Annotated in this window: 52 protein-coding genes, 1 pseudogene and 1 riboswitch; of the genes and pseudogenes, 29 read left to right on the forward strand and 24 right to left on the reverse strand. The window is 73.6% G+C overall.

The genetic code is table 11. From position 1 onward, the window contains the following. The 5 genes and pseudogenes from C5507_RS14430 to C5507_RS14450 all read left to right on the forward strand — a co-directional run. A pseudogene (locus C5507_RS14430) lies at positions 1-601 on the forward strand (hypothetical protein); the annotation flags it as partial. A 103-nt stretch (positions 602-704) separates the two neighbouring features. Then, entirely contained in the window at positions 705-1,211 is a 507-nt protein-coding gene (dut, locus tag C5507_RS14435) for a dUTP diphosphatase (RefSeq protein ID WP_104529218.1), read from the forward strand. Between the two features lies 1 nt (position 1,212). Beyond that, positions 1,213-1,974, forward strand: coding sequence for a DUF3710 domain-containing protein (locus C5507_RS14440; RefSeq protein ID WP_104529219.1), 762 nt, complete (start codon positions 1,213-1,215; stop codon positions 1,972-1,974). A 64-nt stretch (positions 1,975-2,038) separates the two neighbouring features. Beyond that, entirely contained in the window at positions 2,039-2,416 is a 378-nt protein-coding gene (locus tag C5507_RS14445) for an OB-fold nucleic acid binding domain-containing protein (RefSeq protein ID WP_104529220.1), read from the forward strand. 58 nt (positions 2,417-2,474) lie between these two features. Continuing rightward, a complete protein-coding gene (locus C5507_RS14450; RefSeq protein WP_242611072.1) occupies positions 2,475-3,287 on the forward strand; it encodes a DUF3159 domain-containing protein in 813 nt (270 codons plus the stop codon). Between the two features lie 15 nt (positions 3,288-3,302). Here C5507_RS14450 and C5507_RS14455 read toward each other — a convergent pair whose 3' ends face one another. Together C5507_RS14455 and C5507_RS14460 are read right to left on the reverse strand one after the other, a co-directional pair. Beyond that, positions 3,303-3,983: a potassium channel family protein gene (locus C5507_RS14455; protein ID WP_104529221.1), complete on the reverse strand. Its 681-nt coding sequence runs from the start codon at positions 3,981-3,983 to the stop codon at positions 3,303-3,305. Next, entirely contained in the window at positions 3,983-4,651 is a 669-nt protein-coding gene (locus C5507_RS14460) for a potassium channel family protein (RefSeq protein WP_104529222.1), read from the reverse strand. The genes C5507_RS14455 and C5507_RS14460 overlap by 1 nt, the downstream gene beginning before the upstream one ends. A gap of 173 nt (positions 4,652-4,824) precedes the next feature. On the opposite strand from C5507_RS14460, the gene C5507_RS14465 reads away from it, so the two are divergent. Both C5507_RS14465 and C5507_RS14470 read left to right on the forward strand, forming a co-directional pair. Next, the gene (locus C5507_RS14465) at positions 4,825-6,870 is read left to right on the forward strand and encodes an APC family permease (RefSeq protein ID WP_207225743.1); all 2,046 of its coding nucleotides are present in this window, start codon (positions 4,825-4,827) and stop codon (positions 6,868-6,870) included. Then, positions 6,863-8,173, forward strand: a complete 1,311-nt coding sequence (locus C5507_RS14470) for a class I SAM-dependent RNA methyltransferase (RefSeq protein WP_104529223.1) — start codon at positions 6,863-6,865, stop codon at positions 8,171-8,173. Before C5507_RS14465 ends, C5507_RS14470 begins: the two co-directional genes overlap by 8 nt. Before the next feature lie 24 nt (positions 8,174-8,197). Here C5507_RS14470 and C5507_RS14475 read toward each other — a convergent pair whose 3' ends face one another. Continuing rightward, positions 8,198-8,542: a DUF6968 family protein gene (locus tag C5507_RS14475; RefSeq protein ID WP_423191805.1), complete on the reverse strand. Its 345-nt coding sequence runs from the start codon at positions 8,540-8,542 to the stop codon at positions 8,198-8,200. Positions 8,543-8,606: 64 nt separating this feature from the next. On the opposite strand from C5507_RS14475, the gene C5507_RS14480 reads away from it, so the two are divergent. Next, positions 8,607-8,834 (forward strand): DUF4177 domain-containing protein, encoded by a 228-nt coding sequence (locus tag C5507_RS14480; protein ID WP_104529225.1) that lies wholly within the window; start codon positions 8,607-8,609, stop codon positions 8,832-8,834. A gap of 49 nt (positions 8,835-8,883) precedes the next feature. Here C5507_RS14480 and C5507_RS14485 read toward each other — a convergent pair whose 3' ends face one another. The 4 genes from C5507_RS14485 to C5507_RS14500 are packed head-to-tail and all read right to left on the reverse strand — an operon-like array spanning position 8,884 to position 13,770. Beyond that, on the reverse strand, positions 8,884-9,657 hold the full coding sequence (locus tag C5507_RS14485; RefSeq protein WP_104529226.1) for an SDR family oxidoreductase: 774 nt from the start codon (positions 9,655-9,657) through the stop codon (positions 8,884-8,886). Then, complete coding sequence (locus tag C5507_RS14490) at positions 9,657-10,559, reverse strand: dihydrodipicolinate synthase family protein (RefSeq protein ID WP_207225742.1); 903 nt, start codon at positions 10,557-10,559, stop codon at positions 9,657-9,659. Before C5507_RS14490 ends, C5507_RS14485 begins: the two co-directional genes overlap by 1 nt. Positions 10,560-10,564: 5 nt before the next feature. Then, a complete protein-coding gene (locus C5507_RS14495) occupies positions 10,565-11,584 on the reverse strand; it encodes a TAXI family TRAP transporter solute-binding subunit (RefSeq protein WP_104529227.1) in 1,020 nt (339 codons plus the stop codon). Next, a complete protein-coding gene (locus tag C5507_RS14500) occupies positions 11,581-13,770 on the reverse strand; it encodes a TRAP transporter permease (protein ID WP_207225741.1) in 2,190 nt (729 codons plus the stop codon). Before C5507_RS14500 ends, C5507_RS14495 begins: the two co-directional genes overlap by 4 nt. Before the next feature lie 127 nt (positions 13,771-13,897). Between C5507_RS14500 and C5507_RS14505 the strand changes: the two genes are divergently transcribed. Both C5507_RS14505 and C5507_RS14510 read left to right on the forward strand, forming a co-directional pair. Next, on the forward strand, positions 13,898-14,608 hold the full coding sequence (locus tag C5507_RS14505) for a response regulator transcription factor (RefSeq protein WP_104529228.1): 711 nt from the start codon (positions 13,898-13,900) through the stop codon (positions 14,606-14,608). 19 nt (positions 14,609-14,627) lie between these two features. Beyond that, positions 14,628-16,040 (forward strand): sensor histidine kinase, encoded by a 1,413-nt coding sequence (locus C5507_RS14510; protein ID WP_104529229.1) that lies wholly within the window; start codon positions 14,628-14,630, stop codon positions 16,038-16,040. Here the strand turns inward: C5507_RS14510 and C5507_RS14515 are convergent. Then, a complete protein-coding gene (locus tag C5507_RS14515; protein ID WP_158657613.1) occupies positions 16,004-16,987 on the reverse strand; it encodes a TAXI family TRAP transporter solute-binding subunit in 984 nt (327 codons plus the stop codon). The genes C5507_RS14510 and C5507_RS14515 overlap by 37 nt on opposite strands. Positions 16,988-17,118: 131 nt before the next feature. Here C5507_RS14515 and C5507_RS14520 point away from each other — a divergent pair, with 131 nt between their 5' ends. The 3 genes from C5507_RS14520 (at position 17,119) to C5507_RS14530 (ending at position 19,790) form a co-directional block, all read left to right on the forward strand. Next, a complete protein-coding gene (locus tag C5507_RS14520; RefSeq protein ID WP_104529231.1) occupies positions 17,119-17,487 on the forward strand; it encodes a hypothetical protein in 369 nt (122 codons plus the stop codon). A 105-nt stretch (positions 17,488-17,592) separates the two neighbouring features. Then, positions 17,593-19,509 carry a 1-deoxy-D-xylulose-5-phosphate synthase gene (dxs, locus tag C5507_RS14525; protein WP_104529232.1) on the forward strand — a complete coding sequence of 639 codons (1,917 nt, stop codon included), beginning with the start codon at positions 17,593-17,595 and terminating at the stop codon, positions 19,507-19,509. A gap of 2 nt (positions 19,510-19,511) precedes the next feature. Further along, on the forward strand, positions 19,512-19,790 hold the full coding sequence (locus C5507_RS14530; RefSeq protein WP_242611070.1) for a thiamine-binding protein: 279 nt from the start codon (positions 19,512-19,514) through the stop codon (positions 19,788-19,790). Between the two features lie 132 nt (positions 19,791-19,922). Here C5507_RS14530 and C5507_RS14535 read toward each other — a convergent pair whose 3' ends face one another. Beyond that, a complete protein-coding gene (locus C5507_RS14535) occupies positions 19,923-22,007 on the reverse strand; it encodes a 3-hydroxyacyl-CoA dehydrogenase NAD-binding domain-containing protein (protein WP_104529234.1) in 2,085 nt (694 codons plus the stop codon). 73 nt (positions 22,008-22,080) lie between these two features. Continuing rightward, positions 22,081-23,283, reverse strand: a complete 1,203-nt coding sequence (locus C5507_RS14540; protein WP_104529235.1) for a thiolase family protein — start codon at positions 23,281-23,283, stop codon at positions 22,081-22,083. A 238-nt stretch (positions 23,284-23,521) separates the two neighbouring features. Here C5507_RS14540 and C5507_RS14545 point away from each other — a divergent pair, with 238 nt between their 5' ends. Continuing rightward, the gene (locus C5507_RS14545; protein WP_242611069.1) at positions 23,522-24,583 is read left to right on the forward strand and encodes a sugar ABC transporter substrate-binding protein; all 1,062 of its coding nucleotides are present in this window, start codon (positions 23,522-23,524) and stop codon (positions 24,581-24,583) included. Positions 24,584-24,714: 131 nt separating this feature from the next. Here the strand turns inward: C5507_RS14545 and C5507_RS14550 are convergent, their stop codons facing one another. After that, complete coding sequence (locus C5507_RS14550; protein ID WP_104529237.1) at positions 24,715-25,212, reverse strand: cupin domain-containing protein; 498 nt, start codon at positions 25,210-25,212, stop codon at positions 24,715-24,717. Positions 25,213-25,269: 57 nt separating this feature from the next. On the opposite strand from C5507_RS14550, the gene C5507_RS14555 reads away from it, so the two are divergent. Beyond that, the gene (locus C5507_RS14555) at positions 25,270-25,938 is read left to right on the forward strand and encodes a TetR/AcrR family transcriptional regulator (protein ID WP_104529238.1); all 669 of its coding nucleotides are present in this window, start codon (positions 25,270-25,272) and stop codon (positions 25,936-25,938) included. A gap of 45 nt (positions 25,939-25,983) precedes the next feature. On the opposite strand, the gene C5507_RS14560 is transcribed toward C5507_RS14555, so the two are convergent. After that, positions 25,984-27,174, reverse strand: a complete 1,191-nt coding sequence (locus C5507_RS14560; protein ID WP_242611068.1) for a ribonuclease D — start codon at positions 27,172-27,174, stop codon at positions 25,984-25,986. A gap of 183 nt (positions 27,175-27,357) precedes the next feature. After that, a complete protein-coding gene (locus C5507_RS14565; protein WP_104529240.1) occupies positions 27,358-27,990 on the reverse strand; it encodes a DUF3000 domain-containing protein in 633 nt (210 codons plus the stop codon). A 104-nt stretch (positions 27,991-28,094) separates the two neighbouring features. Here C5507_RS14565 and hemE point away from each other — a divergent pair, with 104 nt between their 5' ends. From hemE to hemQ, 3 genes are all read left to right on the forward strand, one after another. Continuing rightward, positions 28,095-29,198: a uroporphyrinogen decarboxylase gene (gene hemE / locus C5507_RS14570; RefSeq protein ID WP_104529241.1), complete on the forward strand. Its 1,104-nt coding sequence runs from the start codon at positions 28,095-28,097 to the stop codon at positions 29,196-29,198. Beyond that, complete coding sequence (gene hemG, locus C5507_RS14575; protein ID WP_104529242.1) at positions 29,195-30,565, forward strand: protoporphyrinogen oxidase; 1,371 nt, start codon at positions 29,195-29,197, stop codon at positions 30,563-30,565. Before hemE ends, hemG begins: the two co-directional genes overlap by 4 nt. A gap of 325 nt (positions 30,566-30,890) precedes the next feature. Next, on the forward strand, positions 30,891-31,601 hold the full coding sequence (gene hemQ / locus C5507_RS14580) for a hydrogen peroxide-dependent heme synthase (RefSeq protein ID WP_104529243.1): 711 nt from the start codon (positions 30,891-30,893) through the stop codon (positions 31,599-31,601). Positions 31,602-31,694: 93 nt separating this feature from the next. Here hemQ and msrB read toward each other — a convergent pair whose 3' ends face one another. Then, the gene (gene msrB, locus C5507_RS14585; RefSeq protein ID WP_104529244.1) at positions 31,695-32,114 is read right to left on the reverse strand and encodes a peptide-methionine (R)-S-oxide reductase MsrB; all 420 of its coding nucleotides are present in this window, start codon (positions 32,112-32,114) and stop codon (positions 31,695-31,697) included. A gap of 143 nt (positions 32,115-32,257) precedes the next feature. Between msrB and C5507_RS14590 the strand changes: the two genes are divergently transcribed. Continuing rightward, positions 32,258-32,734 carry a hypothetical protein gene (locus C5507_RS14590; protein WP_104529245.1) on the forward strand — a complete coding sequence of 159 codons (477 nt, stop codon included), beginning with the start codon at positions 32,258-32,260 and terminating at the stop codon, positions 32,732-32,734. Between the two features lie 64 nt (positions 32,735-32,798). Here C5507_RS14590 and C5507_RS14595 read toward each other — a convergent pair whose 3' ends face one another. Together C5507_RS14595 and C5507_RS14600 are read right to left on the reverse strand one after the other, a co-directional pair. Continuing rightward, positions 32,799-33,002, reverse strand: coding sequence for a cold-shock protein (locus C5507_RS14595; RefSeq protein WP_040339721.1), 204 nt, complete (start codon positions 33,000-33,002; stop codon positions 32,799-32,801). 147 nt (positions 33,003-33,149) lie between these two features. After that, entirely contained in the window at positions 33,150-33,578 is a 429-nt protein-coding gene (locus tag C5507_RS14600; protein WP_104529246.1) for a hypothetical protein, read from the reverse strand. 233 nt (positions 33,579-33,811) lie between these two features. Between C5507_RS14600 and C5507_RS14605 the strand changes: the two genes are divergently transcribed. Further along, positions 33,812-34,060, forward strand: a complete 249-nt coding sequence (locus tag C5507_RS14605; protein ID WP_104529247.1) for a hypothetical protein — start codon at positions 33,812-33,814, stop codon at positions 34,058-34,060. 175 nt (positions 34,061-34,235) lie between these two features. Then, positions 34,236-34,874, forward strand: a complete 639-nt coding sequence (locus C5507_RS14610) for a PilZ domain-containing protein (RefSeq protein WP_158657614.1) — start codon at positions 34,236-34,238, stop codon at positions 34,872-34,874. Positions 34,875-34,884: 10 nt separating this feature from the next. On the opposite strand, the gene C5507_RS14615 is transcribed toward C5507_RS14610, so the two are convergent. From C5507_RS14615 to C5507_RS14625, 3 genes are all read right to left on the reverse strand, one after another. Beyond that, positions 34,885-35,952: a DNA polymerase domain-containing protein gene (locus C5507_RS14615; RefSeq protein ID WP_104529249.1), complete on the reverse strand. Its 1,068-nt coding sequence runs from the start codon at positions 35,950-35,952 to the stop codon at positions 34,885-34,887. A 41-nt stretch (positions 35,953-35,993) separates the two neighbouring features. Next, entirely contained in the window at positions 35,994-37,550 is a 1,557-nt protein-coding gene (locus C5507_RS14620; RefSeq protein ID WP_104529276.1) for an alpha/beta hydrolase, read from the reverse strand. 85 nt (positions 37,551-37,635) lie between these two features. Next, positions 37,636-38,709: an ATP-dependent DNA ligase gene (locus C5507_RS14625; RefSeq protein ID WP_104529250.1), complete on the reverse strand. Its 1,074-nt coding sequence runs from the start codon at positions 38,707-38,709 to the stop codon at positions 37,636-37,638. Between the two features lie 138 nt (positions 38,710-38,847). On the opposite strand from C5507_RS14625, the gene C5507_RS14630 reads away from it, so the two are divergent. Continuing rightward, a complete protein-coding gene (locus tag C5507_RS14630; RefSeq protein ID WP_104529251.1) occupies positions 38,848-39,411 on the forward strand; it encodes a maltokinase N-terminal cap-like domain-containing protein in 564 nt (187 codons plus the stop codon). Between the two features lie 77 nt (positions 39,412-39,488). Further along, positions 39,489-39,818 carry a GYD domain-containing protein gene (locus C5507_RS14635; RefSeq protein WP_104529252.1) on the forward strand — a complete coding sequence of 110 codons (330 nt, stop codon included), beginning with the start codon at positions 39,489-39,491 and terminating at the stop codon, positions 39,816-39,818. Here the strand turns inward: C5507_RS14635 and C5507_RS14640 are convergent. Both C5507_RS14640 and treZ read right to left on the reverse strand, forming a co-directional pair. Further along, entirely contained in the window at positions 39,791-40,528 is a 738-nt protein-coding gene (locus C5507_RS14640) for a dihydrofolate reductase family protein (protein WP_104529253.1), read from the reverse strand. The genes C5507_RS14635 and C5507_RS14640 overlap by 28 nt on opposite strands. 1 nt (position 40,529) lies before the next feature. After that, positions 40,530-42,284 carry a malto-oligosyltrehalose trehalohydrolase gene (gene treZ, locus C5507_RS14645; RefSeq protein ID WP_104529254.1) on the reverse strand — a complete coding sequence of 585 codons (1,755 nt, stop codon included), beginning with the start codon at positions 42,282-42,284 and terminating at the stop codon, positions 40,530-40,532. A gap of 191 nt (positions 42,285-42,475) precedes the next feature. Between treZ and C5507_RS14650 the strand changes: the two genes are divergently transcribed. The 3 genes from C5507_RS14650 to C5507_RS14660 are packed head-to-tail and all read left to right on the forward strand — an operon-like array spanning position 42,476 to position 45,437. Then, complete coding sequence (locus tag C5507_RS14650; RefSeq protein WP_104529255.1) at positions 42,476-43,495, forward strand: efflux RND transporter periplasmic adaptor subunit; 1,020 nt, start codon at positions 42,476-42,478, stop codon at positions 43,493-43,495. Continuing rightward, on the forward strand, positions 43,492-44,220 hold the full coding sequence (locus C5507_RS14655) for an ABC transporter ATP-binding protein (RefSeq protein WP_104529256.1): 729 nt from the start codon (positions 43,492-43,494) through the stop codon (positions 44,218-44,220). Before C5507_RS14650 ends, C5507_RS14655 begins: the two co-directional genes overlap by 4 nt. After that, positions 44,217-45,437 carry an ABC transporter permease gene (locus tag C5507_RS14660; RefSeq protein ID WP_104529257.1) on the forward strand — a complete coding sequence of 407 codons (1,221 nt, stop codon included), beginning with the start codon at positions 44,217-44,219 and terminating at the stop codon, positions 45,435-45,437. Before C5507_RS14655 ends, C5507_RS14660 begins: the two co-directional genes overlap by 4 nt. A 45-nt stretch (positions 45,438-45,482) precedes the next feature. Here C5507_RS14660 and C5507_RS23350 read toward each other — a convergent pair whose 3' ends face one another. From C5507_RS23350 to glgX, 3 genes are all read right to left on the reverse strand, one after another. Beyond that, on the reverse strand, positions 45,483-46,076 hold the full coding sequence (locus C5507_RS23350; protein ID WP_104529258.1) for a LysM peptidoglycan-binding domain-containing protein: 594 nt from the start codon (positions 46,074-46,076) through the stop codon (positions 45,483-45,485). 3 nt (positions 46,077-46,079) lie between these two features. Further along, positions 46,080-46,240, reverse strand: a riboswitch (cyclic di-AMP (ydaO/yuaA leader). 265 nt (positions 46,241-46,505) lie between these two features. Then, positions 46,506-48,869 carry a malto-oligosyltrehalose synthase gene (gene treY, locus C5507_RS14670; protein WP_104529259.1) on the reverse strand — a complete coding sequence of 788 codons (2,364 nt, stop codon included), beginning with the start codon at positions 48,867-48,869 and terminating at the stop codon, positions 46,506-46,508. Then, positions 48,866-50,977, reverse strand: a complete 2,112-nt coding sequence (gene glgX, locus C5507_RS14675) for a glycogen debranching protein GlgX (protein WP_104529260.1) — start codon at positions 50,975-50,977, stop codon at positions 48,866-48,868. Before glgX ends, treY begins: the two co-directional genes overlap by 4 nt. A gap of 482 nt (positions 50,978-51,459) precedes the next feature. Here glgX and uvrB point away from each other — a divergent pair, with 482 nt between their 5' ends. The 3 genes from uvrB to C5507_RS14690 all read left to right on the forward strand — a co-directional run bounded on the left by uvrB (position 51,460) and on the right by C5507_RS14690 (position 56,260). After that, positions 51,460-53,574, forward strand: a complete 2,115-nt coding sequence (uvrB, locus tag C5507_RS14680; RefSeq protein ID WP_104529261.1) for an excinuclease ABC subunit UvrB — start codon at positions 51,460-51,462, stop codon at positions 53,572-53,574. Positions 53,575-53,857: 283 nt separating this feature from the next. Continuing rightward, positions 53,858-54,979: a TerC family protein gene (locus C5507_RS14685; RefSeq protein WP_242611368.1), complete on the forward strand. Its 1,122-nt coding sequence runs from the start codon at positions 53,858-53,860 to the stop codon at positions 54,977-54,979. Between the two features lie 165 nt (positions 54,980-55,144). Continuing rightward, entirely contained in the window at positions 55,145-56,260 is a 1,116-nt protein-coding gene (locus C5507_RS14690) for a TerC family protein (protein WP_104529263.1), read from the forward strand. The last annotated feature ends 74 nt before the right edge of the window (positions 56,261-56,334 follow it).

Here is a 56,334-nt window from a genome sequence, read left to right on the forward strand (position 1 = left end):
CCAGGCCCGCAACCCCGGCGCGCTGCTGGGCGATCTGCTGGCCGTCACCGTGCCGCGCCTGCCGGTGCGCGACCGGGACCGGCTGCGGCGGGCCTACCCGGGGGCGTCGGACGCCGAGATCGCCGACGCGCTGGTCGCCCGCGCCGTCCGCGTGACCTCCGGCATCGGCGCGGCCGCCGGCGGCCTGTCCGCCGCGCACTGGCTCGCGCCGCCCTCGCTCCTCGCCGTGCCCCTCGAGCTGGGCGCCGAGACGGTGCTCGTCGCCGCCGTGGAGGTGGTGCTCATCGCCGAGCTCCACGAGCTCCACGGCCGTCGGCCACCCGGGGACGCCGGCGAACGCGCGCAGGCCTACCTGGGCAGCTGGTCGGAGCAGCGCGCCGTCCACGCCGCGGGCGCCGGAGGGCTGAGCTCCCTCCTGGGAGCGGCCGGCATGCGTGCGCTGCGCCGCCGGATGACCCGCCGGCTGGCCGGGGCCGTCCCCTCGGCGGCGCCGTTGCTGATCGGTGCCGCCCTCTCCGGGCGCTTGAACCGCCGCGCCACCGAGACGCTCGCCCGGCGGGTCCTGGACGACCTGCGCGGGCCCTCGAACCAGGCCTCGTGACGCCGGCCGCTGCAGTGTCCCGCCGTCGGCCCCGTCCAGAGGCTCGTCCAGAGCCAGCGAGGGATGAGGAGGACGGGGTCCTTCTCCTTATAGGGTCGCCGTCGTGCCCGAGCCTCTCACCGAGCTGGACGTGCCGGTCCTGCTCACCGCCTCCGGCGGTGCCGCGCCGAGCTATGCGTTGCCCGGTGACGCGGGCGCCGACCTCACCGCCGCGGAGGACGTCGAACTGGCTCCCTTCGAGCGCCGGCTCGTCGGCACCGGGGTGGCCGTGGCGATCCCCGAGGGGTACGCCGGCTTCGTGCATCCGCGCTCGGGCCTGGCGCACCGGCTGGGGCTGAGCGTGGTCAACGCACCCGGCACGATCGACGCCGGCTACCGCGGCGAGATCCAGGTCAACCTGATCAACCTGGACCCGATCACGACGCTGCGGCTGCGGAGGGGTGACCGCATCGCCCAGCTGGTCGTCCAGGCGGTGGCCCGGGTCCGCTTCGTGCCCGTCGCCGAGCTGCCGGCCAGCGAACGCGGTGCGGGCGGGCACGGCTCGACCGGCGGGCACGCGGGCCCGCTGTCCGGATCCATCGACACACCAGCACGTGAGGGGCGGAACTGACATGCCGTTCGGACGGCGCCGCAACCGCATCGACCGCAGCCTGCGCGAGCGCGGGGTCCCTCCCGAGCCGCAGCAGCGGGTCCGCGAGGTGGCGGCCACCTCGGGCCCCTGGGACGAGGCCGACGCCCCCGACGACGGCCTGCCGCGCATCGACCTCGGGGCCATCCGGCTGCCGGCGCTGCCCGGCATGGACCTGCGCGTGGAGCTCAACCAGCAGCAGAAGGTGATCGCCGCGACGCTCCGGCACGGCGAGTCCCTGCTGCAGGTGTCGGCCTTCGCCGCGCCCCGGGCCACAGACATCTGGGACGACGTCCGCGCCGAGCTGGCCCGGAGCGCGTCCGGGCAGGGCGCCTCGCTGCGCGAGGTCGAGGGCCCGTTCGGCATCGAGCTCGCCGGCACGATGATGGCGCCGGTGCCGGCGCAGCCCGGCCAGCCGGCACCGCAGCCGGTACGGCGGGCGGCCCGGTTCTTCGGCGTCGACGGCCCGCGCTGGTTCCTGCGCGGCCTGCTCACCGGCCCCGTCATCGACGACGCGCAGGCCGAGCAGGCGCCGCTCGAGACGGCCTTCCGCGGCATCGTCGTCGTCCGGGGCACCGAGCCGATGCCGGTGCGCGAGCCGCTGCCGCTGACGCTGCCGGCCCAGGCCGCGGCGCAGCTCGTGGCCCAGCAGCAGGCGGCGCAGCAGCAGGCCGCCCAGCAGCAGGCCGCCCAGCAGCAGGCCGCGCCGCAGCCGGTCGAGCGGCCCGGCGGCGACCAGGCCTGACCGGCGCACCGCCATGACCGCCATCCGCGGACCCGTCTGCTCGGCACCGCACTACGCTGGACCCGTGACGGAGACCCGACCGACCGGATGGTGGTCGCGCACCTTGCAGCGCCTCACCGCCGACGACCACAGCATCGACGCCGCCGAGCTGCGCGCCGACGCGGCCAGCGCCGGCTGCGAGCCGGTCAGCTCCTGCCGCAAGGGCGCCGTGGTGACGGTGACGGGGCGGCTGAAGTCGGTCGTCTACACGCCGCGGGAGACCGTCCCCACCCTCGAGGCCGAGCTGTTCGACGGCTCGGGCTCGGTGACGCTGGTCTGGCTGGGCCGGCGGCGGATCCCGGGCATCGAGCCCGGCCGGAGCCTGACCGCCCGGGGCCGGTTCGCCGCCTTCGACGGCCGCCAGGTCATCTACAACCCCCGGTACGAACTGATCTCCTGCTGAGGAACCCGCGGCGCAGGCCGCCGGGCGGGTGGAGGATGTCGGGACAGGGGAGAGCAGCGTGACCGCACCAGGCCCGGACGACGGGGTCGGCAGTCGGCCGGCCGGCGACGGCACCCCGCCGGAGCGGTCCACCGGGCTGTTCGACCGGGACGTGCTGCTCCAGCAGCTCGGGGGCTGGCGCGGCATGGTCGACGCGACCCTGCCCACGGTCGCGTTCGTGGTGGCCAACGGCATCGACGGGTTGCGGACCGGGATATGGGCCGCCGTGGTGGCCGCCGTCCTGGTCTTCGTGCTCCGGCTGGCGCGCAAGGAGAGCATCCAGCAGGCGGTGAGCGGGCTGTTCGCCGTCGGCGTCGCGGTGGCGATCGCCTCGGCGTCCGGTCAGGCCCGCGACTTCTTCGTGCTCGGCATCGTGCGCAGTCTCGTCATCGGCGTCGCGCTGCTGGCCTCGATCCCGTTCCGCTGGCCGCTCGTGGGGGTGGCCGCCGAATTCTTCGCACCCAGCCACGTCGGGTCCATGGCGGCGCACACCATGCCGTGGAACCGCGCCCGACGCGCCGGGACGTCCGCGGCCGCGGAAGCCCCCGAGCCGCCGGCGGCCGCCAGTGCCGCTCCGGAGCCGGAGCGGCACTGGCGGGAGGACCCGCGGCTGCTGCGCGCGTACTCCTGGTTGACCGTGCTCTGGGCGGCGACCTTCCTGCTGCGGGCCGGGGTCCAGTGGGTGCTCTACCGCGCCGACGAGGTGGAGCTGCTCGGCACCGCCTCGGTGGCCCTCGGGCTGCCGCTCACCGCCGTGGTGCTGGTCGCGACGTTCTGGGTCGTCGCCCGGCTGCACCGCCACCGCGCGGCGCCTCCCGGCCCCGCCGCCTGAGGGCGGGCCCCGGGTTCAGCCCGCGGTGCTCCCGGGCCCACCGGGGGCGAAGACGAACTGCAGCTGCTCCTCGGTGTCCCCGTGGGACACGAAGAGCAGCTCGTCGCCGGACTCCAGCGGCTCGTCGGGGGTCGGGGTGATGACGCGGTCGCCGCGCAGGATGGTGCAGAGCACCGTCTCGCGGGGGAGCGGCACCTCCCGCAGTGCGTGCCCGACCCAGGGGGTGTCGTCGCCGAGGGTGATCTCGACCAGGTTCGCCGCACCCTTGCGGAAGCTCATGAGCCGGACGACGTCGCCCACGCTCACCGCCTCCTCGACGAGCGCAGCGAGCACCCGGGGGGTGGAGACGGCGACGTCGACGCCCCAGGCCTCGGTGTAGAGCCACTCGTTGCGCGGGTCCTTCACGCGGGCGACGACGCGGTTCACCGCGAACTCGGTCTTGGCCAGCAGCGAGACGACCAGGTTGGCCTTGTCGTCACCGGTCGCGGCGACGACGACGTCACAGGTGGCCAGCTGCGCCTCCTCCAGGGAGGAGACCTCGCAGGCGTCGGCCTGGACCCACTCCGCCCCCGGCACCGAGCGGGTGCGGACCTTGCGGCCGTCCTTCTCGATCAGCATGACGGTGTGGCCGTTCTCCAGCAGCTCACCGGCGATCGAGCGGCCGACCGCGCCGGCCCCGACGATGGCGACGCGCATCAGCGCCCACCTCCCTGGGGGCCGTGCTCCACGACCTCGTGCACGCGGGCGGTCAGCTCGTCGGTGACCGCGACGACCAGCTGGTCGCCGTCCTGCAGCACCGTGGTGGCGGTGGGCAGCAGTGCGTCGCCGAACCGCACCAGCCAGGCGGCGCGGGCGCCGGTGGCGGTCTCCAGCTCGGCGAGCCGGTGGCCGACCCAGCCCTCGGTGACGGTGACCCGCATGAGCAGGACCTGGCCGGTGGGCTCGCGCCACAGCTCGCTGACCTTGACCGAGAGCAGCTCGCGCAGGAGGCGGTTCACCGTCCACGGCACCGTCGCGACGCTCGGGATGCCCATGCGCTCGTAGACCTCGGCGCGCTTGGAGTCGTAGATGCGGGCCACCACGTGCTGGACGCCGAACGTCTCGCGGGCGACCCGGGCGCTGATGATGTTGGAGTTGTCCCCGCTGCTCACGGCGGCGAACGCCCCGGCGGAGTCGACCCCGGCGTCGAGCAGCGTCTGGCGGTCGAAGCCCAGTCCGGTGATCTGCCGGCCGCCGAAGTCCGGGCCCAGCCGGCGGAAGGCCTCGGGGTCCTGGTCGATCACGGCCACGCTGTGGCCGATCTGCTCGAGCCGGCGGGCGATGGCCGAGCCGACGCGGCCGCAGCCCATCACGACCACGTGCACGTGTCACTCCCTGCGACGACAGGCCGCGCCGGCGCCGTCCGCCCGCGCATCACCGGGCGCGAAGCTACACCCGTCCGGGGGCCGTCACCCCGCAGGCGGCGCGGATCCCCCCGACGGGGCGGGGTGGGCCGAGTCACCCCCGCGGCGGCTCCCATGGTCCGTACCATCGCGCCGTGCCAAGCCTGTCCGACCTCGGACAACTCCCGAAACGCCTCGTCCTCGGCCGTCCCGTGCGCAGCGACCGGATGGGGGAGTCGCTGCTGCCCAAGCGGCTCGCGCTGCCCATCTTCGCCAGCGACCCGCTCTCCTCGGTGGCCTACGCCACCCAGGAGATCCTGATCGTCCTGACGCTGGCCGGCACCGCGTTCCTGTTCCTGGCGCCGTGGCTCGCGGCGGCGGTCGTCGTGCTGCTGGTCACCGTGGTGCTGTCCTACCGCCAGGTGGTGCACGCCTACCCCTCGGGCGGCGGCGACTACGAGGTCGCGATGAAGAACCACGGCCAGTTCGCCGGGCTGACCGTGGCGAGCGCGCTGCTGGTCGATTACGTGCTGACCGTGGCGGTGTCGGTGTCGGCCGGGACCGACAACATCATCTCGGCGTTCCCGTCGCTGAACGAGCACCGCGTCCTGATCGCCATCGGGCTCGTGGCGCTGCTGGCGGCGGCGAACCTGCGCGGCGTCCGGGAGTCCGGGCGGGCGTTCGCCGCGCCGACGTACCTGTTCATCAGCGGCATCCTGGTGATGATCGGCACCGGGCTCGTCCGGTACTTCGTCACCGACGAGGGCATCACCGCGGAGACCTCCGCCTACACGGTCACGCCCGAGCCCGGGTACGAGCAGCTGGCGGGGCTGGCGCTGATCTTCTTCGCCCTCCGCGCGTTCGCCTCCGGGTGCACGGCGCTGACCGGGGTGGAAGCCATCGCCAACGGCGTCCCGGCCTTCCGGCCGCCGAAGAGCCGCAACGCGGCCACCACGCTGGCGCTCATGGGCGGCATCGCGGCCACCATGTTCGCCGGCGTGACGGCGCTGGCGCTGCTGGCCGGCGTCAAGTACGTCGAGCACCCCTGCGACCTGGAGGGCTTCGCCGACTGCGAGACCGAGCCGCAGCGCACGGTGATCGCCCAGCTGGCCGCCGCGGTGTTCGGGGGCGACACGTCGGTCGGCTTCTTCTTCATCCAGGCCGCGACCGCGCTCGTGCTGATCCTCGCCGCCAACACGGCGTTCAACGGGTTCCCGCTGCTCGGCTCGGTGCTGGCGCAGGACCGGTTCATGCCGCGGCAGCTGCACACCCGCGGCGACAAGCTCGTCTACAGCAACGGCATCCTCGTGCTGGCCGGGTTCGCCGCGCTGCTGATCGTCGCCTTCGACGCCGACGTCTCCCGGCTCATCCAGCTGTACATCATCGGCGTCTTCACCAGCTTCAGCATCGGCCAGTGGGGAATGGTGCGGCACTGGAACCGGGAGCTGAAGGCGGCGCCCGACGCGGCCGCCCGCCGGCGGATGCGCCGCTCGCAGGTCATCAACACCGTGGGCGGTTCGCTCACCACCACGGTGCTGCTGATCATCGTCGTCACGAAGTTCACCCACGGTGCCTGGCTGGTGCTGCTGGCCATGCCGATCCTGTTCGTGCTGATGAAGGCGATCAACCGGCACTACTCGAACGTCTCGCAGCAGCTGGTGCCCGACTCCGACGCCCGCACGCTGCCGAGCAAGGTGCACGCCGTCGTCCTCGTCTCCAAGGTGCACAAGCCGACGCTGCGGGCGCTCTCCTTCGCCCGGGCCACCCGGCCCGATGCGCTCACCGCGCTCACCGTCAACGTCGACGACGCCGAGACGCGGGCATTGCAGACGGACTGGGAGCGCTACGACATCCCGGTGCCGCTCACCGTGGTGGAATCGCCGTACCGGGAGATCACCCGGCCGGTGCTGGACTACGTGAAGAGCATCCGCCGGGACAGCCCACGCGAGCTCGTCGTCGTCTTCGTGCCGCAGTACGTGGTGGGCCACTGGTGGGAGAACCTGCTGCACAACCAGAGCGCGCTGCGGCTGCGCGCCCGGCTGCAGTTCCAGCCCGGCGTGATGATCACGACCGTCCCGTGGCTGCTGGAGAGCACCGTCGGGCACGACGACGACGCCGACGGACGGCGGGGCGGCCCCGCGCCCGGCGACCTGCGCCGCGGCTACACCGACGACGAGGTGGACGTGACGCCCTATGGCTGACGCCCGGCGGGGCAGGCGTGACCGGCGCCCGCGCGATGAGCGCGGCCTCGGGTGGGTCGGCCAGGAGTTCGAGGTGGTGGTCGGTCCGGTGGCGCACGGCGGGCACTGCGTGGCCCGGCACGAGGGCCGGGTCGTCTTCCTCCGGCACACGCTGCCGGGGGAGCGGGTCCGGGTGCGCGTGACCGAGGACCGGCACCCCGGCTTCTGCCGCGCCGACGCGGTCGAGGTGCTGGAGGCCGCTCCGGGCCGGGTGGAGCGGCCCTGCCCGCACAGCGGACCGGGGAGGTGCGGTGGCTGCGACTGGCAGCACGTGGACCCGGAGGAGCAGCGCCGGCTCAAGGCGGCGGTGGTGCGCGAGCAGCTGCTGCGGCTCGGGGGCCTGGACGCCGGCGACCCGGTGGTCGCCGGTCTGGTCGTCGAGGAGCTGCCCGGGGGACCGCTGCGCTGGCGCTCGCGGGCCCGGTTCGCCGTCGACCGCGCCGGGGCACCGGGCCTGCGCCGGCACCGCTCGCACGACGTCGTCGTCCTCGGCGACTGCCCGATCACCGTGGAGCCGGCCGCCCGGGCCGTGCTCGGCCGGAGCTGGCCGGGGAGCGGTGCGGTCGACGTGGCGATCGACTCGACCGGAGCGGTGACCGTCTCCCGGCTGGACCGGCGCGGCCGCACCCTGGCCACCGAGGTGCTCCACGCGGGGGAGGAGCTGCCCGCGGAGCCGACCGGGCGCGCCGAGCGGCGGGCCGGTGGACGCGACTGGGAGGTCGAGGGCACCGGCTTCTGGCAGGTGCACCCGGCCGCGGCCGATGCGCTGGTCACCGTCGTCGAGGATCTCGCCGCGGTGATCCCCGGGGAGACCGTGCTCGACCTCTACGCCGGTGCCGGCCTCTTCGGCGGCGCCCTCGCCCCGCTCGTGGGCGAGGAGGGCCGCGTGGTCTGCGTGGAGTCCGACCCCGGCGCCTGCGCCGCCGCCGAGGCCAACCTCGCCGCGCTCCCGCAGGCCGAGGTGTGGCAGGGCGAGGTGGACGCCGACGGGCTGGCGGAGCTGCTCGCGGAGCTGGGCACCGCACCCGACGTCGTCGTCCTCGACCCGCCGCGGGCCGGCGCCGGGAAGGCGGTCAGCCGGCTGCTCGCCGGGACCGGCGCGCGCGCCGTGGTCTACGTCGCCTGCGATCCGGCGGCGCTGGCCCGGGACATCGACGCGTTCGCCGACGCCGGGTACCGGCTGGCCGGCATACGCGGGTTCGACGCCTTCCCGATGACGGCGCACGTGGAGTGCGTCGCGCTGCTCGTCCCGGCCGGGTGGTAGCCGCAGGGCCTCGCGCGCGGGGCTTCACCCGCGGGGCCGCAGCCCGAGAAAGGGGGGGGGCACGGTGAGCCCCGTGTCGGGCAGGCCCAGCCACTCGAGCCGGACCGACGCCTCCTCCGCGCGCTGGTCGAGCCCGAGCCGCAGCGCGTGCACCGAGAGCAGCAGCGCCTGCAGGGAGTCGACGCCGAAGGCCCCGCCTGCGGAGTCCTCGCCCAGGCCGTCGACCCGGTGCGGGCAGAACCAGTCCCCGCCGCCCGCCGGGTCCGGCACCGGTGCGCCGATCAGCACGGTCACCGGCGTGCGCGTGCCGTCCGCGGCCACCGCCTCGAGCCGTCGCTCGGCCACCACCTGACCGAGCTGCTGGACCATCGTCACCACGTGCCTCCTCGTCGTCGCCGGGACCGGCCGGTCACCCGTTGGATAACGTCTGGGGGTGCCCACGTGGGAATACGCCTCGGTCATCACCGCCAACGACGCCGAATCCCAGCGCGCCGGGGTGAGCGTCAAGCTCCCCGGCGGTGTCTCGGAACGGCAGCAGGGCGACACCAGCTCGGTCCTCAACCAGCTCGGCGCCGAGGGGTGGGAGCTCGTGAGCTACCACTCCAGCGGTGCCGGGACGTGGGGGTTCGAGCAGTTCTGGCTCAAGCGCCAGGTCCCTTGACGGTCCGCCGTGGACCGGCCCGGCCGGAGGGCCGGACCGGTCCCGGCGCTCACAGGGTGCGGACCAGCCCGCCGTCGCAGCGCAGTGCGGTGCCGGTGACGTAGCCGGCGGCCCCGCTGCACAGGAACGCGGCCACCGCGCCGAACTCCTCCGGGCGCCCGTAGCGCCCGGCCGGGATGGTGGCCCGCGACGCGGCCTGCACCTGCTCGACCGATCGGCCGGAGCGGCCCGCCGCTGCCTGGTCCAGCTCGGCGACCCGGTCGGTGGCGATCCGGCCGGGCAGCAGCAGGTTCACCGTCACGCCCTCCGCGGCGACCTCCGCGGCCAGGGTCTTCAACCAACCGGCCAACGCCGCCCGCCCCAGGTTGGAGGCCGCCAGGTTGGGCAGCGGCGCGGCGACCCCGCTGGAGCCGACGGCGAGCACCCGTCCCCACCCGCGTTCGCGCATGCCGGGCAGCGCCGCGGCCACCAGGCGGCGGTGCGGGGCCACCAGCGCGGCGACCGCCGCCGTCACGTCGTCGTCGGTGAGGTCGGCCGCGAGGCCCGGTCGGGGGCCCGGACCGTTGAGGACGGCGACGTCCACCGGCCCGAACGCCGACTCCGCCGCGGCGACCAGCCGCGCCGGGCCGTCGGGGTCGGTGAGATCCACCTCGACGCCGACGGCGGAGGGGAGCTCGGCGGCCAGCTGCCGCGCGCGCTCGCCCCGTCGGCCGGAGACGACCACGTGCGCGCCCTCGGCGGCCAGCGCCCGGGCCACCGCCTCGCCCAGGCCGCCGGTGGAGGCGGCCACCACGGCGGTGCGGCCCTGCAGCCCGAGGTCCATCACCGCCCCCCGGCCGGGCCGGCAAGGGCGTCGACCTGGCGGACCAGCTGGTCGCGCAGCGCCGCCGGCATGGCCGGTGAGGGAGGCCGCACGGCGGCCTCGGCGACCAGCCCGCGGTGCCGCAGGCACTCCTTGCGGATGGCGAGCCCGATCCCCGGCTGCTGCTCGAAGGCGATGAGCGGCAGGCAGGGCAGGAAGGCGTCCCGCGCGGCGGTGAAGCCCGCGTCGGCGAACGCCCGGGTGCAGGCGACCAGTCCCTCCGGGAAGGAGAACCCGGTCATCGCCCCGGCGGCGCCCACGGCGAGCTCGTCGAGCAGCCCCAGTCCGCCCAGCCCGCCGAACACCGGCACCTCCAGGCGGGCGGTGAGCATCGCGACGGCGGCCGCGGTGGGCGGTGACTCCGCCTTGACCGCGGCGACGAACGGCAGGCCGTCGAGTGCCCGCACCAGGTCCTCCCCGCCGATCCGCACCCCGCTGGCCACCGGGTAGTCCTGCACCACCACGGCGGCGCCGGTCGCGGCGTGCACCGCCTCCAGGTGCGTCCGCAGGACGTCGGCGTGGGGGGAGTGGACCTGCACCATCACCGCTGCCAGCCGGTCGCCGGCGACGTCCTGGGCCATCCGGACCTCGTCCAGCAGCGGGGCGGTGGCCAGCGACGTCGCACCCACCACGAGGGGCAGTGCCACGGCGTCGACCACCGCGCCGAGCACGTCCCGCCGCTCGGCGAGCGACAGTCGGGCCGCCTCGCCGAACACCCCGAGCACCGTCAGCCCGGTGGCGCCCGCGGTCTCCAGGTGGCCCGCCAGCCGGGTCAGGCTCTCCCGGTCGACCTCCAGCGCCGGGCCGGCGAACGGGGTGGCCAGCACCCCCCACACCCCCGGTGCGAGCGCGACGTCGCCCACGCCGGTCAGCCCTGCTCGTCGAAGTAGGCCTCGGCACCCGGGTGCAGCGGCACGTCACCGGTGTCGGTGGCGGTCTCGGCGGAGATGTTCTCCGCCTCCGGGTGCACCGCGGCCAGGTCGTCGAGATTCTCGAAGATCGCCCGCGTCACGTCCTCCGCGACGTCCTCGGGCATGGCGTCGCTGACCACCAGCAGGTTCGGGACGGCGACGGTCTCGACGTCGCCCGGCAGGCCGTAGGTGTCGGAGGGGACGGTGCCCGCGGTGTAGGCCTCGCCGTAGGCGTCCTGCAGCTTGGGCAGCTCCTCGTCCAGCGGCAGCATGCGCACGTCGTCGCCCAGCGAGGCGACCAGGTCGGTGATCCCGCCGGTGGGCAGCCCGCCGGACCAGATGAGCGCGTCGATGGAGCCGTCCTTCATGCCCTGCACGCTCTCCGGGAGGCCCAGGCGCTGCTGCTGGATGTCCCCGGTGGTGAGGTCGTTGACCTCGAGCAGCCGGGTCGCGATGACCTCCGTGCCGGAGTTCGGGGAACCGGTCGAGACCGACTTGCCCGCCATGTCCGCGATCGACTCGATCCCGGAGTCGGCCCGGACGAAGACCTGCGTGAAGTTGTTGTAGATGCGGGCGAGCGCCTGCACCGACTGGGGGTCGCCCTCGAAGCCGGCCTCGCCGTTGACCGCGTCGGCGGCCGTGTCGGCGAGGCTGAAGCCGATGTCGCTGTCGCCGGCGCACACCAGCTGGATGTTCTCCGCCGAGGCGTTGGTGGCCTCCGCCGTCGCCTCGGTGCCCTCGACGTTGTCGGTGAGCACCGCGGCGATGCCGCCGCCGAGGATGTAGTAGACGCCGGTGGTGTTCCCGGTCGCGATCGACAGCCGGCCGCCGCCGGCGGGCTCGGCGCAGCCGGGGGCGTCGGAGCCCTCGCCCTCGGCGGCGGTGCTGCCTCCGCCGCCGGCTTCGCCGCAGCCGGCGAGGACGAGCGCGGTGGCCGAGGCCAGGGCGAGCAGGACAGGGGTGCGGGGCTTTCTCACGGGGTGACCTCCTGGGTCGGGGTGGGCTGGGCGGGTCGGCTCGGGTCGGTGCCGCTCGGCGGGCCGGGAGCCGGCCCGTCGTCGTCGTCGGGCGGGGGTTGCCGGGGCGTGTCGGCGGGGTGCCGGCGCCGGCCGATGAGGTGCACCACGACGGCGAGCGCCAGCGCGGCCAGGCCGATCAGCACGGTCGTCGTCTCCAGGTACAGGAGCAGGACGGCGGCGACGCCGGCGAGCACGCGCTCGGGCAGCCGGGCCGGACCGACGAGCCACTTGCCGGTGACGACGGCCAGCGCGGCGACGGCCAGCGCGGACACCGCCGTCGCGAACAGCACGGTCGCCGCGCCGCCCTGGCCCACCAGGCCCTGGCCGTTGCTGGTCAGCACGAAGGCCAGCGGCACGAGGAACGCCGGCAGCGTGTACTTGAACGTCATGATCATCGTCTTGAAGGCGTTGCCGCCGGTGATGGCGGCCGCGGCCACGGCGGCCAGCGCCGTCGGCGGGCTGACCTCGGAGAGCACCGCGTAGTAGAAGATGAACATGTAGGCCTCGGGGGTGGAGACCCCCAGCGTGGTCAGCGCCGGCGCGATGATGACCGCCGCGATGATGAACGACGCGGTGACCGGCACGGCCAGACCCAGGACGAGCACCGCCAGGGCCGCCAGCACGCAGGTGACCATCAGGACGACCGTCGCGTTGCTCGACACCAGCCCGGCGAGGTCGACGATGATCGACGAGAGGTCCAGGCCCAGTCCGGTCAGCGTCAGTACCGCGACGATGAGGCCCGCGGCGGCGGTGGTCGCCGCGACCGGCAGCACGCCCGCCGCGCCCTTGGCGAGCGCGTCGAACACCCGGGGCGGGGTCATGCGCCGGCGGCGGTCGAGGAAGGACAGCAGGAAGGCCAGCGCGGTGGCGTAGACGACCGCCTTGAAGGCCGACTGGTCCAGGGCGAGCAGGACGACGATGACGATCAGCGAGCTGAAGTGGTAGCCGAAGCGACCGAGCAACCGCCAGAAGCTCTGCTGGACGAGCTCCACCTCCCGCACCCCGAAGCGGCGCGCGTCGAACTCGACCGCCAGGAAGATGCCCAGGTAGTAGAGCAGCGTGGGGATCAGCGCGTAGCCGAGGACCGTCAGGTAGGAGACCCGCAGCAGCTCGGCGATGATGAACGCCGCGGCCCCCAGCGTCGGCGGGGACAGGATGGCCCCGATGCCGGCCGCGGCCAGCACGCCACCGGCGGACTCCCGCGGGTAGCCGGCCTTCTTCAGGATGGGCCAGGCGACGCTGCCGAGGCTGACCGCGGTCGCCGTGCCCGAGCCGGACACGGTGCCCAGCAGGAACCCGGCGAGGGTCACCGTCCGGCCCGGTGCCGACTTCGACCGGCGGAACGCGGCGAAGCTGATGTCGAGGAAGAACTGCCCGGCGCCGGAGAACTCCAGCACGGCGCCGTAGATGGTGAACAGGATGATGTAGGTGGCCGCGACGTCCAGCGGGACGCCGTAGATCCCCTCGGTGCCCATCACGAAGGCCGAGGTCAGCCGCGGGTAGTCGTAGCCCCGGTGCCCGACGAGCCAGCCGTTGGGGATCAGGTTGCCGAGGAACGCGTAGGCGATGAAGAGCCCGCAGATGACCGGCAGCACCGGCCCCACCGTCCGCCAGGTGGCCACGAGCACCAGCACGACCAGGGTCAGCCCGCAGAAGACGTCGATGTACAGCGGCCGGAAGCCACGCGAGATGTAGGCGTCGAAGCCGGCCGCGAGCGGCCAGAGGGTCACGAACAGCGACAGCGCAGCGAGCGCCCAGTCCAGGATCCCCGGCCGGTCCGGCCCCTCCGCCCGGCCGCGCAGCACCCGCACCGCCGGCCGGTAGAGCAGGAAGGTCAGCGGCAGCACGACGGCCAGGAAGACGATCCGGTACTGCAGCGCGGGAACCGGGAAGAACACGTTCCACAGCGCGTACACCGACAGCAGGGCGGCCACCACGCTCACCGCGAGCCGCAGCCGCCCGTCCAGCACACGGGCCGGCTTCTCCGCGTCGGCCTCGGCGGGCACCTCACCGAGCGCGCCCGGACGCTCCGGTTCGACGCCGCGCGCCGCGGTGCTCCCGGGCGCGGCGGGCGCCCCGGCCCGGTCGCCGGCGCCGGTGGCCCGCTCGCCGGGGCTCCCCGCGTCGGTTCCCTGCGCAGTCACGGTGTGGCCTCCCTCACGTTTTCCTGACGGACCGTGACAGGATCGGCGGCCGGATCCCAGCGCCGGGCGAGGACTTGACGTTCTCCTAACGTCGCCGGGACCACGGGACGAGGACGGGAGGCGGGACGTGCGGGTGCTGCTCGTCGAGGACGACGACCGGGTGGCCGCGGCCCTGGGCGACGTGCTCCGCCGCCACGGCGTGCTCGTGCAGCGGGTCTCCTCCGGGCAGGCGGCGCTGGCGGCCCACCCGGTCGACCTGGTCCTGCTGGACCTGGGGCTGCCGGACATGGACGGCCTGGCCGTGTGCCGGGCGCTGCGCCGCGTCGTGGACGTGCCGATCATCGCGGTCACCGCGCGCGCCGAGGAGCGCGAGCGGATCGCCGGGCTGCGTGCCGGCGCCGACGACTACGTGGTGAAGCCCTACAGCAGCGCGGAGCTGCTGGCCCGCATGGAGGCGGTGCTGCGGCGCAGCCACCGGGGCCGTCCCGACGGCGCGGCGGTGCCGGCCGCCGCGCCGCCGGCCGCGGCCCCGGCGCCGGTCATCCGGCTGGGCGCGCTCGAGATCGAGCCGGCCGCCCGGCGGGCGACGCTCGCCGGTGCGGAGCTCAAGCTGTCCCGCAAGGAGTTCGACCTGCTGGCCGTGCTGGCCGGTGCGCACGGTGCGGTGTGCTCGCGGGAGCTGCTGCTGGACCGGGTCTGGGGAGCCACCATCTTCGGCTCCACCCGGACCCTGGACGTGCACGTCGCGACCCTGCGCGCAAAGCTCGGTGACCCCGACCTCGTGGAGACCGTGCGGGGCGTGGGGTACCGGATGCGCTCGGTCGTCCCGCTGCCGTGACCGCCTCCGGAGGGTGCCGATGAGGCGCCGCCTGGTCGCGCTGCTCCTCGGGCTGGTCGCCGTGGTCCTGGTGGCCGTGGAGGTGCCGCTGGCGGCCAGCTACGCGCAGTCGCGCACCCAGGAGCTGCTCATCGACCGCACCGGGGACACCGCGCGGCTGGCGCGGCTGGCCGCCCCCGCCCTCGCCCGGGGCGCGGTCGAGACCCTCGAACCGGAGGTGCAGGCCTACGCCGGGCTGTACGGGATCCGGGTGGAGGTGCGCGGCGTGGACGGCGAGGTGCTGCTCAGCTCCGGAGGGGGCGAGGGGCAGGTGACCGACGGGAGCCAGGCGCTGGCCCAGGCGCTGGCCGGCCGGCGGTCCAGCCCGCCGCCCACCGTGCTGCCCTGGCGGGCGGCGCCGGTCACGGTCGCCGAGCCGGTGCTGCGCGGCAGCGAGGTGGCCGGGGCCGTCGTCACGGTCTCGCCGACCGGGCAGCTGGTCCGGGGCGTCGTCCTCTACTGGGCCGTGCTGGCGGTCGCCGGGTTGCTCGTGCTGGGCCTGGTCGCGGTGTCCACCTGGCCGCTGTCCCGGTGGATCCTGCGTCCGGTGCACCGGCTGGACGACGCCGTGCACACGCTCACCACCGGTGACCTCGACGCCCGGGCCGAGGTGGGCCACGGACCGCCCGAGCTGCGCCGGCTGATCGCCGACTTCAACCGGATGGCCGAGGCGATCCGCACGTCGAGCGCGCAGCAGCGCGCCCTGGTCGCCGACGTCTCCCACCAGCTCCGCAACCCCCTGACCGCGCTGCAGCTGCGGGTGGACGCGCTGGAGTCGGGCCTCGTCCCCGCCGCCCGCGGTGACCACCGGCTGGCGATGGACGAGATCCGGCGGCTGACCCAGGTGCTCGACGACACCCTGGCGATGGCGCGGGCGCAGGAGGATCGCGGCGCTCCGGTGGCCGTCGACCTGGCGGCGTGCGTCCGCGAGCGCCTCCGGGTGTGGAGCGACGCCGCCGAGGCCGGCGGTACCGAGATGCACCTGACCGCCGAGGGCTCGGCCTGGGTGCTGACCCCACCGGGGGCGCTGGACACGGTGCTCGACGCGGTGCTGCACAACGCCCTGCGGTTCACCCCCGGCGGCACGGTCCGGGTCTCGGTCGGGGATGGGCCGGAGGGGCGGGTCGAGCTCCTGGTCGCCGACGACGGTCCGGGGCTGCCGCCGGAGCAGTGCGCCGCCGCGACCCGGCGCTTCTGGCGGGGACCCGACCAGCAGAACGTGCCCGGCTCCGGCCTGGGCCTGGCGATCGCCAGGACGCTGGTGGAGCGGTGCGGGGGCACGCTCGCCGTCCGCCCCGCCGCACCGCACGGCCTGTGCGTGGAGGTCCTCCTGCCGCGGCTCGAGGCCGTGCCGGCTCAGCTGCCGTCGACGCCCGGTTTCGCTGCCCGGTAGTAGGCGGCCGCGCCCGGGTGCAGCGGCACCGGCGTGGTGGTGATCGCGCTGCGCAGGTCGAGGTGCCGGGCCTCCGGGTGCGCCGCGAGCAGGTCCGCCTGGGAGGCGAACAGCGTGCTGGTGAGCGCCTCGGCCAGGTCGTCGGGCATGTCCGCCCGCACCAGCAGCAGGTTCGGCACGCCGATGCCGCTGACGTCGGCCGGCAGCCCGTAGACGCTGGCCCGGATGGTCTGCTCGACGACGTACTCGACGTGGTGCGCGCGCATGGTCACGAGCAGGTCGTCGGTGGGCAGGAGTCGCACCGGCACTGTGTCGACCAGCTCCTGGATGCCCTCGGTGGGGAGCCCGCCGGACCAGAAGAAGGCGTCCAGCCGCCCGGCCGCCAGGGCCTCGGCCGAGTCACCGACGCCGAGCCGCTGGGTGAGCGCCGACCGCTCGCCGGTCACCCCGGCGACCTCGAGCAGCCGCACCGCGGTCAGCTCGGTCCCGGACCCGGGGGCGCCGACGGAGACGCGCAGGCCCGTGAGGTCGGCGACCCGCTGGGCGGGGGAGTCGGCGGGGACCACGACGTGCACCGCGTTGGTGTAGAGCCGGGCGATCGCGCGGACCGGGACCGGCGCGTCGAACGGGCCGCTGCCGGTGACCGCCTCCGCGGCGGTGTCGGCGAGCGCGAACGCGACGTCGGCGTTGCCGTCGGCCAGCCGCCGGATGTTGTCGACCGAGCCGCTGGTGACCGCGGCGGTGGCGTCGGAGCCGGGCAGCTCGGCGGCGAGGGCCTCGGCCAGCCCGCGCCCGTAGCGGTAGTAGACGCCGGAGGATTCCCCGGCGGCGATGACCAGCTCGGCAGGGGGCTCGGCCACCTCCGCGCCCGTGGCGCAACCGGCCAGCAGGGCGCCGACCAGGCATGCCGTGGTCAGCGCCGCACGCGCTCCCGCCCTGCGTCGCACGCCCACCTCCGCACCCGGTGCTGTCGGCGGGAACCCTAGCCCGGCCAGCGGGGGGTGGACCGGACGTCACGGTTCGAACGCATGTGCGAGCCGGTGTTCCGTGTCGGGCAGCCGGGGGTGACACTGGCGGGGTGGGAGCGACGGTGCCGCCGGGCTGGCCGGAAGAGGTGCGCCCACCGGGGGCACCGGACTGGGAGCGCACCGCCGTCGCCTGGCTCTTCGACCTCGTGCCGCCGGACTACCGGGCGCACGAGGTGCTGCGCCGGTACCCGGTGCTGCTCGCCCGGTTCGCCGCCGACCACGTCGCGGCCGGGGTGGAGGCGGCCCGGAAGGGCTGGCGGACCGTCCGCGTCGAGCTCGCCGACCAGCTGCCGGCCGAGGCGATCGAGGCGGCGATCACGGCGTACGAGCGCGAGGGCACCCGGCTGGCCGCCGCCGTCCGCGGTGTCGAGGTGGTCGGCGGCGCACTGCGCGGTGAGCGGTGGGTGCCCCGGCTCTGAGAGGGCGCGATCTTGCTCGCCCCTGCCCGCACCCGTTCCGCGACTACAGTGGACCGGCGGCCTCCGTCCGGCCGTGCTGCCCATGGAGAGAGGACACCGCGAGCCGTGCCGCTCCTGCGATCGCTCCGGGGCCCGGAGGACCTGCGGGCCCTCCCCCCCGAGCAGCTCCCCGCCCTCGCGGCGGAGATCCGTGACGCGCTGGTCGCCAGCGTGGCCAAGACCGGGGGCCACCTGGGCCCGAACCTCGGCTGCGTCGAGCTGACCATCGCCCTGCACCGGGTGTTCGAGTCCCCGCGCGAGCCGATCGTCTTCGACACCGGCCACCAGTCCTACGTGCACAAGATGCTCACCGGCCGGGTCGAGGAGTTCGAGCGGCTGCGCCAGCGGGGCGGCCTCTCCGGGTACCCCAGCCGTGCCGAGAGCGAGCACGACTGGGTGGAGAACAGCCACGCCTCCACGTCCCTGTCCTACGCCGACGGCCTGGCCAAGGCCTTCGCCATCCGCGGGGACGAGCGGCCCGTCGTCGCCGTGGTGGGCGACGGCGCGCTGACCGGTGGCATGGCCTGGGAGGCGCTGAACAACATCGCCGCCGCGCAGGACCGCCCGGTCGTCATCGTCGTCAACGACAACGGCCGCTCCTACTCGCCGACCATCGGTGGCGTCGCCGACGCGCTGGCTACCCTGCGGCTGCGCCCGGGCTACGAGAACGCGCTCCTGCAGGTGCGCCAGGCGCTGCACAAGGCGCCGGTCGTCGGCTCGGCGCTGTACGACGCGCTGCACGCCATCAAGAAGGGCCTCAAGGACGTCCTGTCACCCCAGGGCATGTTCGAGGACCTCGGCATGAAGTACGTCGGCCCCGTCGACGGGCACGACATCGAGGTCATGGAGTCGGCGCTGCGCCGGGCCCGCTCCTTCGGCGGGCCGGTCATCGTCCACGCCGTCACCACCAAGGGCTTCGGCTACCCGCCGGCCGAGACCGACCAGATCGACGCCTGGCACGCGACCGGCGTGTTCGACCCCGACAGCGGCACCAGTGCTGCCGCCGCCCGCGACTGGACGACAGCGTTCTCCGACGAGCTCGTGCGCATCGGCGCCGAGCGCTCCGACGTCGTGGCCATCACCGCGGCGATGCTGCACCCCACGGGGCTGGCCGCCTTCGCCGAGCGGTTCCCCGAGCGCACCTTCGACGTCGGCATCGCCGAGCAGCACGCCCTCACCTCGGCCGCCGGCCTGGCGATGGGCGGGCTGCACCCCGTCGTCGCCGTCTACTCGACCTTCCTCAACCGCGCGTTCGACCAGCTGCTCATGGACGTCGCGCTGCACCGCCAGCCGGTCACGGTGGTGCTGGACCGGGCCGGGGTCACCGGCACCGACGGCGCCTCGCACAACGGCATGTGGGACATGTCGATCCTGTCGGTCGTCCCGGGCATCCGCCTGGCCGCGCCGCGGGACGAGCCGACGCTGCGCGAGGCGCTGCGCGAGTCGGTCGCGGTCACCGACGGGCCGACCGTCGTCCGCTTCCCGAAGGGTGCGCCGCCGGTCGACATCCCCGCGCTCGAGCGGCGCGGCCCGGTGGACGTGCTCCGCCGGGACGAGCGTCGCGACGTGCTGCTCGTCGCCGTCGGCTCGATGGTGCCGATGTGCCTGGCCGCTGCCGAGCGCGCCGCCGACCACGGCATCGGCGTCACCGTCGTCGACCCGCGCTGGGTGCTCCCGGTGGCCGGCGAGCTGCTCGACCTGGCCGCCGGCTACCGGCTCGTCGTCACCGTCGAGGACGGCGGCCGTGCCGGGGGAGTGGGCACCACGCTCACCCAGGCGCTGCAGGACCGCGGCGTCGACGTGCCGGTGCGGGCCATGGGTCTGCCGCAGCAGTTCTTCGACCACGGCAGCCGCGGTCAGGTGCTCGCCGATGCCGGGCTCACCGAGCAGGACGTCGCCCGCCGGATCGCCGAGTGGACCTCGCGGCTGGCCGAGTACCGCGAGACCGCCGTCGCCGAGCGGGTCGACGGGGCCCAGCAGTGACGGTGATCGCCGAGATCCAGGTGGCGCCGTCGCCGGCGGGCACCGCGGACGACCCGCACGCGCACGTCGAGGCCGCGATCGCGGTCATCCAGGCGTCGGGGCTGCGCTACGAGGTCGGGGCGCTGGGCACCACGCTCGAAGGGGACGCCGACGAGGTGTGGGCCACCTTGCGCGCCGTCCACGAGGCGATGCTGGTGGCCGGCGCGGACGCCGGGCTCTCGCACATCAAGGTCGCCTCGGTGAACCGCACGATGGACAGCCTCACCGCCAAGTTCCGCTGAGGCGTCGGTAGCCCCCGGGGCGCGTCCCCAGGCGAGGAGCGCCGTCCTCCCTCACGGCAGAGGGTCCTACCTCACTGTCGGCCGTGAGGTAGGACCCCCGGTGATCAGGTGACCTGATCGTGGACCTGCGGGTCAGGCGGGCAGCGAGGCCACGCCCTCCGGCAGGAACCGCGAGCCGGTGACCTTCTCGGAGACGCCGGTCCGGTCCAGGTAGGCGGAGATGCCGCCCAGCCAGAACGGCCACCCGGCGCCGAGGACCATGCACAGGTCGATGTCCTGCACCGCCTGCACGACGCCCTCGTCCAGCATCAGCCGGATCTCCTGCGCCAGCGCCTCGACCGCGCGGTCGTGCACCTGCTGCCCGGTGAGCGGGGAGTCGCCGGCGAAGGCGTCCACGAGCTCCGGGTCCACGACACCGGGCTCGGAGAACACGCTGCCCTTGCCCAGCTCGACGACCTTGCGCAGCCCCTCGCCGACGGCGAACCGGTCGGGGAACGCCTCGTGCATCCGCTCGGCCACGTGCAGCGCGACCGCCGGGCCGACGAGCGACAGCAGCTCGAACGGCGTCATCGGCAGGCCCAGCGGGTCGAGCGCCCGCTCGGCCACCTCGACCGGCGTGCCCTGCTCCACGGCCGCGGTGACCTCACCCAGGAAGCGGGTGAGCAGCCGGTTGACCACGAACGCCGGGGCGTCGGCCACCAGCACGCAGCTCTTCTTCAGCGACTTCCCGACGGCGAAGGCCGTGGCCAGCGTGGCGTCGTCGGTCTGCTCGGCGCGCACGACCTCCAGCAGCGGCAGGACCGCCACCGGGTTGAAGAAGTGCAGGCCGACCACGCGCTCCGGGTGCTCGAGCTTGGCGGCCATCTCGGTCACCGACAGCGCCGAGGTGTTGGTCGCCAGCACGCACTCGGGCGAGACGACGGCCTCGACGTCGCGGAACACCTGCTGCTTGACCGACATCTCCTCGAACACCGCTTCGATGACGAGGTCGGCGTCGGCGAAGGCGTCCTTGGAGAGCGACCCGGTGACCAGGCCCTTGAGCTGGTTGAGCTTGTCGGGGCTCAGCCGGCCGCGCTGGGCCAGCTCGTCCAGCTCGCCGTGCACGTAGGCCACGCCCTTGTCCACGCGGGCCTGGTCGATGTCGGTCAGCACGACCGGCACCTTCAGCTGCCGCACGAACAGCATGGCCAGCTGCGAGGCCATGAGCCCCGCGCCCACGACGCCGACCTTGGTGACCGTGCGGGCGAGCTTCCGGTCCGGCGCGCCGGCCGGCCGCTTGGCCCGCTTGTTGACCAGGTCGAAGGAGTAGAGCGAGGCCCGCAGCGGGTCGCTCATCAGGAGTTCGGCGAGGGCGTCGTCCTCGGCCGCGGTGCCGACGGTGAAGGCGTCGTCCTCGATGCCGTTGCGCGCCAGGTCGAGCAGGTCCACCGAACGGACGGCGCCCGGGGAGGCGTTCCGGGTGCGCGCGGCGACGATGCCGCGGGCCCGCTCGATGGCGGCGTCCCACGCGGACCGGTCCACCTCGGGACGGGGAGGCGTCACCGAGCCGCCCAGCACGCCGACGGCCCACTCGAGCGACTGCTCCAGGAAGTCGGCGGGCTCCAGGACGACGTCGGCGATGCCCAGCGTCGCCGCCTTGGGCGCCGGGGTCATCTTGTTCTGCGCCAGGGCGTTCTCGACGACCACCGTGACGGCGGCGTCGATGCCGATCAGGTTCGGCAGCAGCTGTGTGCCGCCCCAGCCCGGGACCAGCCCGAGGAACGCCTCGGGGAAGGCGACCAGGGCCGTCGAGGCCATGGTCCGGTACCGGCAGTGCAGCGCCAGCTCCAGCCCGCCGCCGAGCGCCACGCCGTTGACGAAGGCGAAGGTCGGGATCGACGAGTCCTTGAGCCGCCGGAACACGCGGTGCCCGGTCTCGGCGACCTCCCGGGCCTGATCGGTCGAGGCGATCGACGGGACGCCGGAGAGGTCGGCGCCGACGGCGAAGACGAACGGCTTGCCCGTGACGGCGATGGCCGCAGGCGCGGGGGAGTGCGCCGCGATCTCGTCCAGGGCGGCGTCCAGGGACGCGAGCCCGCCCGGGCCGAAGGTGGAGGGCCGGGTGTGGTCGTGCCCGTTGTCCAGCGTGACCAGCGCGATCTCACCGGCCAGGCCCGGGTAGGACAGGAACCGCACCTTCGCGGAGGTGACGACCTCGTTCTCGAACACCGCGCTCACTTGATCTCCTCGCTGGCGCTCGTCGGCCACGTTCGCGGCGCTGCTGTGCTCATCGGTTCGCTCGCAAGCTCGCTCACTTGTCGCCCTCCCAGTTCGGGTTCTCCCAGATCACGGTGGCGCCCATGCCGAGGCCCACGCACATGGCGGTGAGGCCGTACCGGACGTCGGGGTGCTCGGCGAACTGCCGGGACAGCTGTGTCATGAGCCGGACGCCGGAGGAGGCCAGCGGGTGGCCGACGGCGATGGCGCCGCCCCACGGGTTGACGCGCTCGTCGTCGTCGGCGATGCCGAAGTGGTCCAGGAACGCCAGCACCTGGACGGCGAAGGCCTCGTTCAGCTCGAACAGGCCGATGTCGTCGATGGTCAGGCCGGTGCGGGACAGCGCACGCTCCGTCGACGGCACCGGGCCCACGCCCATGACCTCCGGCTCGACGCCGACGAAGCCGTAGCCGACCAGGCGCATGCCGATGTCCAGGCCCAGCTCCTGGGCGACGTCCTCCGCGGCCAGCAGGCAGCCGGTGGCGCCGTCGTTGAGGCCCGCGGCGTTTCCGGCGGTCACGTGCCCGTGCGGGCGGAACGGGGTCTTCAGCGTGGCCAGCTGCTCCAGCGTCGTGCCGGGGCGCGGCGGCTCGTCGACGGTCGCGACGCCCCAGCCGTGCTCGGCCGATCGGGTCGCCACGGTCACGAGCTCCGGCCCGATCTGGCCGTTGGCGACGGCCTTCGCGTACTTCTGCTGGCTGGCCAGCGCGAAGGCGTCGGCCCGCTCCTTGGTCAGGTGCGGGAACCGGTCGTGCAGGTTCTCCGCGGTCGAACCCATGACCAGCGCCGACTCGTCGACCAGCTTCTCGCTGAAGAAGCGCGGGTTCGGGTCGGCGCCCTCGCCCATCGGGTGGCGGCCCATGTGCTCGACGCCGCCGGCGATGGCGACGTCGTAGGCGCCGAAGGCGATGCCGCTGGCGGTCGTGGTCACGGCGGTCATCGCGCCGGCGCACATGCGGTCGATCGAGTAGCCGGGCACCGACTTCGGCAGACCGGCCAGCAGTGCGGCGGTCCGGCCGAGCGTCAGGCCCTGGTCGCCGATCTGGGTCGTGGCGGCGATGGCCACCTCGTCCACGCGGTCGGCGGGCAGCGCGGGGTTGCGGCGCAGGAGCTCGCGGATCACCCGGACGACGAGGTCGTCGGCGCGGGTCTCGGCGTAGATGCCCTTCGGACCGGCCTTGCCGAAGGGGGTGCGTACGCCGTCGACGAAGACGACCTCACGCAGCGAGCGGGACATGGGACCTCCGCAGGAGTCGACACCGCCCAGCAGGGGGCCGGGCAGCGCCCAAGTTACCCGTCGGTAACCGTCCGGCCAATGGCAGCCCCCTCGCGCGGGTCGGATGCCGTCGTGGTCACGGTCGGGCAACGGCCGAGGGGGTCCGTTGTGGTCGACGGCCGTCCGCGCGCACGATGGCCCGGCGGATTCCTCTGTAGCCCCAACGAAATGGCAGGTCCCCATGGTGCGACGGCACACAGTGACGACGGCCCTCGCGGCCGGCCTGGTGTTCGTCCTTGCCGCGTGCGGCGGCGACTCCGACAACGGCAGTGGCGGCAGTGGTGGTGACGCGGCGGGCAGGGTCGGCGTGATCCTCCCCGACACCGAGTCCTCGCCCCGCTGGGAGAATGCCGACCGCCCGCTGCTCGAGGCAGCCTTCGAGGACGCCGGCGTGGACTACGTCATCCAGAACGCCGAGGGCGACGCCCAGCGCATGGCGACCATCGCCGAGCAGATGATCGCCGAGGGCGTCACCGTCCTGGCGATCGTCAACCTGGACTCCGCCTCCGGCGCCCAGATCCAGGAGCAGGCCGTCCAGCAGGGTGTGGCGACGATCGACTACGACCGCCTCACCCTGGGTGGCTCGGCCGAGTACTACGTCTCCTACGACAACACCGAGGTGGGCCGCCTGCAGGGCCAGGGTCTCGCGGACTGCCTCGGCGCCGAGCCGGCGGAGATCGCCTTCCTCAACGGCTCGCCCGACGACAGCAACGCCACCTTGTTGTCCGAGGGTGCACACGAGATCCTCGACGGGATGTCGCAGTACACCCAGGTCGCCGAGCAGGCCGTCCCCGGCTGGGAGCCCGACACCGCCGCGATGATCTTCGAGCAGATGTACACCCAGAACGGCGGCAACATCGAGGGCGTCCTCGCGGCCAACGACACGCTGGCCAACGCGGTCATCCAGATCCTGGCCCGCAACGGCGACGCGGGTGTCCCCGTCACCGGTCAGGACGCCTCGGTCGAGGGCCTGCAGAACATCCTCGCCGGCAACCAGTGCATGACCGTCTACAAGTCGGCCGAGCAGGAGGCCAACGCCCTCGCCGAGCTCGCGATCGCGCTGATCAACGGCGTGGAGGCCGAGACCAACGGCGAGGTCGAGGACACGGAGGGCGACCGCATGGTCCCGTCGGTGCTGCTGGACCCGGTCAGCATCACCCGCGAGAACGTGAAGGACGTCGTCGACGACGGCCAGGTCACGGCCGAGGAGCTGTGCACCGGCGAGTTCGCCGCCGCCTGCACCGAGCTCGGTATCCAGTAGCCCCTACCGGCGGGCCGCCCTCCTCCTCGGGGGGCGCACCGCCGGTCCTGGCTCTCGGGAGGGAGCGCTCGTGACCGGCCGCCGGGGTCGTGCGCACCCCAGGACGGTGCCGCGGAAGCGGTGGCGCCGGCTCAGTCGGTCGTGCCCGGTGGCGGGCCGAGGATCTCCACGCCGTGCAGCCGTGCCGTGTGGGCGAGTGCGGCTGGGTCGACCGGGCCAGGCTCGGGCAGTCGTCGGGCGCCGGCCGGGCGTCCGGCCGTGGCGGCGAACGTCTCGAACCCGCTGGGTGTGGTGATCTGCAGGGTGCGCAGCGGCTCGTCGGGGCCGACGAGGAAGGAGTGCCCCAGCCCGGCCGGCAGCAGCACGAAGTCACCCGGCCCGGCCGCCAGTCGCTGCCCGTCGCACAGGAAGGTGGCCCGCCCGCCGAGGACCAGGAACATCTCGTCCTCGACCGCGTGCCGGTGCACCGGCGGGGCGAAGCCCGGCGGGTTGAGGAACTCCACCACCGTCACCCGACCGCCGGTGTCGGCCCCGGTGGCCTTGACGGTGACGAGGTTGCCGAGGAACCAGAGCGCCTCGCCCTCGTCGGAGTGCAGCAGACGCGGGCGGGGAGCGGTCGGAGCGGTCATGGCCGACACCTTTCGATAGACACTGTCCATCCGATGTGCTCGTAGTATGTGCGCCCGATGGACGAGGTCAAGGCTTCCGGGCGCCGCCGCTACCGTTCACCGCTGCGGGAGGATGCTGCCCGTCGCACCCGGCGCGCGATCGTGGCCGCCGCATCCGATCTGTTCGTGGCCCGGGGCTACGCGGGGACGTCGCTGGCGGCGATCGCTGACGCGGCCGGCGTGGCCCGCCCCACGGTGTTCGCCGCTTACGGCTCCAAGGCCGCGCTGCTGCGCCAGGTGCTCGACCAGGCGCTGGCCGGGGACGACGAGCCGGTCCCGGTGGCGTCCCGGCCGTGGTTCGCCCCGGTGTGGGAGGCGCGCACACCCGCCGGCGTACTGGACGCCTACGCCACCGTGTGCGCGCTGATCGGCGAGCGTGCGGCAGCGGTGTTCGAGACGGTCCGCCGGGCGGCCGACGGTGCGCCGGAGGCCGCTGAACTGTGGGCGAGCCTGCAGCAGAACCGGCTCGCCGGGGCTCGCATGGTGATCGAGCACGTCCGCCGCGTCGGTGACCTGCGGCCCGGCCTGCAGGTGGAGCAGGCCGTCGACGTCCTGTGGATCTGGAACGACCCCGCGCACCACGCCGCGCTCGTCGACGAGCGGGGCTGGGCGCCGGAGGATTTCCGCGAGTGGTTGTCCGGACGCATGCGTGAGTCGCTGCTGCCTGCGGGCCCTGCTGCCGCCTGATCCGACGGGCGGAGCCGGGACGGGGCCGTGCCGACTCCGGAACGCTCAGGCGCGGTTGACGGCGTCGGTCAGCACGTCGAGGGTCATCTCGACCTGCCACTCGCGCGCGCCACCGGCGCGCAGCGCCCCGGCGACGGTCGCCGCCTCGCGGGGCTCCGGCGGGCTCCACGTGATCCGCCGCACCAGGTCGGGGGAGACGATGTTCTCCACCGGCACGGAGTGCTTCTCGGACAGCTCGGCGAGCCGCGCCCGCGCCGCCTGGAGGCGGGTGGCGGCGGCCGGGTCGCGGTCGGACCAGCGGTTCACCGGCGGGGGACCGTCGCCGGGCTTGCTGTGCAGCGGCAGCTCGTCCTCCGGGAGCGCCTTGCCGCGCGCGAGTGCGGTGAACCAGTGCGCCACCAGCCGGCGGTTGGCGCGGCCGCGGAACACCGGCAGCTCGAGCAGCGCCCCCTCGTTCTTCGGGTCGGCCTGCACGGCGGCGACCATCGCGGAGTCGGGGAGCACCCGTCCGGGGGCGACGTCGCGACGGCGGGCGAGCTCGTCGCGGGCCTCCCAGATGGCCCGGAGCATGCCCAGCTGGCGCCGGCTGCGCAGACCGTGCACGCCGGAGGTGCGCCGCCAGGGGTCCTGCTTCGGTGCCGGCGGGCCGGCGGCGAGGATCGCCTCGAACTCCTGCCGCGCCCACTCGGTCTTGCCCTGCTCCTCGAGGATCGCGGCGAGCGCGTCCCGTAGGTCCACGAGCACCTCGACGTCGAGGGCGGCGTAGACCAGCCACTCCTCGGGCAGCGGGCGGGTGCTCCAGTCGGCGGCGGAGTGGCCCTTCTGCAGCGAGAAGCCGAGCAGGGACTCCACCACCGCGCCCAGGCCGACCCGTGGGAGGCCGGCGAGGCGTGCGGCGAGCTCGGTGTCGAAGACCCGGGCAGGGACCAGGCCGATCTCGGCGAGGCACGGCAGGTCCTGGTTCGCCGCGTGCAGCACCCACTCGGCGTCGCCGATGGCGCCCTGGATGGCCGAGAGGTCCGGCAGCGGGACGGGGTCGACCAGCCCGGTGCCCGAGCCGGTGCGGCGCAGCTGGACCAGGTACGCCTTCTGGCCGTACCGGTAGCCGGACGCCCGCTCGGCGTCCACGGCGACGGGGCCGGTGCCGGCCCGCAGCGCCTCGGCGTACTCGACCAGCTGGGTGGAGTTCTCGATGACCGGGGGGAGCCCGTCGCGGGGGGCCAGCAGGGGAGTCACCGCCGGGGCGGTGTCGTCCTCCGGCTGCGGAGCGGGGTCGGTGCTCAGTTGCCGTCCACCTTCTTGCCGGTCCTCTTCGGTCGGTCCGCCGGCGCCCGGCCGGGTCCGCCGCGGTGCGACCGCGGGGTCCAGGAGTGAGGAGCACCGGCTCCGCGGGCAGTCGCCCGTCGTGCCGGTCCGATGTTAGAGAGTCTCGCTACCGACCCGGTCGGAGGGACCCAGCAGCCGCACCCCGGGCGGCGGGAGACCGGCCGCGTTGCCCAGCACCTCGAGCCACGCCAGCAGGTGCCGGTCGAGATCGGTGCCCTCGGCGGTCCACGAGGCGCGGATCTCCACGTCGACGGAGTGCTCGGGCCCGGCCAGCTCGCCGAAGCGGGTGGAGGCCGTGCGCGTGACGGTGCCGCCCACCGTGTGGTGGCCCGCCTCGGCCTCGCCGAGCGCGTCGGTCAGCCAGCTCCAGGCGACCTCGGAGAACATCGTGTCGTCGACCAGCTGCTCGTCGGTGGCCGCGGAGAGGTAGCCGACGCAGCGCATCGTGCCGTGCCAGGCCTCGTGGCCCTCCGGGTCGAAGAGCACGATGAACCGCGCGCTGGCGATCTCGCCGTCGTCCTCGTCGTCGCCGTCGGGGTCCGGCACCCGCGCGCCGATGGCGTGCGCGAACGGGGCCAGCCGCTTGGGCGCGGGGATGTGCTCCAGCTCGATCTCCGGGCGGACGCGGACGGCAGCCAGGGACTCCAGGGCCGCGCGGAAGACCGCGGGGACGTCGGCGACGTCCCCGGCGGGTTCCCCGGCATCTGCCAGGTTGCGCGGCTCCACGAATCGCAGAGTAGGCCGGGAAACACCAGGGGCCCGCAGACGCGCCGCACGGCACCGGACGCGGCGGGCACGCGTCCTGCCGTCGTCTGGGAGGATCGACGCTCGTGAGTCCCGCTCCCGCGTCGGTGTCCCCGGCCGATTCCGACCTCGTCCGCGCCGCACGTGGCCTCCCGGTGAGCCGGACCCCGGTGTGGTTCATGCGCCAGGCCGGGCGCTCGCTGCCCGAGTACCGGGAGCTGCGGGCCGGCACCAAGATGCTCGAGGCCTGCCAGGACCCCGACCTGATCACCGAGATCACCCTGCAGCCGGTGCGCCGGCACGGGGTGGACGCGGCGATCTTCTTCTCCGACATCGTGCTCCCGCTGGTCGTGGCGGGCATCGACATCGAGATCAAGCCGGGCATCGGCCCGGTCATCGCCTCCCCGGTGCGCACCGTCGCCGACGTCGACGCGCTGCCCGAGCTCGACCCCGACGCCCTGGAGTTCATCCGGACGGCGGTCGGCCGGCTGGTCGCCGAGCTCGGTGCGACGCCGCTCATCGGGTTCGCCGGCGCGCCCTTCACCCTCGCCACGTACCTGATCGAGGGCGGGCCATCCAAGGAGCACGCGCGCACCAAGGCGTTCATGCACGCCGAGCCGGAGGCCTGGTCGCGGCTCCTGGAACGGCTGGCGGTCTCCTCCTCGATGTTCCTGCGCGCGCAGGTCGATGCCGGCGCCTCGGCGGTGCAGCTGTTCGACTCGTGGGCCGGGGTGCTCTCGGCCGTGGACTACGCCGAGCGGGTCCTGCCGCACTCCCGGGCGGTCTTCGACGGGCTGGGCGACCGGGACGTGCCGCGCATCCACTTCGGCGTCGGCACCGGGGAGCTGCTGCCGCTGATCGGTCAGGCCGGGGCCGACGTCGTCGGCGTCGACTGGCGCGTGCCGCTGGACGAGGCCGCGCGGCGGGTCGGCCCCGGCTACTCCCTGCAGGGCAACCTCGACCCCGCGGTCCTGCTGGCCGACCGGGAGACCGTGGACCGCGAGGTCCGCCGCGTCGTCGAGCAGGGCCGCGCGGCACGCGGGCACGTCTTCAACCTGGGCCACGGCGTGCTCCCCGACACCGACCCCGGCGTGCTCACGCACGTCGTCGAGCTGGTGCACGAGCTCACGACCGGTCGGGCCGACCCCACCGCCCCGGCTCGGGCCCACCCCACCACCCCGGCCCGATGAGCGCGCGCCGGCTGGTCGTCGTCGGGGCGGGGATCACCGGCCTCGCCGCCGCCTTCGAGTGGCGGCGCCGGCGCCCCGACGACGAGATCGTCGTCCTCGAGGCCGGCGACCGGATCGGCGGCAAGCTGCACCGCATCCGGCTGGCCGGGCACTGGTACGACACCGGTCCGGAGGCGATGCTCGCGCGGGTGCCGGAGGCCGTGGCGCTGGTCGAGGCGCTCGGCCTGGGGGACCGGCTCGTCTCCCCGGCCACCACGCAGGCCTCGGTGGTGCTGCCGGAGGGGCGCTTCCCCCTGCCGGCCGGCACCGTGCTGGGCGTCCCGGCGTCGGCAGAGGGGCTGGACGGCTTCCTGTCCCCGGACGGCGTGGCGCGGGTGCGGGCGGAGGCGGACCTCCCGCCGCTGGACCTCGACGGCGACGTCGCCGTCGGCGGTCTGCTGCGCGAGCGGCTCGGCGACGAGGTGGTCGACCGGCTGGTCGAGCCGCTCCTCGGCGGTGTCTACGCCGGCCGGTCCGACGAGCTCTCCCTGCAGGCGACCATGCCCGCGCTGGCCGCGCAGCTGACCCGGGAGCGGTCGGTGCTCGCCGCCGCCGCTGCGGCCCGCACGGCCGGGAACCGCAGCCGGGGTGACGCCGACGGCCCGGTGTTCCGGACCGTGGACGAGGGCATCGGCTCACTGCCCGCCGCGCTCGTCGCCGCCTCGCGCGCCGACGTGCGGCTGCGCACCCCGGCCCATGCCGTGCGCCGGACCGCCACGGGTCTGGAGGTGCTGGCCGGTCCGGTGGCCGCCCCCGAGGTGCTCGTCGCCGACGCCGTCCTCGTCGCCGCCCCCGCGGGCAAGGCCGCCCGGCTGCTGCGCGACCTCGTGCCGGACGCGGTCGAGCCGCTGCAGGGCATCCCGTACGCCTCGATGGCCGTGGTGGCGATGGCCTTCCCCGCCCAGGACGTCGAGGCGGGGTCCGGGCTGCTGGTGCCCCCGGTGACCGGGCGCCTGGTCAAGGGCGTGACCGTGTCGTCGACCAAGTGGCCGCACCTGGGCGACGACGTCCTGCTGGTGCGGTCCTCGGTGGGCCGGTTCCGCGACGAGTCGGAGCTGCAGCGCACGGACGAGGACCTCGCCGCGGCCGTGGTGGCCGACGTGGCCGATCTGCTGGGGCTGTCGCGGCCGGAGCCGGTCGAGACGGCGGTCGCCCGCTGGGGCGGGGGCCTGCCGCAGTACCTGGTGGGCCACCCGGGCCGGGTGGACGCGATCCGCGGCGCGGTCAGCCGGGTGCCGGGGCTGGCGATCGCCGGAGCCGCGTTCCAGGGCGTGGGTCTGCCCGCCTGCATCCGGGACGCGCGGCACGCGGTCGACGCGCTCCTGTGAACCCGGGTGGACGTGGTGACGGCCACGGTGGACCGGGGCATGCCGCGTTCCCGGTCGGCGTTGGGAGTGCTGTGATCACCCGGCACCACCCGCACCGCGATCCCGCCGTCCCCCTCACCGCCACCCTCCGCTGCCTGCGCCACCACGTCTGGATGGCCGCCTGCGATGACTGCCGAGCCGCGCACACGGCCCGCGTCGAGACCAGGGCGGAGCACCCGAGCCGCCCGGACTGATCCGCCGGCCCCCGACGTCCTCCCGCGTGAGACCGCCCACGCTTTCCGCACCGTGGCCGATAGGCGCCTCCCCGGTGCGGGACAATGGCGGCATGAGCGAGGACCAGCGCAGCATCGGCAAGCGGGCGAACGAGCTGAACGACACCATCCGCTACACGATGTGGTCGGTGTTCAGGCTGGCCCGGCCGCTCGCCGACGAGGGTCGGCACCAGGTGGCCGCGGAGGTCGACGAGCTGTTCGCGGAGCTCGCCGGCAAGGATGTCGTCGTCCGCGGCACCTACGACGTCGCCGGCTTCCGGGCCGACGCCGACGTCATGGTCTGGTGGCACGCCGGTACCCCGGAGGCCCTGCAGGAGGCCTACACCCGCTTCCGCCGGACGGCGCTGGGGCGCAGCCTCGACCCCGTCTGGTCGCAGATGGCGCTGCACCGGCCCGCGGAGTTCAACCGCAGCCACATCCCGGCGTTCCTGGCCGACGAGGAGCCCCGGCGCTACATCTGCGTCTACCCGTTCGTGCGCTCCTACGAGTGGTACCTGCTCCCGGACGAGGAGCGGCGGGACATGCTCAAGGAGCACGGCATGCAGGCGCGCCCCTACCCGGACGTGCGCGCCAACACCGTGGCCGCGTTCGCGCTTGGCGACTACGAGTGGATGCTCGCCTTCGAAGCCGACGAGATGCACCGCATCGTCGACCTGATGCGCGACCTGCGGGCCAGCCGAGCGCGGCGGCACGTCCGCGAGGAGGTGCCGTTCTACAGCGGCGTCCGCAAGCCCGTCGCCGAACTCGTGGCCGACCTCGCCTGAACCCTTCCCTGCTTTTCCGCGGAAAAGCGGGACAACGACCGAGGGCGGTCACCGGTCGTTCGGTGACCGCCCTCAGGCGTACGGGGGTCGAACTCAGCCTTCGGTGGGCTGCAACCGGATCGAGACGCTGTTGATGCAGTAGCGGTCACCCGTGGGCGTCTGCGGGGCGTCGTCGAACAGGTGCCCCAGGTGGCTGTCGCAGGTGGCGCACAGCACCTCGGTGCGGACCATCCCGTAGCTGCGGTCCTCGCGGAGGATCACGTTGTCCTCGGCGGAGGCCTCGTAGAACGACGGCCACCCGCAGTGGGAGTCGAACTTCGTCTCCGAGCGGAACAGCTCGGCACCGCAGGCCCGGCACTCGTAGACGCCGACGGTCTTGGTGTCCACGTACTCACCGGTCCACGCACGCTCGGTGCCTGCCTGGCGGAGCACCGCGTACTCCTCCGGCGACAGCTGCGCCCGCCACTCCTCGTCGGTCTTGCTGACCCGGGGCTTCTCGGGGGAGGTCGTCATGCCCGGGTCAACGGTCACCGCAGGGCCGCCATTCCCCGCCGCTCACCGCCTCGCACCCGGTCGCCGGCCCGGGCAGGACGCTCGGCCACCCCCGCCGGGGGAGGCGGGGCGTCGGCACGCCGGGGGGCGGGGAGACTGGGGGAGTGACCTCCGCCCCGCAGCCGTCCGACGGCCTCCTGTCCGACACCTGGTTCGTCCGGGACCTGCCCGTGCTGCGGGCGATCGCCCGGCTGGTGGACGCGCCGCAGCACGGCGGCTCCCCCTACCTGCTCGGTGCGGTCGTGCCGGCGAGCGGCCTGCCGAAGGCCGACGTGGTCACCGCCGCGAAGGCCCTGGCGACGGCGGGGTACATCGAGCCGCTCACCAACCACGCCGGCGACATCGTGCGGATCACCGGCATCTCGGCCGAGGCCCGGCGGCTGGCCGGTCTCTGGCCGACCCCGCAGGGGGAGTGGGAACGGCTGCTCGAGCAGCTGACCGCACGGGCCGAGAAGGCGCCCACCGACGTCGAGCGGCAGCGCTGGCGGGCCTTCGCCGAGGCGGCCGCAGCGGTCGGCGAGCACGACGGCGCCCTGCTCATGTCGGCGCTCATCGGCGGCTACGTGCCGCGCGCCCGGTAGCGACGCTGAAACGACAGCGCCCCCACCCGGAGACCCGGGCGGGGGCGCTGTGCTGATCAGGTGATCAGAGCGGCGTGACGTTCGCAGCCTGCGGGCCCTTCTGGCCCTGCTCGATGTCGAACGCGATCCGCTGGCCTTCGTCGAGCGAGCGGTACCCGCTGGTCTGGATGGCCGAGTAGTGGACGAACACATCCGGTCCGCCGCCGTCAGGGGTGGCGAAGCCGAACCCCTTCTCCGCGTTGAACCACTTGACAGTTCCTTCGGGCATTGCTCGCTCCTAGCTGAGGTGGTGCATCGGGGTCCTGCCATATCGCAGGGCCTTCCCGACGCGCCCAACCCTAGCCAAAACCGGCGAGAAGGGAACAAGGCGCCGCACAACTGTGACCTGCGGCTCACCGTCGGTGCCCTCGTGCCGTCAGAGCAGGTGGCCGGGCTGCTCGGGGAAGGACGGCGCGACCCTGCGGTCCCGGCGGCGCCAGATGCTGCCGGAGGCGCCGACCTCGTAGGTCCCGCGGACCGGCGGGCGAGCCGGCGCCGGGGTGGGCGCCGCCGGCGGGGCGACCGGGTCGGCGCGCCACGAGCGGACGCCGATCGGCGCGGCGGGGAGCACCTCTACCGGCTCCCCGCCGTCCAGGCGGGCGACCAGGTCGGGGCCCCAGCGGCGGGCCGCCAGCTCGAGCCCGAGCAGCGCGGCCAGCGCGAGGGAGACGGCGAGGAAGGCGTCGGTGACCGCGGCGGCCACGTCGAGGGTGGTGACCTGCGGCCAACCCACGGACGCCAGGGAGTGGCCGATCATCTCGATGACGACGTAGACCACGCCGTACACCAGCAGCCAGGCCCTCACCGGTTCTCCTCCGTCGACGTCCAGACCTCCCATCGACCCGCGGTACCCCGGCCTGGAGCGGCAGCGGGCGTGCGGCCCGGTCGGCTCACCCCTCCGGGGCAGGGACGGCGGCGGTGGCCGGGGTTCCGCGGTCTTGCGGATTTCCTGCGGTTGTCCCGGGGCCCTCGTGCGGCGCGCGCCGGAAGGTCATGGGGCCGGACGGATCCGGCGCCACACGAGCCAGGAGAGCCACCATGCAGTTCGCCGCCGCCACCCCCGCGCCTGCCGGCACCGCCACCCAGGACCGCACCGTGGTGTTCCTGCGGGACATCGACGACCTGCACGACGCCGACCTCGACCTGGTCCTGGCCGACCGCCTGGCGGAGTCCGCCGGTGCCCTGCGCGCCGCTGTCGAGGCGGCGACGCTGTCGCTGCAGATCGGCGCCCCGGCCGCGGTGTCCGCGCACGTCCTGGGGGAGTCGGCGCGCCGCCTCGCCTCCTGATCGCCGGGTCCGCGACCCGGGCCTGCGGGCGCGTCCCTCCGGTCTCCTGCGCGGTCCCCCTTCCGGGGGGGTGCTGCGCCGGACCCTCCACCGATCCGGCGAACCTGCCGAGATGTGGGGCAGCGCCATGACGGCGCGGTTCCGTTTCTCCGTGACGTGCAGGTGGAGGTTCCCGATGATCGAGTCCGACTTCGTTCGCCCCGAGGTGAGCACGTCGGCCGATGTCACGCTGGTCGCGCGCGGCATCACGGTCGCGGCATCCGTCGAGGTGTCCGACGACCAGGTCATCGCCGTCCGGCCGCACGGTGAGGGCGCGGCGTGGAAGACGTCGGTGAAGCCAGGAGACTCCGTCGAGCTCTACTGGGTCGCCGGGTACGAGGAGCGCACCCTCCCCGCGAAGATCGTCGGTGTCGACGACGAGACCGAGGACGTGGTGTGGAACCTCGCAGTCACCGGTCCTGCCGAGCGCAGCCAGCGGCGGCGCTCCGTGCGGGCCCGCGTGGAGCTGCCGGTGAGCATGCCGTGGTCCGACGGGCGGCTGGCCGGCGTCACGGTCGACCTGAGCGAGGCCGGCATGCGCGCCCTGGTCGACGGTTGGGGTCTCCTCCCGGACAACGGCATCCGCACCGACATCACGCTGGACCTGGAGGACACCACCGTGCACGTGAGGGGCGAGATCGTCCGGCAGACGGCCCAGGGACCGCGGTGGCTGCTGTCGATGAAGTTCCTGGACGTCAGCGAGAGCACTGGCGACGCCCTGCGCCGCCGGGTCTTCCAGGCGCTGCGCGACGAGCGGGCCGCCGCGACGGGCTGAGCCGCCCCGCTCAGTCCTCGGTGGCGGCCGGCTTCCGGGCGCGGCTGGGCTGCACGCGCATGGGCTCCCCGGGCATCTTCGGGTAGTCCGGCGGGTACGGCAGGTCACCGAGACCGGCGTCGGTCTCCTGCTGGTCGGCCAGCTCGAGCAGCGGCGTGATGTCGAAGGCGTGGTCGGCCAGGCCGGCGTGCTTGTCGCCCATCTCGCGGAAGCGGGCCGGCATGGTCAGGACGTCGAAGTCGAACGGCGAGACGTCGGGCAGCTCGTCCCAGTCCACCGGCGCGGAGACGGGTGCGTGCGGCTTGGGCCGGATGGAGTACGCCGAGGCGATCGTGCGGTCCCGGGCCATCTGGTTGTAGTCGATGAAGATCTTCTCGCCGCGCTCCTCCTTCCACCACGACATGGTCACGCGGTCGGGGAGGCGGCGCTCCAGCTCACGGCCGAACGCGATGACCGCCCGACGCACCTCGGTGAAGGTCCAGCGCGGGTGGATGGGCACGTAGATGTGCACCCCGCGGCCGCCGGAGGTCTTCGGCCAGCCCTCCATGCCGAACTCGTGCAGCAGCTCGCGCACGTGCGGGGCCACCCACACGGCGTCGGCGAAGTCGGTGCCCGGCTGCGGGTCCAGGTCGATGCGGATCTGGTTGGGCGACTCGACGTCGGCCTTGTCCACCGGCCACGGGTGGAACGTCAGGGTGCCCAGGTTGGCGCACCACGCGACGACGGCCACCGAGTCCGGCGCGATCTCGTCGGCGGTCCGACCGCTGGGGAACGTGATGTGCGCCGTCGGCACCCACTCGGGGGCGTTCTTCGGCACCCGCTTCTGGTAGAACGCGTCGCCGGTGTTGTCCACGCGGGTGGAGATCCGGGCGCCCTCGAACACCCCGCCGGGCCAGCGCTCCAGCGTCGTCGGCCGGTCCTTGAGCGCGAACAGGATCCCCTCACCGACGGCGACGAAGTACTCGACGACGTCGATCTTCCGGATGCCGCGCTCACCGAAGTACGGCTTTTCCGGGTTGGAGACGCGCACCTCGTGCCCGTCGACGTCCAGGACGACGGCGTCCTTGCTGCTGGCCATGGCTAGTTCCTACCGCAGCACGAGCTCCGGCGACGGACCTCTCACGCCGGGCAGGTGAGGCCGTCCATCGGCGCGACCAGGTCGATCAGGTACGCGTTGACGGCCGCGGTCACGCAGTCGGTCTTCGGGTAGGCGGTGTGCCCCTGCCCCTGCCAGGTGAGCAGCACGCCGCTCTCGAGGTCCTCGGCCAGGTCGACCGCGCCGGGCAGCGGGGTGACCGGGTCGCCGGCGTTGCCGATGACCAGGATCGGCGCGCTGCCGGCCGCATCCCGCTCGGGGAGCGGGGTGCGCTCGGCCTCCCACACCGAGCAGGTGTAGAGCCCGGCGGCCGCACCGGCGCCGAAGAGCGGGTACTCCTGGCTCCACTGGGCGACGAGCTCGCGCACCCGCGTCTCCTCCACCGTCTCCTCGGTGTCGGCGCAGTTGATGGCGATGTTGGCGTCGATCAGGTTCGAGTAGGTGTCGGCGTCGAGCCGGCCGGTCAGCTGGTCCGCCAGCGAGAACAGCGCCGTCGAGTCTCCGTCGCGGGCCGCGCGCAGGCCCTGGGCCAGCTGCGGCCAGGACGCGGTGTCGTACAGCGCTGCCTGCACGGCCGTGAGCACCACGCCCGGGGTCGCCTGCCGGGTCTCGCCCTCCTGGCTGCTGGGGATCGGGGCCTGGGCCGCCTGGGTCAGCAGGTCCTCCAGGAAGCGGCGCGGGTCGTCGCCCAGCGGGCAGCCGGCGATCAGGCCGGTGCAGTTGGCGGCGAAGGCGTTGAAGCCCTCCTCGAAGCCGGCGGCGTTGGCCTCCGCGTCGGCGATCGCGTCCCGGTCGGGGTCGACGGCGGCGTCGAGGACCATGGCGCGCACCCGGTCGGGGAACAGCTCGGCGTAGGTGGACCCGAGCGTGGTGCCGTAGGAGTAGCCGAGGTAGGTCAGCTGCTCGTCGCCCAGCGACTCGCGCAGGAGGTCCATGTCGCGCGCGGTGTCGACGGTGTTGAAGGTCCCCAGCGAGTCGGGGTACTCCTCCGCGCAGCCCTCGGCGACCTCGCCGGCCAGGGCGAAGACCTCGTCGAGCTGCTCGGCGGTGGTCGGCCGCGGCTCGGCGGCGACCAGCTCGTCCTTGAGCTCGGCCGGGATGCACTCCACCGGCGTGGACAGGCCGACACCGCGCGGATCGAACCCGACGATGTCGAAGCGGCGCAGGACGTCCTCCGGCAGCGTGAGCGCCAGGCCGAGGGCGGCGTCGGCGCCGGATCCGCCCGGTCCGCCGGGGTTCACCACGAGGGAGCCGATGCGTTCGGTCTGGCCGGCGGGCACCGCCCGGAAGAGGAACAGCGGCAGGGTGGCGCCGCCGGGCTCGTCGTAGTCGATCGGCACCTCGGTGGTGCCGCACTCGAAGAAGATGTCCCGCTCGCTGCCCGGCTGGCCCTCGATGAGCGGCTGGATGCGGGCGTCGCAGTCGCTCCACTCGATGGGCGCCGCGGCCGCCTCGGTCGGGGCCGCGCTCGTCGCGGCGGACTCCTCCGCGCTCTCGCCGAAGGAGGTGCAGCCGGCCAGGGCCACGGGCAGGGCCAGCAGGCCGGAGGCGACGGCCGGGAGGCCACGGAGCAGACGCATGATCACGAGCCTAGGAGCCCACGGCGACCCCTGCAGGCGCGCGTTCCCGATCGGGCGACGTCCCTGGCGGCGTCGTCACACGCGGTCAGCCGTCGAGCACCTCGGCCAGGTCGTAGCGAACCGGCACGTCGAGCTGGTCGTACGTGCAGCTGCGGGCATCCCGGTCGGGGCGCCAGCGGAGGAACTGGCCGGTGTGACGAAGTCGACGCCCCTCGAGCTGGTCGTACTTGATCTCGACGACCAGTTCCGGCCGCAACGGCACCCAGGAGAGGTCCTTCTTGGCGTTCCACCGGCTCACCGCGCCGGGCATCCGGTTCTCACCGTTCTGCTGCACCTGGGCGTTGGCCCAGTCCTGCCACGGGTGCCCGTCGAGCGCCTCGGCCCGGTACGGCGCGAGCTCCTCGACGAGCTCCGCGCGGCGCGTCATCGGGAACGACGCCGCGACGCCGATGTGCTGCAGGTCGCCGGCGTCGTCGTAGAGGCCCAGCAGCAGCGAGCCGACGATCGGCCCGCTCTTGTGCCAGCGGAACCCGGCGACGATGCAGTCGGCCGTCCGCACGTGCTTCACCTTGGTCATCAGCCGCTGGTCCGGCCCGTAGGGGAGGTCGGCCGCCTTGGCGACGACGCCGTCGAGCCCCGCTCCCTCGAAGGTCTCGAACCAGCGCTGGGCGGTCTCCGGGTCCCGGGTGATGCCGCTGACGTGGATCGGCGGCGCGGCGTCGGCCAGGGCCGTCCGCAGCCGTGCCTGCCGATCGCCGAACGGGGCCTCCAGCAGCGACTCGTCGCCCAGGGCCAGCAGGTCGAAGGCGACGAACGAGGCGGGCGTCTGCTCGGCCAGCAGGTCGATCCGCGACTGCGCCGGGTGGATGCGCTGCAGCAGCGCCTCGAAGTGCAGCCGGTCGCCGCGCGGCACGATGATCTCGCCGTCGACGACGCAGCGCCGGGGCAGGTTCGCCTTGACCGCCGCCACGACCTCGGGGAAGTAACGGGTGAGCGGGCGCTCGTTGCGGCTGCCCAGCTCCACCTCGTCGCCGTCGCGGAACACGATGCAGCGGAAGCCGTCCCACTTGGGCTCGTAGAACCACTCGTCGCCGGTGGGGATCTTCGTCGCCGGCTTGGCCAGCATCGGCTTCACCGGCGGCTGAACGGGGAGCTCCATGCCCGGCAGTCAATCAGCCGGCGCCGACGCCCGGCGCCCCGACGATTCCGGCGGGGACCGGACCGCCGTCGTCGGTACCGCGCGGTGCCGCGGTACCGACGACCCCACAGCGGTGGCGATCGGTGGCAGGGTGCCGGCATGGCGACGATCCACCGCACCACGCTGGCCCCGACCAAGCTGGAGCTGCTGACCGGCTGGCTCCCGCTGCAGCCCTGGTACCGCCCGGGAGCGACGGCGCCCCGGCTGGCCCGGGCCGGCGGGTTCCGGCTCGACGACCCGGCCGGTGAGGTCGGCATCGAGTTCCTGCTCGTCACCGACGACGCGGCGGGGGAGGGCAGCGCCTACTCCACCCCGCTGACCTACCGCGGTGCGCCCCTGGAGGAGGCGGCCGCGGGCCTCATCGGCACCCTCGAGCACGGGGTGCTGGGCACCCGGTGGGTCTACGACGCCGAGCACGACCCGGTCGCGGTGGCTCAGCTGCTCGCCTTCGTCACGGGTGCGGTCCAGGCCCAGCACCAGTCGCAGAGCGACACCCTCGACCCCACGGTCGGCCGGACCCGGGACGGCGGTGCGGCCGGAACGGTCGAACTGGTCCGCCTCCCCGAGCCGGGGGTCCGCGCCGGCGGCCGTGGTTCGGTCGAGGCGGACTGGACGCGCCCCGACGGGAGCACCGCGCGGGGCGTCGTCGCCGTCGTCCGCTAGCCGCCGCGTCGGCGGACCTCACGGTGTCCGGCCGCGCCCCTGGGCTCCGGGCGCGGGGAGGACCGGGAGGCACGACGATGCCCAGGTACCTGACGAGGTTCAGCTACACCCCGGAGACCTGGGCGATGATGATCGCCCAGCCCGAGGACCGGCGGAAGGCCGCGGCCGCCTGCATCGAGTCGGTACGTGGCACGCTCCACCGGTTCTGGGACTCCTTCGGTGAGCACGACGGCATCAACCTGGGGGAGGCGCCGGAGAACGTCTCGATGGCCGCCGTGGCGCTGGCGATCGGCGGCGGTGCCCTCAGCTCGATCGAGACGACCGCGCTGCTGACCGTCGAGGAGACGTTCGAGGCGCTGGCACGTGCCCAGTCGGTCGGCTACCGGGCCCCGGGTGCGACGGCGTAGCGGGCGAAGAGCATCCCGTCCTCCTCGAGGAGCTGGCGCAGTGCCAGCTGCGCCGGCCCGGCCAGAAGGGCGTCCAGCAGCCGGGTCTCGCCGCCGACCAGGGTCGGTGACACCGACAGGTCGAGCTCGTCGACGACCCGGGCGTCCAGCGCCGTGCGCAGCAGCTGGGGGCCGCCCTCGCAGGTCACCTGCTCCAGGCCGCGCGCGGCCAGCGCCTCCAGGGCGGCCGGCAGGTCGACGTCGTCGTCGCCGCAGACCAGCACCTCGGCACCGGCGGCGGTCAGTGCGGCCCGGCGGTCCGGGTCGGCCGCGCCGCAGGTGACCACGATCGTGGGGGAGACGGCGTCGGTGACCAGACCCGCGGTGGGGTCGAGCGACGCCCGCCGGGTGACGACGGCGATGGGTGCCGTGGCCGGCCGGCCGAGCGACTCCCGCAACCGCCCGACCGCGGAGTCGGGCAGCACGGGCCGGTAGCCCTCGGTCGCCGCCGTGCCGTGCCCGACGAGCACGACGTCGGACAGCGCGCGCAGGACCCGGAACACGCGGCGGTCACCGGGGGAGCCGAGCCCCTCGCTCACCCCGCCGACGGTGATGGCGCCGTCGAGCGAGGCGATGAAGTCCATCCGCAGCGAGCGGCCCCCAGGCAGCCGGTAGGCCTCGACCAGGCCGTCGTCGTCGAGGTCGGCCGGCTCCGGGAAGAGGCGGCGCACGTCAGCGGGTGCTGATGACGGCGGCGCTGCGGGCCGGCAGCGTCACCGCGTCGTCGTCGAGGACCGGGAGCTCGCCGGTGGCGAAGAGGACCTCGCCGGCCGTGCGGTCGAGGTCGATCTCGCGCGGCTGGTCGGCCAGGTTCACCACGACGCGCAGCGTGCCACGGTGCACGACCAGCCAGCGGTCCGCGTCGTCCCACGCGACCTGCACAGCGGTCAGGTCCGGGTCGACCAGGTCCGGGTGGGCGCGGCGCAGCGCCAGCAGCGAGCGGTGCACGGCGAGCAACCGCTCGTGCGGCTCCCGGTCGAGCTCGGACCAGTCCAGCTTGGACCGGGTGAAGGTCTCCGGGTCCTGCGGGTCCGGGACGACGTCGGCGTCCCAGCCGTGCTCGGCGAACTCGCCGATGCGGCCCTCCGCCGTCGCCCTGCCGAGCTCGGGCTCGGGGTGGCTGGTGAAGAACTGCCACGGCGTGCCGGCGCCCCACTCCTCGCCCATGAACAGCATCGGCGTGAAGGGGCTCGCGAGGACGATCGTCGCGCCCACGGCGAGCAGCTCGGGGGACAGGGAGGCGGAGATGCGGTCACCGGTGGCCCGGTTGCCGATCTGGTCGTGGTCCTGCAGGTAGCCCAGGAACTTCCAGCCGGGCAGGGCGGCGGTGTCCACCGGCCGGCCGTGGTGCCGCCGGCGGAAGCTCGACCACGCACCGTCGTGGAAGTAGGCCCCGGTCAGCACCTTGGCCAGCCCGCCGAGCCCGCCGGCGGCGAAGTCGGCGTAGTAGCCCTGGCCCTCGCCGGTCAGCACCGAGTGCAGCGAGTGGTGGAAGTCGTCGCTCCACTGCGCGGCCAGGCCCAGGCCACCGGCCACGCGCGGCGTGACCATGCGCGGGTCGTTGAGGTCGCTCTCGGCGATCAGCGTCAGCGGCCGGCCGACGGCGACCGACAGCTTGTCGACCTCCTGGGCCATCTCCTCCAGGACGTGCGTGGCCCGCTCGTCGACCAGCGCGTGGACGGCGTCCAGGCGCAGCCCGTCGACGTGCATGTCCCGCAGCCACATCAGCGCGTTGTCGATGATGTAGCGGCGGACCTCGTCGGAGTCCGGGCCGCTGAGGTTGATCGAGTCGCCCCAGGTGTTGGCGCCGCCCTCCGAGAAGATCGGGAAGTACATCGGCAGGTAGTTGCCCGACGGCCCGAGGTGGTTGTAGACGACGTCCTGGATCACGCCCAGGCCCTGCTGGTGGCAGGCGTCGACGAACCGCTGGTAGGCCTCCGGCCCGCCGTAGGACTCCTGGACGGCGTACCAGAGGACGCCGTCGTAGCCCCAGTTGTGCGTGCCGTTGAAGGCGTTGACCGGCAGCAGTTCGACGAAGTCCACGCCGAGCCGGACCAGGTGCCCCAGCCGGCCGATCGCCGCATCCAGCGTGCCCTCGGGGGTGAACGTGCCGACGTGCAGCTCGTAGACGACCCCACCGGCCAGCGGGCGGCCGGTCCAGGCGCGGTCGCCCCACTCGTAGGCCGACGGGTCGTACCGGCGGGAGAGCCCGTGCACGCCCTCGGGCTGCCGGCGCGAGCGCGGGTCGGGACGGGGGGTGTCATCACCGTCCAGCAGGAAGCCGAAGTCGGCGTCCGGCCGGGCCTCGATCTCGGTGCGCCACCAACCGCCGTCGTCCCGCTGCATGTCGTGGACGGCGCCGTCGACCTGCACTCGCACGCGTTCGGGCAGTGGCGCCCAGACGGCGAACTCGACGGGAGCGGACATGCGGGAGCCTCCGGGAGAGGGGACGGCGGGGGGCGGAGGTGTTCTGCCCGCGTCCTGCCTGCCCAACCCTTCGATCGCGAGTGGGTCACGTTTCCGTGTTCCGCGACCGGAAGCAGCGGCGGAGCACCTGCGGACCGCTATCGTCCGTCGCCACCGGTACCGGCGGGTACCCGAAAGGCCGGAGGTCGCCCGTGGGCACGGTCCGCACCCTCGTCTTCCCCCTGCTGCGGCTGCTGGTCTGGTCGGTCATCGCCGTCGCGCTCGTGGTGCTGGCGTTCGGTGGCAGCGACGCCGCCGGACCGGCTCCCGGCGGACCCGGTGCGCCGCGGCTCGAGCTCACGGCGCCGCCCGTCCCGGTAGCCCGGGGGACCGTGGCCAACACCGTGACCGTCCAGGGCACCGTGGTGGCCGACGGCGCGGTACCGGTCAAGGCCACCGCCGCCGGCACCGTGCGCCGGGTGCTGGTGCAGCAGGGCGCGACCGTCACGGCCGGGCAGACGGTGGTGGAGGTCCGCGTCGAGCAGGAGCAGCAGCCGGTCACCGGGACCGATCCCGACGGAAACCCCACGGTCACGCCCCGCCCGCCGAAGGTGCGCACGGTCGCGGTGCCGGCACCGAGCGCCGGCGTCGTCACGACGCTGGACGTCCTGGTCGACCAGGTGGTGGCCGTCGGCAACCCGATCGGCCAGGTGTCGCCGGGCACCCTCTCGGTCACCGCGCCGCTCACCCAGTCCGAGCAGTTCCGCCTGCTCGCGCCGCCGACCACCGCCGAGGTCACGGTTCAGGGCGGGCCGGCGCCGTTCACCTGCACCGGCCTCGTCCTCGGCACCGAGCCGGCGCCCACCGACCCCGACGCCGGTGGCGGCCCGATGATGCCCCCGTCCGGCGCGGGGACCACGGCCCGGTGCGCCGTGCCGCCGGGAACCGCCGTGTTCGCCGGCATGGCGGCGACCGTGGCGGTCTCGGCCGGCACCGCCGACGACGTGCTGGTCGTCCCGATCACCGCCGTCCAGGGCTCGGTGCAGCAGGGCAACGTCTGGGTCGTGGGGGAGGACGGCGCGGAGGAGGTCCGGACCGTCGTCCTCGGGCTGACCGACGGCGAGCAGGTCGAGATCCGGGAGGGGGTCGCCGAAGGCGAGCAGGTGCTGCAGTTCGTGCCCGTGCCCGACGACACCGCTGCCGAGTACCCGATGGGCGGGCCGTACGGATGACCCTGCTGGCGCTGGAAGGCATCAGCCGCCAGGTGGACCTGCCCGACGGCAGCGTCCTGCCGATCCTCACCGGGATCGACCTGACCGTCGCCCCGGGCGAGCACGTGTCGATCGTCGGCCGGTCCGGATCGGGGAAGTCGACGCTGCTCAACATCCTCGGCCTGCTCGACACACCGAGCGCCGGCACCTACCTGCTCGACGGCGAGCCGACCGACCACCTGCGCGCCCGGCGCCGGTCCCGGCTGCGCGGGGAGGTCTTCGGGTTCGTCTTCCAGCAGTTCAACCTGCTGCCGCGGCGCACCGCCGTGGAGAACGTGGCCGCGCCGCTGCTCTACGCCCGCGGCCGCGACTTCCTGCGCCGGCGGCGGACCGCCGCCGAGATGCTGGACCGCGTCGGCCTGGGCGGCCGGGCCGACCAGGTGCCCGAGCGGCTCTCCGGCGGCGAGCAGCAGCGGGTCGCGATCGCCCGGGCGCTGGTCCGTGCCCCCCGGGTGGTGCTGGCCGACGAGCCGACCGGCGCGCTCGACGTCGAGACCGGTGCCCAGGTGATGGCGCTGCTCGCGCAGGCGACGGCCGAGAACGGGGCCGCCCTGGTGACCATCACCCACGACCTGTCGGTCGCCGCCCTGGCCGGCCGGCGGTTCCGGTTGGAGGCCGGCCGGCTGTCCCCGCTCGTCGAGCAGGGCGCGCTGGGGGCCGCCACCTCCGACCGGAGCTCGGCATGACCGGACTGCTCGGCGCGCTGAGCGAGGCCTGGGACGAGGTCCGGGTCCACAAGAGCCGGGTCGTCCTCTCGCTCGTCGGCGTCTTCCTCGCCGTCTTCGCCATGACCACCGTGACCGCGCTGGGCCAGCTGGTCGCGCAGGTGCAGCAGGAGAGCGCCGAGCGCGGGGCCGGTCGACCCGCGACGATCCAGGTCAACGCCTTCGACCCGATGACCGGGATGCCGCCGGACGCGGAGGAGTGGGACGCCGCCGTCGCCGACTTCACCGAGCGCTACGGGATCACGACGGCGGCCAGCGTCAGCTACGGCGAGGGGCTGTACCGGCTGCCGGGCGGGACGCAGCGGGTGCAGACGGTGCGCGTCTCGCCTTCCTACGGGGAGCTGCACCGCAAGGAACCGGTCCAGGGGCGCTGGTTCCGGGAGGGCGACCGGGCCTCGCTCAGCCCCGCACTGGTGGTCAACGAGGCCTTCCTGGAGGCCCTGGGCGTCCCGGACCTCTCCTCGCGACCCACCGTGGTGCTCGGCGGCCCCACCCCGGTGCGCGCCACCATCGTCGGCGTCGTCCGCGAGGGCTACGGGTCCGAACTGGTCGCCTACCGGGTGGACCGCTCCGGCGGACCCTGGGACGACGCCGGGTCGGTGGACACGGCCCAGGCGATGTACGGCGGGCCCACCACGCTCGAGCTCTGGGTGCAGCCCGACCAGGCCGAGCAGGTCATGGAGATCGTCTCCCGCGACCTCGGCCTCGCGCTCGGCGTCCAGGTGGACGCCTACCGGCAGGACGCCTCGGGCATGGAGGAGACCCTCGCCATGCTGCGGCTGGCCATCCGCGGGGCGGGGATCGTCGTGCTCGTCCTCGGTGGCCTCGGCGTGCTCAACATCGGCCTGGTGACCGTGCGGCAGCGGATCCGCGAGATCGGCGTCCGGCGCAGCTTCGGCGCCACCTCGGGCCGGATCTTCTCGGCCGTGATGCTGGAGAGCGTCTGCGCCACGGCGCTGGCCGGGGTGGCGGCGGTGGGGGCCTCGATCGTGCTGGTGCGCAATCTGCCCCTGGAACGTCTGCTGAACGACGGCATCCCGTTGGCCGACACCCCCGGCTTCCCCGTGGCGGCCGCGGTGGAGGGCCTCGTCGCGGCGACGGCGGTGGGCGCGCTTGCCGGGCTCCTGCCGGCGATCATCGCCGTGCGCGCCAAGGTCATCGACGCGATCCGGTTCTGATCCCCGGGGCAGCCGGGGCGCGTCGCCCCGGCTGCCCGGAGCGGATCAGCCCGGGATGGTCAGCTTCTGGCCGACCCGGATCAGGTTCGGGTTCTTGACGGTGTCGCGGTTGGCCGCCCAGAGCTCGCGCCAGCCGCCGTCGACGCCCTGCGCGCGGGCGATCTTCGCGAGGGTGTCCCGCGACCTGACCGTGTACCCGGCGGCCGACGTCGGCTCCGGTGCCGGTGCCGCCGCCGGAGCCGGTGCCGCCGGGGGAGCAGGTGCCTGCGCCGCGGCGGTGGTGCCGGGCCGCAGCTGCTTGCCGCAGGTGGGCCAGGCGCCCACGCCCTGGGTCAGGAGGACCCGCTCCGCGACCGTGATCTGCTCCGCGGGGCTCGCGAGGTCGGCCCGCGGGGCGAACTCCCCGCCGCCGTGGCCCAGCCAGGTCGGAGAGCTGAACTGCAGCCCGCCGTAGTAGCCGTTGCCGGTGTTGATGCTCCAGTTGCCGCCGGACTCGCACTGCGCGACGCCGGACCAGTCGTACGTGGCCGCCTGCGCCGGCGTGGCGAGCACGCCGATGCCGATGGCCGCGGCGCCGACGACGACGGCGCCCCGGCGGAAGCGGGTGCGGGCGTGCATCGTCGAGGTGTTCTCGGACATGGGTGATCCTCCGATCACCGCCTGCGGGGTGAGCTGTCGGGTTCGGGCGAATCGGTGCCCGGCCGTCGTGCCCGGGAAGGGCACGGTGCGGCTTCACCCCGAGGCGCGCGGGCGCGCCGTGAGTGGTTCCCCCGCCCCCGTCCTGGGGTGGGTCGGAGTCAGGCGTCCGGCGGACGGGGTTCGGCGGTCCGGCGCCTCGCACCCGGCCGGGCAGGCCCGGGTGCGCCGACGACGCTAGGCACCGGATGCGCGGGCGTCGCGCCGAACGGAACGAGTCCGGGCGATTCGCCCCGGCGTGGCGCCGCCACGCCGGGGCAGGACCCCAGGGCGTTCCCGGCCGACCGCGCTGGGTTCAGGTCTTCGTGCGTCTCGGCCTCGTCCAGGGTCCCGCCCTGAGCCTGCGAAGGGTGGGGAGGACGAGGTCCTCTTTCAGTCGCGGACGAGCAGCGCGACCGGCAGCGTGCTCAGCAGGGCGTCGGCCGCCACGCCGGCGACGTCGGAGACGACCCGCCGACCGGTGAACAGGTCACGCCAGGCCCCGTTGGGTAGCTGCAACGCGGTGTCGCCCCAGCCCTCGGCGGTCAGCCCGACCGGCAGCCGGGTGGCCACCACGACGGCGCCGCCGCCGTCGGAGCCGCTGCGGTCGAAGGCGACCACGTGCTCGGCGGCCGAGCCGGTCACCACGACCGGCTCGTAGCCCTCGAACCACTCCGGGTAGTCCCGGCGGGCCTGCAGCGTGCGGGAGACGACCAGCAGCTTCGCCGCCCCGCTCTCGTCCACCTCGGGGACCTCGCCGGCGTCCAGCCGGGCCAGCAGCTGCCGGCGCAGTGCGTAGTCGACCGGACGGCGGTTGTCGGGGTCGACCAGTGAGTAGTCCCAGAGCTCGGTGCCCTGGTAGACGTCGGGCACGCCCGGCATCGTCAACTGCAGCAGCTTCTGGGTCAGCGAGTTCGACCGTCCGGGCGCTGCGATGCGGGCGACGAAATGCTCGATCTCCGCCGACGTCGTCGGGTCGTCGAACGCGGCGTCGACCAGGGCGTGCAGCGCTTCCTCGAACTCGTGCACCGGATCGGTCCAGGTCGTCGACGTGCCCGCCTCGCGGGCGGCCTTCTCGACGTAGGCGTGCGCGCGCTCGCGGGAGAGCGGCCACGCGCCCACGAGGTTCTGCCACACCAGGTGCGCCAGCGGGCGGTCGGCCAGCGGGTGGCGGGCGGACCAGCCGCGGACGAGGCCGGCCCACTCGTCGGGGATCTCGGCGAGGACCGCCAGCCGGGCCCGCACGTCCTCGCTGCGCTTGGTGTCGTGCGTGGAGAGGGTCGTCATCGACCGGGGGCGCAACTCCTGCCGCCGGCGCTGCGCCTCGTGGAACTCCGCGACGGTGCTGCCGAACTCGGCCGGGTCGCCGCCCACCTCGTTGAGGGCGACGAACCGGGCCCACCGGTAGTAGGCGCTGTCCTCGACGCCCTTGGCCATCACCGGGCCGCTGGTCTGCTCGAACCGGGTCGCGGCCTCCGTGCCGGCCTGGGAGAGCACCGGGTGCAGGGCGTCGAGGGCGGCGGTGAGGTCCGGCCGGCGCTCGCGCACCGCAGCCACCGTCCGGTCCAGGTGCTCGCGGCCGTCGGGCAGGTAGCTGCGGTAGACGGGGAAGGACGCCAGCAGCTCGGCCAGCGCCTCGGTCTGCTGCGCGGCACCGATGCCCGGCAGCTCGCCGATCACCCGCACCAGGCGGGCGACCTCCGAGCCGAGCATGCCGTCGGTGACCTCGCGCTTGCAGTCGTGGACCAGCTGCGCGTAGTCGACGGGCGCGTCGGCCAGTTCCGTGTCGAGCGCGGTGATCGCCGGCTCTCCCGCAGGGTCGACGAGCACCTGGTCGACCTCGCTGAGGGCGTCGTAGCCGGTGGTGCCGGCCGTCGCCCAGCTGTCGGGCAGGTCCTCGCCCGGCTCGAGGATCTTCTCCACGACGGTCCAGCGGTGGTCCGACGCCTCGGCCAGCCGGTCCAGGTAGCCCTTCGGGTCCGCCAGGCCGTCCGGGTGGTCGATCCGCAACCCGTCGACGGCGCCGTCGCGGACCAGTCGCAGCACCAGCTCGTGGGTCGCGTCGAAGATCGCCGGGTCCTCCACCCGCAGGCCGGCGAGGGTGTTGATGGCGAAGAACCGCCGGTAGTTCAGGTCCGCGTCCGCGCGCCGCCAGTCGACCAGCTCGTAGTGCTGGCGGGCGTGCACCTCGAGTGGGTGTGGCGTCGCCCCGTCCGATGGCAGGGTCCCGGGCGCGATCGGGAAGCGGTTGTCGTAGTACCGCAGCTCGCCGTCGACGATCTCGAGCTTCTCGACGTCGTCCGCCGATCCCAGCACCGGGATGCGGACCTTCCCGCCGCCGAACTCCCAGTCGATGTCGAAGGCCGCCGCGTGCGCGCTGCCCTGACCGTGCTGGAGCACGTCCCACCACCACGGCGCGGCCGCCGGGTCGTCGACGCCCATGTGGTTGGGCACCAGGTCCAGCACCAGGCCGAGGCCGTGCTCGTGCAGCGCGGCGACGAACCGGTCGAAGCCCTCCTGCCCGCCGCGCGCCTCGTCGATGTGCGCGTGGTCGACGGTGTCGTAGCCGTGGTTGCTCCCCTCGGCCGAGCGCAGCAGGGGGGAGGAGTACGCGTGCGTCACCCCGAGGTCGGCGAGATAGTCGGCCACGTCAGCGGCGTCCTGCAGCGGGAAGCCGGCGTGCACCTGCAGCCGGTACGTCGCGGTCGGGGTCCCGCGGCGACGGTCGCTCCCCGGTACCTGGATCGGCTGGGTCACTGGGCGGGACCCGTGAGGACGACGATCGAGCGGCCCTGGACGGTGACCGTCTCGCCGGGCTTCACGTCGACCGGCTCGACCTCGTGCATCTCGGCGGTGTCGAGCACCGGCGTCCAGCTCTGCGAGTAGTCGGCACTCGGCAGGGTGAACTCGATCGGCTCGTTCGAGGCGTTGAAGGCCAGGTAGAAGTGGTCGTCGGAGACGTACTCGCCGCGCTCGTCGGTCTCCCGGATGCCGACGCCGTTGAGGTAGACCGCCAGGGACTTGGCGTAGGCGGCGTCCCAGTCCTCGTCGGCCATCTCCTCGCCCGTGGGAGCGAGCCAGGCGATGTCCGGCACCGGGTCGCCCAGCCCGCGGCGCACCGGCCGGCCGTGGAAGAACCGGCGGCGGCGGAACGTCGGGTGGTCGCAGCGGAGCTTGGTGACCTTCTTGGTGAACTCCAGCAGCCCCTCGTCCACGTTCGCCCAGTCGATCCAGGTGAGCTCGGAGTCCTGGCAGTACCCGTTGTTGTTGCCACGCTGGGACCGGCCCAGCTCGTCGCCGTGCAGCAGCATCGGCACGCCCTGGCTGAGCATCGTCGTGGCGATGAAGTTGCGCCGCTGCTGGGCCCGCAGCTGCAGGATCTCCGGGTCGTCGGTCTCGCCCTCGACTCCGCAGTTCCAGCTGCGGTTGTGGCTCTCGCCGTCGTTGTTGTCCTCGCCGTTGGCCTCGTTGTGCTTCTCGTTGTACGAGACCAGGTCGTTGAGGGTGAAGCCGTCGTGCGCGGTGACGAAGTTGATGCTCGCCACCGGCCGCCGGCCGGAGTGCTGGTAGAGGTCGGAGGAGCCGGAGATCCGGTCGGCGAAGTCCCCGATGGTGCCGCCCTCGCCGCGCCAGAAGTCGCGGACCGTGTCGCGGTACTTGCCGTTCCACTCGGTCCACAGCGCGGGGAAGTTGCCCACCTGGTAGCCGCCCTCGCCGACGTCCCACGGCTCGGCGATCAGCTTCACCTGGCTGACGACCGGGTCCTGGTGGACGAGGTCGAAGAACGTGGCCAGCCGGTCGACGGCGTGCAGCTCGCGGGCCAGCGCGGAAGCCAGGTCGAAGCGGAAGCCGTCGACGTGCATCTCGGTGACCCAGTAGCGCAGCGAGTCCATGATCAGCTGCAGCGACTGCGGCGTCCGGACGTTGAGCGTGTTCCCAGTGCCGGTGTAGTCCATGTAGTGCTGCTCGTCGCCCTCGACGAGCTTGTAGTACGCCCGGTTGTCGATGCCCTTGAACGACAGGGTGGGGCCGAGGTGGTTGCCCTCGGCGGTGTGGTTGTAGACCACGTCGAGGATGACCTCGATGCCCGCCTCGTGCAGGGCGCGCACCATCCCCTTGAACTCCTGCACCTGCTGGCCCGCCGTCGTGTCGCTGGCGTACTCGTCGTGCGGCGCGAAGAAGCCGATCGTGTTGTAACCCCAGTAGTTGCGCAGGCCCTTCTGCTGGAGGGTGTCGTCCTGCACGAACCGGTGCACCGGCAGCAGCTCGAGGGCGGTGATGCCGAGCTCGGTGAGGTGCTCGATCGTCGCCGGGTGGGCGATGCCGGCGTACGTGCCGCGGAGCTCCTCGGGGATCCGGGGGTTGGTCATCGTCAGCCCCTTCACGTGGGCCTCGTAGATGACCGTCTTGTTGTAGGGCGTCTTCGGCGGGCGGTCGACGCCCCAGTCGAAGTACGGGTTCACCACGACGGACTTCGGCATGTGCGGGGCCGAGTCCTCGTCGTTGCGCTCCAAGGTCTCGAAGTCGTAACCGAAGCACGAGGGGTGCCAGGCCACCTGGCCGTCGATCGCCTTCGCGTACGGGTCGAGCAGCAGCTTGTTGGGGTTGCAGCGCAGCCCTTGCTCGGGGGCGTAGGGGCCGTGCACGCGGAAGCCGTACTTCTGGCCGGCGTGGACGCCGGGCAGGAACGCGTGCCAGACGTAGCCGTCCATCTCCGGCAGGCGGATGCGCTCCTCGTTGCCCTGCTCGTCGAAGAGGCACAGCTCGACCTTCTCGGCCACCTCGCTGAAGATCGCGAAGTTGGTGCCGGTGCCGTCGTAGGTGGCGCCGAGGGGGTAGGCGCTACCGGGCCATACCTGGGTCATCGTCGGGTGTTCCTCCTGCGCAGGGCGCCCCAGGGCTCAGGGCGGTGGCCCGGACGCTGTCGCGACCGGGCCGGGACGGGCCGTCGGACGTCGCTTGCCCCCGAAGGGACGCCGCCACACCTCTCCCGGGTGTGAGCCGTGCGGCTGGGGCGCCCGGCCCCGCCCCGGGACGACGACGCCCCCCGCGGGAGCCGCGGGGGGCGTCGTGCGCAGGTCCGTGCGGGGCGCGGCGGCGTCCCGGCCTCCGGGCGGCTGCGGGCCGCCCGGCTGCCGACCGGACCACGGCCCGCCGCACGCCGACCTCGCCCGGGAGAACCGGGTGGCGCTGGCCCACGACGGGAACCGTTCCTGCGACCAGGCACGCTAGGGGTGACGGCGGAAGGGGACAAGTACCCGCCCCGTCCCTCCTCCACGATCGCCCCACCAGCCGCAGCCGGTGCTCGCGACGCGTTCTGTCACAGGGTCGACGTACCTTCGACCTCGTGCGCACGTCCTCCGACCTCCGGCCCACCCAGGGGCGCTTCCGCGTCGTCAGCGACTTCGAGCCCGCGGGCGACCAGCCGGCCGCGATCAAGGCCCTCGCCGAGCGGGTGGGCGCGGGCGAGAAGGACGTCGTCCTCCTCGGCGCGACCGGAACCGGCAAGTCGGCCACCACCGCCTGGCTCATCGAGCAGGTCCAGCGGCCGACGCTGGTGATGGCGCCCAACAAGACGCTCGCTGCGCAGCTGGCCAACGAGTTCCGCGAGCTGCTGCCCGACAACGCGGTCGAGTACTTCGTCTCGTACTACGACTACTACCAGCCCGAGGCCTACGTCCCGCAGACCGACACCTACATCGAGAAGGACTCGTCGGTGAACGACGAGGTGGAGCGGCTGCGGCACTCGGCCACCAACGCGCTCCTCACCCGGCGCGACGTCGTCGTGGTGGCCACCGTGTCCTGCATCTACGGCCTGGGCACCCCGGAGGAGTACGTCGAGCGGGCGCTGAAGATCTCGGTGGGGGAGGAGCGCGACCGCGACGAGCTGCTGCGCACCCTGGTCACCGAGCAGTACACCCGCAACGACCTCTCCTTCACGCGGGGCACCTTCCGCGTGCGGGGCGACACGATCGAGGTCTTCCCGGTCTACGAGGAGCTCGCCGTCCGCATCGAGATGTTCGGCGACGAGGTGGAGCGGCTGTACTACCTGCACCCGCTGACCGGTGAGGTCGTCCGCGAGGTGCAGGAGCTGTTCGTCTTCCCGGCCAGCCACTACGTCGCCGGGCCCGACCGGATGGAGCGGGCGATCCGCGGCATCGAGGCGGAGCTCGAGCAGCGGCTGGCCGAGCTGGAGAAGCAGGGCAAGCTGCTCGAGGCCCAGCGGCTGCGCATGCGCACCACCTACGACATCGAGATGATGCGCCAGGTCGGGTTCTGCTCCGGCATCGAGAACTACTCGCGGCACATCGACGGCCGGTCGCCGGGCTCGGCGGGCGCCTGTCTCATCGACTACTTCCCGGACGACTTCCTCCTGGTCATCGACGAGTCGCACGTGACCGTCCCGCAGATCGGTGGCATGTACGAGGGCGACATGAGCCGCAAGCGGACGCTCGTCGAGCACGGCTTCCGGCTGCCGTCGGCCATGGACAACCGCCCGCTGAAGTGGGAGGAGTTCACCGACCGGATCGGGCAGACGGTCTACCTCTCGGCCACGCCGGGGGACTACGAGCTGGGGCGCACCGGCGGCGAGGTCGTCGAGCAGGTCATCCGCCCCACCGGACTGGTCGATCCGGAGGTCGTGGTGAAGCCGACCAAGGGCCAGATCGACGACCTCGTGCACGAGATCCGCGTCCGCACCGAGAAGGACGAGCGGATCCTGGTCACGACGCTGACCAAGAAGATGGCCGAGGACCTCACCGACTACCTGCTCGAGCTCGGCATCAAGGTGCGCTACCTGCACTCCGAGGTGGACACGCTGCGTCGCGTCGAGCTGCTCCGCGAGCTCCGGCAGGGGGAGTACGACGTCCTCATCGGCATCAACCTGCTGCGCGAGGGCCTGGACCTCCCCGAGGTCTCGCTGGTGGCGATCCTCGACGCCGACAAGGAGGGCTTCCTCCGGTCGGGCAAGTCGCTCATCCAGACCATCGGGCGGGCCGCGCGCAACGTCTCCGGCCAGGTGCACATGTACGCCGACAAGATCACGCCCTCGATGGCGCAGGCGATCGAGGAGACCGAGCGCCGCCGCGAGAAGCAGATCGCCTACAACCTCGAGCGTGGCGTCGACCCGCAGCCGCTGCGGAAGAAGATCGTGGACATCCTCGAGGGGATCTACCGCGAGGCCGAGGACTCCGAGACCGGCGAGCTCATCGGCGGCTCCGGCCGGCAGCAGTCGCGCGGGAAGTCCCCGGTGCCGGGGCTGTCGTCGAAGAAGGCCGGCAAGGCAGGGGCCATCGACGTGCAGGGGCTGCCACGCAACGAGCTGGCCGACCTGATCACGCAGATGAACGACCAGATGCTCGCAGCCGCGCGGGAGCTGCAGTTCGAGGTCGCGGCACGGCTGCGGGACGAGCTCAACGAACTGAAGAAGGAGCTCCGCCAGTTCGACGCCGCACACGCCTGACGGACGGCGCCTGACCCCGCGCCGGCCGGCGAGGGGGTACCCGCGGGGGTGGGAATGCGGTGTCGACTGGACGCAACAGCCGTTGCCCCCTACCCTGGATCCCGTCGGCCCGGCAACGGTCCGGCATGGAGGGGAGTAACCCCCCGCGGCAGCGTCGTCACTACGAGGTCCCCATGGGCCTCCGGCGCCGTCGGTCGTCCCAGCGGGCGGCGGGAGAGACCTCCGGATCGACCCTGTGCGGTGCGTCCTGCACCGCCGAGTCTCCGGAGGATGTTCCTTGGACGTGCCCTTCTGGGTGTGGGCTGTCACGGTCGCCGCGATCGTGGGCATGCTCGTCTTCGACCTCGTCGGTCACGTGCGCACGCCGCACGCACCGACGCTCCGCGAATCCGCGACGTGGTCGGCGGCCTACGTCGGCATCGCGATCGTCTTCGGCTTCCTCGTCTGGTGGGGCTGGGGCGCCGGCTTCGCGGGTGAGTACTTCGCCGGCTACGTGACCGAGAAGAGCCTCTCGGTCGACAACCTCTTCGTGTTCGTGCTGATCATGGCGGCCTTCGGGGTGCCCCGGGAGCTGCAGCAGAAGGTGCTGCTCTTCGGCATCACGTTCGCCCTGGCCCTCCGGACGGTGTTCATCTTCGTCGGGGCGGCGGCCATCGCGAACTTCAGCTGGGTCTTCTACCTGTTCGGCGCGATCCTCATCTACACCGCGTGGGTGCAGGCCCGCAGCGGCGGCCACGGCGACGAGGAGGACTACAAGGAGAACGCCGTCCTCCGGTTCGCCCGCAAGCGCCTGCGCACGACGGACGAGTACCACTCCGACCGGATGACCGTGACGCTGGACGGCAAGCGCTTCCTGACCCCGCTGGCCATCGCGCTCATCGCGATCGGGACGGCGGACATCATCTTCGCCGTCGACTCGATCCCGGCGATCTTCGGCCTGACCCAGGAGACGTTCCTGGTCTTCACCGCCAACGCCTTCTCCCTGCTCGGGCTCCGGCAGCTGTTCTTCCTCATCGACGGGCTGCTCGACCGGCTCGTCTACCTCGCCTACGGCCTGGCGGTGATCCTGGGCTTCATCGGTGTGAAGCTCGTCATCCACGCCCTCCACAAGAACGAGCTGCCGTTCGTGAACGGGGGCGAGGCGGTCACCGTGATCCCGGAGGTGCCGATCACCGTGTCCCTGCTGGTGATCCTGCTGACGCTGGTCGTGACGACGGTGGCCAGCCTCTGGCGGGTGCGCCGCGACCGGCGGGAGCACCTCGTCGCCGAGGCGGCCGCCGCCGACCCGACGTCGCTGTCGGACGGGGAGAGGACACCCGGGGAGTCCTTCCCGGGGTCCGGAGGGTCCGGTGACGCCCGAGCAGGTACCGTGAGCGCCGCGAACCCGGGCCGACGCGACCACTGACGATCGCCGCCGCCGGGGGATGCGAAGGAGGGGAGTATCCCCCCGCGGCAGCGTCGTCATCACGAGGTCCCATGGCCTCCGGTGCTGCCGGTCGTGCGCCTGACGGCGTGCGGTGGGAGAGACCTCCGGTGCTGAGACTGCTCGTCCCCCGGAGGAACCCCCCGCATGGAACTGCCCGTCTGGTTCGAGATCACGACGTTCGTGGGACTCACCGTCCTGCTGCTCGCGGATCTCGCCATCGTCGCCCGCCGCCCGCACGAGCCCTCCATGAAGGAGGCGGGGCTCTGGGTGGGCTTCTACGTGAGCCTGGCGCTGATCTTCGGCGTCCTGATGCTGGCGTTCACGAACGGGACCTACGCCACCGAGTTCTACGCGGGCTGGCTCACCGAGTACTCGCTCTCGGTCGACAACCTGTTCGTCTTCGTGATCATCATGGCGCGCTTCGGGGTGCCGCGGAAGTACCAGCAGGAAGCGCTGATGATCGGCATCATCATCGCCCTGGTCCTGCGCGGGATCTTCATCCTGGTCGGTGCCGTGGTCATCGAGCGGTTCGTGTGGGTCTTCTACTTCTTCGGCGTCTTCCTCATCTACACCGCGATCAACCTCGTCCGGCACCGCGGCGAGGACGAGGACTACGAGGAGAACGCGTTCATCCGGCGGATGCGCAAGGTCCTGCCGATCACGAGGGACTACCACGGCGCGAAGATCCGGGTCACCGAGAACGGCAAGAAGATGTGGACGCCGATGATCGTGGTGATCCTGGCCCTCGGGACGACGGACCTGATCTTCGCGCTGGACAGCATCCCGGCGATCTTCGGCCTCACCCGGGAACCCTTCATCGTCTTCACGGCCAACGTCTTCGCCCTCATGGGTCTGCGCCAGCTGTACTTCCTGCTCGGTGGCCTGCTGAAGCGGCTCGTGTACCTCTCCCTGGGGCTCGCCGTCATCCTGGCCTTCATCGGCGTGAAGCTGATCCTGGAGGCGCTGTACGAGAACCAGCTGCCGTTCGCGGGTGAGCGCGAGCCCCTCGAGGCGGTGCCGCACATCCCGATCTGGCTGTCGCTGTCGATCATCCTGGGCGTGCTCGTCGTCGCCACGGTGGCCAGCCTGATCAAGACCCGCGGTCAGCTGATCTCCGTCGACGAGCCGGTCGTGGACCCGGAGACGGCGAAGTCGGTGCCCACCGGCGGTCCGGAGGCCGCCGCGGCGGCCGAGGCGCGCATCGCCAGCCCGGACAACACCGCCGGGTCCTCGCCGGACGAGGACCGCGGCCCCCGCTGACCTTGCCTTCCCGGCGGCCGCCCCCCTCCACCCGGAGGGCGGGCGGTCGCCGGCACCGGCTGGGTTAGCGTCGC

The organism is Blastococcus saxobsidens (genome assembly GCF_002938435.1).
Classification (GTDB): Bacteria; Actinomycetota; Actinomycetes; order Mycobacteriales; family Geodermatophilaceae; genus Blastococcus; species Blastococcus saxobsidens.

What these genes read in the sequence shown, in the direction of transcription:
- C5507_RS14440 (WP_104529219.1), top strand. Translation starts at nt 1,213, where the DNA reads ATGCCGTTCGGACGGCGCCGCAACCGCATCGACCGCAGCCTGCGCGAG.
- C5507_RS14455 (WP_104529221.1), bottom strand. Translation starts at nt 3,983, where the DNA reads ATGCGCGTCGCCATCGTCGGGGCCGGCGCGGTCGGCCGCTCGATCGCC.
- C5507_RS14470 (WP_104529223.1), top strand. Translation starts at nt 6,863, where the DNA reads ATGGCTGACGCCCGGCGGGGCAGGCGTGACCGGCGCCCGCGCGATGAG.
- C5507_RS14475 (WP_423191805.1), bottom strand. Translation starts at nt 8,542, where the DNA reads ATGGTCCAGCAGCTCGGTCAGGTGGTGGCCGAGCGACGGCTCGAGGCG.
- C5507_RS14485 (WP_104529226.1), bottom strand. Translation starts at nt 9,657, where the DNA reads ATGGACCTCGGGCTGCAGGGCCGCACCGCCGTGGTGGCCGCCTCCACC.
- C5507_RS14510 (WP_104529229.1), top strand. Translation starts at nt 14,628, where the DNA reads ATGAGGCGCCGCCTGGTCGCGCTGCTCCTCGGGCTGGTCGCCGTGGTC.
- C5507_RS14540 (WP_104529235.1), bottom strand. Translation starts at nt 23,283, where the DNA reads ATGTCCCGCTCGCTGCGTGAGGTCGTCTTCGTCGACGGCGTACGCACC.
- C5507_RS14550 (WP_104529237.1), bottom strand. Translation starts at nt 25,212, where the DNA reads ATGACCGCTCCGACCGCTCCCCGCCCGCGTCTGCTGCACTCCGACGAG.
- C5507_RS14555 (WP_104529238.1), top strand. Translation starts at nt 25,270, where the DNA reads ATGGACGAGGTCAAGGCTTCCGGGCGCCGCCGCTACCGTTCACCGCTG.
- hemG (WP_104529242.1), top strand. Translation starts at nt 29,195, where the DNA reads ATGAGCGCGCGCCGGCTGGTCGTCGTCGGGGCGGGGATCACCGGCCTC.
- hemQ (WP_104529243.1), top strand. Translation starts at nt 30,891, where the DNA reads ATGAGCGAGGACCAGCGCAGCATCGGCAAGCGGGCGAACGAGCTGAAC.
- msrB (WP_104529244.1), bottom strand. Translation starts at nt 32,114, where the DNA reads ATGACGACCTCCCCCGAGAAGCCCCGGGTCAGCAAGACCGACGAGGAG.
- C5507_RS14595 (WP_040339721.1), bottom strand. Translation starts at nt 33,002, where the DNA reads ATGCCCGAAGGAACTGTCAAGTGGTTCAACGCGGAGAAGGGGTTCGGC.
- C5507_RS14605 (WP_104529247.1), top strand. Translation starts at nt 33,812, where the DNA reads ATGCAGTTCGCCGCCGCCACCCCCGCGCCTGCCGGCACCGCCACCCAG.
- C5507_RS14610 (WP_158657614.1), top strand. Translation starts at nt 34,236, where the DNA reads ATGATCGAGTCCGACTTCGTTCGCCCCGAGGTGAGCACGTCGGCCGAT.
- C5507_RS14615 (WP_104529249.1), bottom strand. Translation starts at nt 35,952, where the DNA reads ATGGCCAGCAGCAAGGACGCCGTCGTCCTGGACGTCGACGGGCACGAG.
- C5507_RS14620 (WP_104529276.1), bottom strand. Translation starts at nt 37,550, where the DNA reads ATGCGTCTGCTCCGTGGCCTCCCGGCCGTCGCCTCCGGCCTGCTGGCC.
- C5507_RS14625 (WP_104529250.1), bottom strand. Translation starts at nt 38,709, where the DNA reads ATGGAGCTCCCCGTTCAGCCGCCGGTGAAGCCGATGCTGGCCAAGCCG.
- C5507_RS14630 (WP_104529251.1), top strand. Translation starts at nt 38,848, where the DNA reads ATGGCGACGATCCACCGCACCACGCTGGCCCCGACCAAGCTGGAGCTG.
- C5507_RS14635 (WP_104529252.1), top strand. Translation starts at nt 39,489, where the DNA reads ATGCCCAGGTACCTGACGAGGTTCAGCTACACCCCGGAGACCTGGGCG.
- treZ (WP_104529254.1), bottom strand. Translation starts at nt 42,284, where the DNA reads ATGTCCGCTCCCGTCGAGTTCGCCGTCTGGGCGCCACTGCCCGAACGC.
- C5507_RS14655 (WP_104529256.1), top strand. Translation starts at nt 43,492, where the DNA reads ATGACCCTGCTGGCGCTGGAAGGCATCAGCCGCCAGGTGGACCTGCCC.
- C5507_RS14660 (WP_104529257.1), top strand. Translation starts at nt 44,217, where the DNA reads ATGACCGGACTGCTCGGCGCGCTGAGCGAGGCCTGGGACGAGGTCCGG.
- C5507_RS23350 (WP_104529258.1), bottom strand. Translation starts at nt 46,076, where the DNA reads ATGTCCGAGAACACCTCGACGATGCACGCCCGCACCCGCTTCCGCCGG.
- glgX (WP_104529260.1), bottom strand. Translation starts at nt 50,977, where the DNA reads ATGACCCAGGTATGGCCCGGTAGCGCCTACCCCCTCGGCGCCACCTAC.
- C5507_RS14690 (WP_104529263.1), top strand. Translation starts at nt 55,145, where the DNA reads ATGGAACTGCCCGTCTGGTTCGAGATCACGACGTTCGTGGGACTCACC.